At 63.7% G+C, this 57671-nt stretch carries 47 protein-coding genes (1 of these 47 running past the window's edge); 19 read left to right on the top strand and 28 right to left on the bottom strand.

Annotated elements, in window-relative coordinates; genetic code table 11:
• Positions 1-792, bottom strand: the 5' portion of a protein-coding gene (gene oxlT / locus C5N93_RS00825) for an oxalate/formate MFS antiporter (RefSeq protein ID WP_069343423.1). It extends 540 nt beyond the left edge of the window; the window shows 792 of its 1332 coding nt (coding positions 1-792); the start codon lies at positions 790-792; its stop codon lies off the left edge, out of view.
• A gap of 764 nt (positions 793-1556) precedes the next feature.
• Here oxlT and C5N93_RS00820 point away from each other — a divergent pair.
• The 7 genes from C5N93_RS00820 (at position 1557) to C5N93_RS00790 (ending at position 10138) form a co-directional block, all read left to right on the top strand.
• Positions 1557-2570 carry a 2-dehydropantoate 2-reductase gene (locus tag C5N93_RS00820; protein WP_069343424.1) on the top strand — a complete coding sequence of 338 codons (1014 nt, stop codon included), beginning with the start codon at positions 1557-1559 and terminating at the stop codon, positions 2568-2570.
• 702 nt (positions 2571-3272) lie between these two features.
• On the top strand, positions 3273-3491 hold the full coding sequence (locus C5N93_RS00815; RefSeq protein ID WP_069343425.1) for a hypothetical protein: 219 nt from the start codon (positions 3273-3275) through the stop codon (positions 3489-3491).
• 29 nt (positions 3492-3520) lie between these two features.
• Entirely contained in the window at positions 3521-4234 is a 714-nt protein-coding gene (locus C5N93_RS00810) for a GntR family transcriptional regulator (RefSeq protein WP_069343426.1), read from the top strand.
• Positions 4235-4716: 482 nt separating this feature from the next.
• Entirely contained in the window at positions 4717-5184 is a 468-nt protein-coding gene (locus C5N93_RS00805; protein WP_242557932.1) for a formate dehydrogenase subunit gamma, read from the top strand.
• Entirely contained in the window at positions 5181-6767 is a 1587-nt protein-coding gene (locus C5N93_RS00800) for an NADH-quinone oxidoreductase subunit NuoF (RefSeq protein ID WP_242557931.1), read from the top strand. The genes C5N93_RS00805 and C5N93_RS00800 overlap by 4 nt, the downstream gene beginning before the upstream one ends.
• A gap of 13 nt (positions 6768-6780) precedes the next feature.
• Positions 6781-9639, top strand: coding sequence for a formate dehydrogenase subunit alpha (gene fdhF, locus C5N93_RS00795; protein ID WP_242557930.1), 2859 nt, complete (start codon positions 6781-6783; stop codon positions 9637-9639).
• Positions 9640-9904: 265 nt separating this feature from the next.
• On the top strand, positions 9905-10138 hold the full coding sequence (locus tag C5N93_RS00790; protein WP_069343430.1) for a formate dehydrogenase subunit delta: 234 nt from the start codon (positions 9905-9907) through the stop codon (positions 10136-10138).
• Between the two features lies 1 nt (position 10139).
• Here C5N93_RS00790 and C5N93_RS00785 read toward each other — a convergent pair whose 3' ends face one another.
• Positions 10140-10988 carry an EamA family transporter gene (locus C5N93_RS00785; RefSeq protein ID WP_242557929.1) on the bottom strand — a complete coding sequence of 283 codons (849 nt, stop codon included), beginning with the start codon at positions 10986-10988 and terminating at the stop codon, positions 10140-10142.
• Between the two features lie 358 nt (positions 10989-11346).
• A complete protein-coding gene (locus tag C5N93_RS00780) occupies positions 11347-11796 on the bottom strand; it encodes a hypothetical protein (protein WP_242557928.1) in 450 nt (149 codons plus the stop codon).
• A 338-nt stretch (positions 11797-12134) separates the two neighbouring features.
• On the opposite strand from C5N93_RS00780, the gene C5N93_RS00775 reads away from it, so the two are divergent.
• Positions 12135-12671 carry a DNA-binding protein gene (locus C5N93_RS00775; protein ID WP_242557927.1) on the top strand — a complete coding sequence of 179 codons (537 nt, stop codon included), beginning with the start codon at positions 12135-12137 and terminating at the stop codon, positions 12669-12671.
• Here C5N93_RS00775 and C5N93_RS28415 read toward each other — a convergent pair.
• From C5N93_RS28415 to C5N93_RS00750, 5 genes are all read right to left on the bottom strand, one after another.
• Positions 12655-13806 carry a ShlB/FhaC/HecB family hemolysin secretion/activation protein gene (locus C5N93_RS28415; protein ID WP_242557926.1) on the bottom strand — a complete coding sequence of 384 codons (1152 nt, stop codon included), beginning with the start codon at positions 13804-13806 and terminating at the stop codon, positions 12655-12657. The genes C5N93_RS00775 and C5N93_RS28415 overlap by 17 nt on opposite strands.
• Positions 13807-14437: 631 nt before the next feature.
• Positions 14438-16051, bottom strand: coding sequence for a bifunctional aspartate transaminase/aspartate 4-decarboxylase (locus C5N93_RS00765; RefSeq protein ID WP_150721755.1), 1614 nt, complete (start codon positions 16049-16051; stop codon positions 14438-14440).
• A 113-nt stretch (positions 16052-16164) separates the two neighbouring features.
• Positions 16165-17850 (bottom strand): aspartate-alanine antiporter, encoded by a 1686-nt coding sequence (aspT, locus tag C5N93_RS00760; protein WP_242557925.1) that lies wholly within the window; start codon positions 17848-17850, stop codon positions 16165-16167.
• 107 nt (positions 17851-17957) lie between these two features.
• Positions 17958-19646 carry an aspartate-alanine antiporter gene (gene aspT / locus C5N93_RS00755; protein WP_242557924.1) on the bottom strand — a complete coding sequence of 563 codons (1689 nt, stop codon included), beginning with the start codon at positions 19644-19646 and terminating at the stop codon, positions 17958-17960.
• Positions 19647-20305: 659 nt separating this feature from the next.
• Complete coding sequence (locus C5N93_RS00750; RefSeq protein WP_242557923.1) at positions 20306-20656, bottom strand: hypothetical protein; 351 nt, start codon at positions 20654-20656, stop codon at positions 20306-20308.
• 316 nt (positions 20657-20972) lie between these two features.
• Here C5N93_RS00750 and C5N93_RS00745 point away from each other — a divergent pair, with 316 nt between their 5' ends.
• The 4 genes from C5N93_RS00745 to C5N93_RS00730 all read left to right on the top strand — a co-directional run bounded on the left by C5N93_RS00745 (position 20973) and on the right by C5N93_RS00730 (position 26088).
• Positions 20973-22493: an amidase gene (locus C5N93_RS00745; RefSeq protein WP_242557922.1), complete on the top strand. Its 1521-nt coding sequence runs from the start codon at positions 20973-20975 to the stop codon at positions 22491-22493.
• 60 nt (positions 22494-22553) lie between these two features.
• Complete coding sequence (locus C5N93_RS00740; RefSeq protein ID WP_242557921.1) at positions 22554-23690, top strand: triacylglycerol lipase; 1137 nt, start codon at positions 22554-22556, stop codon at positions 23688-23690.
• Positions 23691-23692: 2 nt separating this feature from the next.
• Positions 23693-24667 (top strand): lipase secretion chaperone, encoded by a 975-nt coding sequence (locus tag C5N93_RS00735; protein ID WP_242557920.1) that lies wholly within the window; start codon positions 23693-23695, stop codon positions 24665-24667.
• Positions 24668-24756: 89 nt separating this feature from the next.
• Positions 24757-26088, top strand: coding sequence for an MATE family efflux transporter (locus tag C5N93_RS00730; protein WP_242557919.1), 1332 nt, complete (start codon positions 24757-24759; stop codon positions 26086-26088).
• 40 nt (positions 26089-26128) lie between these two features.
• Here C5N93_RS00730 and hisN read toward each other — a convergent pair whose 3' ends face one another.
• Complete coding sequence (hisN, locus tag C5N93_RS00725; protein WP_242557918.1) at positions 26129-26956, bottom strand: histidinol-phosphatase; 828 nt, start codon at positions 26954-26956, stop codon at positions 26129-26131.
• Between the two features lie 289 nt (positions 26957-27245).
• On the opposite strand from hisN, the gene rarD reads away from it, so the two are divergent.
• From rarD to C5N93_RS00710, 3 genes are all read left to right on the top strand, one after another.
• A complete protein-coding gene (rarD, locus tag C5N93_RS00720; RefSeq protein WP_242557917.1) occupies positions 27246-28157 on the top strand; it encodes an EamA family transporter RarD in 912 nt (303 codons plus the stop codon).
• 10 nt (positions 28158-28167) lie between these two features.
• Positions 28168-28422, top strand: coding sequence for a hypothetical protein (locus C5N93_RS00715; RefSeq protein WP_150721748.1), 255 nt, complete (start codon positions 28168-28170; stop codon positions 28420-28422).
• Between the two features lie 269 nt (positions 28423-28691).
• Positions 28692-29153 (top strand): universal stress protein, encoded by a 462-nt coding sequence (locus C5N93_RS00710; protein ID WP_242557916.1) that lies wholly within the window; start codon positions 28692-28694, stop codon positions 29151-29153.
• A gap of 156 nt (positions 29154-29309) precedes the next feature.
• Here C5N93_RS00710 and C5N93_RS00705 read toward each other — a convergent pair whose 3' ends face one another.
• From C5N93_RS00705 to C5N93_RS00640, 14 genes are all read right to left on the bottom strand, one after another.
• Entirely contained in the window at positions 29310-30209 is a 900-nt protein-coding gene (locus C5N93_RS00705) for a carbohydrate ABC transporter permease (RefSeq protein WP_242557915.1), read from the bottom strand.
• Positions 30206-31081, bottom strand: coding sequence for a sugar ABC transporter permease (locus C5N93_RS00700; protein ID WP_242557914.1), 876 nt, complete (start codon positions 31079-31081; stop codon positions 30206-30208). The genes C5N93_RS00705 and C5N93_RS00700 overlap by 4 nt, the downstream gene beginning before the upstream one ends.
• A gap of 121 nt (positions 31082-31202) precedes the next feature.
• Positions 31203-32516 (bottom strand): ABC transporter substrate-binding protein, encoded by a 1314-nt coding sequence (locus tag C5N93_RS00695; RefSeq protein ID WP_242557913.1) that lies wholly within the window; start codon positions 32514-32516, stop codon positions 31203-31205.
• Positions 32410-33642, bottom strand: a complete 1233-nt coding sequence (locus tag C5N93_RS00690) for an ABC transporter ATP-binding protein (protein WP_242557912.1) — start codon at positions 33640-33642, stop codon at positions 32410-32412. Before C5N93_RS00690 ends, C5N93_RS00695 begins: the two co-directional genes overlap by 107 nt.
• 308 nt (positions 33643-33950) lie before the next feature.
• Positions 33951-34820, bottom strand: a complete 870-nt coding sequence (locus C5N93_RS00685) for an alpha/beta fold hydrolase (protein WP_150721743.1) — start codon at positions 34818-34820, stop codon at positions 33951-33953.
• A 2-nt stretch (positions 34821-34822) separates the two neighbouring features.
• Entirely contained in the window at positions 34823-35746 is a 924-nt protein-coding gene (locus C5N93_RS00680; protein WP_242557911.1) for a DUF4118 domain-containing protein, read from the bottom strand.
• A 363-nt stretch (positions 35747-36109) separates the two neighbouring features.
• The gene (locus C5N93_RS00675) at positions 36110-36928 is read right to left on the bottom strand and encodes a M55 family metallopeptidase (protein WP_242557910.1); all 819 of its coding nucleotides are present in this window, start codon (positions 36926-36928) and stop codon (positions 36110-36112) included.
• Positions 36929-37023: 95 nt separating this feature from the next.
• Positions 37024-38154 carry a P1 family peptidase gene (locus tag C5N93_RS00670; RefSeq protein WP_242557909.1) on the bottom strand — a complete coding sequence of 377 codons (1131 nt, stop codon included), beginning with the start codon at positions 38152-38154 and terminating at the stop codon, positions 37024-37026.
• Positions 38155-38174: 20 nt separating this feature from the next.
• A complete protein-coding gene (gsiD, locus tag C5N93_RS00665; RefSeq protein ID WP_242557908.1) occupies positions 38175-39089 on the bottom strand; it encodes a glutathione ABC transporter permease GsiD in 915 nt (304 codons plus the stop codon).
• 10 nt (positions 39090-39099) lie between these two features.
• Positions 39100-40020, bottom strand: coding sequence for a glutathione ABC transporter permease GsiC (gene gsiC / locus C5N93_RS00660; protein ID WP_069343448.1), 921 nt, complete (start codon positions 40018-40020; stop codon positions 39100-39102).
• A gap of 141 nt (positions 40021-40161) precedes the next feature.
• Entirely contained in the window at positions 40162-41721 is a 1560-nt protein-coding gene (gene gsiB / locus C5N93_RS00655) for a glutathione ABC transporter substrate-binding protein GsiB (RefSeq protein WP_069343449.1), read from the bottom strand.
• A gap of 183 nt (positions 41722-41904) precedes the next feature.
• On the bottom strand, positions 41905-43791 hold the full coding sequence (locus tag C5N93_RS00650; protein ID WP_242557907.1) for a dipeptide ABC transporter ATP-binding protein: 1887 nt from the start codon (positions 43789-43791) through the stop codon (positions 41905-41907).
• Positions 43792-43891: 100 nt separating this feature from the next.
• Positions 43892-44848, bottom strand: coding sequence for an isoaspartyl peptidase/L-asparaginase (locus C5N93_RS00645; RefSeq protein WP_242557906.1), 957 nt, complete (start codon positions 44846-44848; stop codon positions 43892-43894).
• On the bottom strand, positions 44845-46173 hold the full coding sequence (locus tag C5N93_RS00640; RefSeq protein ID WP_347403282.1) for a MurR/RpiR family transcriptional regulator: 1329 nt from the start codon (positions 46171-46173) through the stop codon (positions 44845-44847). Before C5N93_RS00640 ends, C5N93_RS00645 begins: the two co-directional genes overlap by 4 nt.
• Positions 46174-46644: 471 nt before the next feature.
• Here C5N93_RS00640 and C5N93_RS00635 point away from each other — a divergent pair, with 471 nt between their 5' ends.
• The gene (locus C5N93_RS00635; protein ID WP_242557905.1) at positions 46645-47118 is read left to right on the top strand and encodes a hypothetical protein; all 474 of its coding nucleotides are present in this window, start codon (positions 46645-46647) and stop codon (positions 47116-47118) included.
• Here the strand turns inward: C5N93_RS00635 and C5N93_RS00630 are convergent.
• From C5N93_RS00630 to C5N93_RS00620, 3 genes are all read right to left on the bottom strand, one after another.
• Positions 47092-47649 (bottom strand): YggT family protein, encoded by a 558-nt coding sequence (locus C5N93_RS00630; protein ID WP_069343453.1) that lies wholly within the window; start codon positions 47647-47649, stop codon positions 47092-47094. The genes C5N93_RS00635 and C5N93_RS00630 overlap by 27 nt on opposite strands.
• A 91-nt stretch (positions 47650-47740) precedes the next feature.
• Positions 47741-48994, bottom strand: a complete 1254-nt coding sequence (locus C5N93_RS00625) for an enoyl-CoA hydratase/isomerase family protein (protein WP_242557904.1) — start codon at positions 48992-48994, stop codon at positions 47741-47743.
• Positions 48995-49049: 55 nt separating this feature from the next.
• Positions 49050-50183 carry an acyl-CoA dehydrogenase gene (locus C5N93_RS00620; protein ID WP_069343467.1) on the bottom strand — a complete coding sequence of 378 codons (1134 nt, stop codon included), beginning with the start codon at positions 50181-50183 and terminating at the stop codon, positions 49050-49052.
• 516 nt (positions 50184-50699) lie between these two features.
• On the opposite strand from C5N93_RS00620, the gene C5N93_RS00615 reads away from it, so the two are divergent.
• From C5N93_RS00615 to C5N93_RS00605, 3 genes are all read left to right on the top strand, one after another.
• Positions 50700-52361, top strand: coding sequence for an acyl-CoA synthetase (locus tag C5N93_RS00615; protein ID WP_242557903.1), 1662 nt, complete (start codon positions 50700-50702; stop codon positions 52359-52361).
• Between the two features lie 41 nt (positions 52362-52402).
• Positions 52403-53170, top strand: a complete 768-nt coding sequence (locus C5N93_RS00610) for an SDR family NAD(P)-dependent oxidoreductase (RefSeq protein ID WP_150721734.1) — start codon at positions 52403-52405, stop codon at positions 53168-53170.
• Positions 53171-53366: 196 nt separating this feature from the next.
• Positions 53367-54377: an AraC family transcriptional regulator gene (locus C5N93_RS00605; protein WP_242557902.1), complete on the top strand. Its 1011-nt coding sequence runs from the start codon at positions 53367-53369 to the stop codon at positions 54375-54377.
• Between the two features lie 59 nt (positions 54378-54436).
• Here the strand turns inward: C5N93_RS00605 and C5N93_RS00600 are convergent, their stop codons facing one another.
• A complete protein-coding gene (locus tag C5N93_RS00600; protein ID WP_242557901.1) occupies positions 54437-55801 on the bottom strand; it encodes an MFS transporter in 1365 nt (454 codons plus the stop codon).
• A gap of 106 nt (positions 55802-55907) precedes the next feature.
• Positions 55908-57017, bottom strand: a complete 1110-nt coding sequence (locus tag C5N93_RS00595) for a porin (RefSeq protein ID WP_242557900.1) — start codon at positions 57015-57017, stop codon at positions 55908-55910.
• Between the last annotated feature and the right edge of the window lie 654 nt (positions 57018-57671).

Raw genomic sequence — 57671 nt, 5'->3', positions numbered from 1 at the left:
GCCGAGAATCGAGACCGGTGCCTGATCCAGACCGTAGTCCTTGGCGATCGGACCGAGCTGAGCCGTGGCCATCAGACCGCCTGCGGCCATCAGCACGAACATCAGATACATCATCCAGAACACCGGGGAGCGCATGACTTCCGTCGGCTTGGCGTTGTAGCGCATTGCGCCCGGCGCCAGCTTCTTGAGCGCTTCGATCGATGCCGGCGGGTTGGCAAGCGCCAGACCCAGCAACAGCACGATGATCCCCTGGCCCAGACCGAAGGTCAGGAACGTGTTCTCGTAGCCGCTCGACTTGATCATGTTGGCGATCGGTACCACGGTCAGCGCCGAACCCGCGCCGAAACCGGCAGCGGTCAGACCCGCGGCAAGACCGCGGCGATCCGGGAACCACTTCAGTGCGTTACCCACGCAGGTGCCATACACCGCACCAGCGCCGACACCGCCCACGGCCGCTGCGAAATACAGCATCGGCAGCGAAGACGCATAGGCGTTGAGCACCCATGCAATACCGCACAACAGACCGCCACCGACGACCACCGGGCGCGGGCCGAACTTGTCGACCAGATACCCTTCGATCGGCACCAGCCAGGTTTCCGTCACGACGAAAATCGTGAACGCCACCTGAATGGCCGTACGGCCCCAACCATACTTCTCATCGATCGGATTGACGAACAGCGTCCACCCGTACTGCAAGTTGGCGATCATCGCCATGCAAATCACGCCGAACACGAGCTGAACCCAAGGGCTCGCGAACACGGATTGTTTGCCGTGTTGATTTGTCGTCTCCACTTTGTACCTCCTCCATCGGTTTTCAGTTGTTTGGCAGCTTCACAACAACAACACCTTCCGGATGGGGTCTATGCCCCCTGGGTATGCTTTACGAGGTCTTGGCCTCGTCGACTTGTCTCTAATGCTTACGGGTCCATTGCATTTCCCGTAAATATACCGAACGAAATATACGATATATCAGATATAAGTCAACACTAATTTATTGCTGTCCTCGTTTTCCTCCTCGCGTGCCGAAGTCGTTTTCGTCCATTGCAGCGACAACAACTCCGGCACGCGAGGCACTGTCCTAAGTGGCGGCTAGATACAGTAACGCAACTGTAGGACGGAGCGGCGCAACAACGCAATGCGAAAACACTAAGGAGTTAACCTGATCCGGGAACCTTACCCAACAAGGCGCTCAAGCCTTTTATATCGGGCTCTTTTGGATTTTTTAAAACGAGCACAAGGCGATATTTTTGTTATTTTTTCTCACAAGAAGTGCTCTCCTCTCTCGCACCGCATCCGCTGTAACACACCGTAATAATTCGTTTGCCAGCCTGTGCCGGGCATTTCATAAATGCAATTGATCACCGCAACGCTCACACATGCGAAACACCGTTTTTCGGGCGTCTGCGGGGAAACCATGAGACCCAATACCCCAACAAGGCTTGGCGCTATTCTCCTTGTGATATACGATATACAACATTTGGTATTAGAAGAATAAAGAGAACACAAGCGGCCAGTACCAGGCCCAGGTTTCGATTCACTTTGGAGGGAGAGACTTCATGAAGATCTGCATCTATGGCGCTGGCGCCATCGGCGGCTATCTCGGCGTGCAACTCGCGCGCGCCGGAGCCGATGTCAGTCTGGTGGCGCGCGGACCGCATCTGGCGGCCATGCGCGAGAACGGACTCAAGCTGCTTATCGATGGCGAAGAGCGTGTCGCTCATCTGCGCTGCACGGACGATGCCCGCGAGCTCGGGCATCAGGATTACGTGATCATCGCGCTCAAGGCACACTCGGTCCCGTCGGTCCTCGACGCAATGCAGCCGTTGATCGGTCCGAATACGGCCGTGGTCACGGCCGTGAACGGCATTCCCTACTGGTACTTCTACAAGCACGGCGGCGCGCTCGAAGGCACGACGCTCGAAAGCATCGATCCGGGCGGCCGTCAGTGGCGCGAACTCGGCCCCGAGCGTGCGATCGGCTGCGTGGTCTATCCGGCCACGGAAGTCGTTGCGCCGGGGGTGATCCAGCACGTCTACGGCAACAAGTTCCCGCTCGGCGAAGCCAGCGGCGAGCGCAGCGAGCGCGTGGAAAAACTCTCGCAAATGATGATTGCCGGCGGGCTCGATGCACCGATTCGCGAAAACATCCGCGACGAGATCTGGCTCAAGCTGTGGGGCAACCTCTGCTTCAACCCGATCTCCGCGCTCACGCACGGCACGCTCGACATCATCGCCAGCGATCCGGGCACCCGCGCCGTGGCGCGCGCCATGATGCTCGAAGCCAAAACCATCGGCGACAAGTTCGGCGTGCACTTCCGGGTGGATGTCGAGCGCCGCATCAATGGCGCAGGCGCCGTCGGTGCGCACAAGACGTCGATGCTTCAGGATCTCGAGCGCGATCGCGCGATGGAAATCGATCCGCTGGTGTCCGTCGTGCAGGAGATGGGCCGGCTGGCCAATGTGCCCACGCCGACGCTCGACGTCGTGCTGGCCCTCATCAAGCAGCGCGAATTCATGACGAAACCCGATGCGGTCGCAGCGGCGCAGGAGCGTCTGGCCAAGGCGGCTTAAGGGGCATAAGCGGCATAAAACGGCAGCGTCTGTCGTGAGCGGTATCTCGGCATTTTGGTCATCGCCAACATCACCCGTGATATCGCGCCAACGCAGGCAAGCCTGCTTTTCCCGGCGTCGGTCGACGCCAGCGTTGTTTCCAGGAGACACCGGACGCGCAAGGCAAATCATCGCGCCTCACCGGATGACTCACTGACTATTTATATAGAGGGCGACGTGACGGGACCGGAAAATCCCTCACGAACCGCACCCTGCAATCGCTCACACGCGCCGCCACCGGACCTCCGGTCGCGGCCGATTTTTTGCCGGAAACACGGCCGTTGTCCGGGACATGCAGGCATTACCTGATGTGGTTTCGCGGCAACGCAATAACGTGCATTTGCCCCACCCCGAAAGCGTGATCCGAACCATCGAAAACTGCGTGCGCCCCTGGCGTCCCGAAATCCACATCATTGCAAGCCAGACGGCCTTCCGAGGAGGTTCATCGCCATAACCGACCTGATCCGACCCGCCCAGCACTATCGGAAAAAGAGACAAATCCGAGCCGTGTAAGCGCAGTGTGACGTGAAGAACGTCCCGAAAAACGATAAATTTTGATATTCGGTATGTGGTATATCTTGAGACTTGTTGCGGCGCGACATACAATGCAAAGCAAGTTCTCCCCCACATTACTACTCGTCAACTTTTATCTGGAGTCTCACCATGTTAGTCGCTGCCCTTACTCTGCTTGCCCTGGCTTCCGCCCTCGCCGCCGGTGTCGCGATGGTTCATCTGTTCGTCGCTCTGCCCGCCAAGATGCTCGAAAAGGCCGAAACGAATGGCCGTTTCGCTTACCTGGCGGAAACCACGCAGGCAAACGAATCGGGTAAACTCGTCACGAAGCCGGCCACCATCGTGGGGCAGCAAGCATTGCGCCTCTGAAGGGGCCGTAATACCTAGGAGACTATTGCATGTCCCTGATCACCCCAACTCCGGTGCGCGTGACGCCACTCGCACTGGAGCCGATCGACACCACTACGAGTTTTCGTAATCAGGCGTATGCGCTGCTGAAAAAAGCCATCGCCGACGCGGACATCTATAACCAGAAGGAAGAAATTCGCCTGGATGAGCGTCAGCTCATCCAGGTGCTTGGCGTTTCACGCACCCCGATTCGCGAAGCCATGACCTTGCTGGAACAAGAAGGTTTTCTCCGCACGGTGCCACGCCGGGGCATCTTTATCATCCGCAAGACCAAGCGCGAAATCGTGGAGATGATTCAGATGTGGGCCGCCCTCGAAGGGATGTCCGCGCGTCTGGCCACGCTGAATGCGAGCGACGAAGAGATCGCCAAGCTACGTCATCTGTTCGACGAGTTCGTCAATGCGCCGCCGACCGATCACATCGAAGAGTATTCGGACGCGAACATCGACTTCCACCAGGCACTGATCAATCTCGGCGGCTCGCAAGCGATCGCCAACACGATCAAGAACCTGTTCATTCACGTGCGCGCCATCCGCAAGGTGACGATCGCTCAGAACGACCGGGCAGCACGCTCGATCGTCGATCACCTGAAGATCATCACCGCGCTCGAAAAGCGCGATACGGAACTCGCCGAGAAGCTCGCGCGCGACCACACCCTCGGGTTGGCCGCCTTCGTCGAAGAACATTGCGACTTCCTCGAATAAGCGATTGACTGCTCGGCCGGCGCACCTGCGCGCCGCGTAAAAAAGCCAGCGACACCTCACGGTCGCTGGCTTTTTTCTTTGGCTCGCCCCATGCGTTCACGCCCCTCTGCGGCGTGACGTTTGCACCGTCGCTATCCCTTGTCGCGCATCGCTTTTCCGCGCGTTTTTCTCCCTCCCGGAACTCCGGGTAAACGATCCCGCAAATCCGCTTGCCGAGCTATTGCACGTATACCGTATATGATATATCGTGTTTCACATACTGACCGAAGGTTGACGAAGTAAGCAACGGGCGAGAGGCCGAGCCCGTGCGACATATGGTGGGGGCTATGTGTCGCACGTTCATACGGCGTCGCGCTGATCGCTAGACCCGAGCAGCGTCGCCGCATGCGACCAATGGGTCTCTCGCCCCGGGGCAGGAAAAGAACATATAACCACCCTCAGGTGCACGGTCCCCTCAGTGCACCAAACAGGAGACATCAGCCATGCGCGAGGCTTTTTCCATCGCGACGGTGCAAGCGATTCTGGACGCTCATGCAGCTCAGGAAGGCCCCCTTCTGCCGATCCTCCATGACGTTCAGGAAGCTTTCGGCTACGTTCCCCCGGATGCCGTGTCCGTCATCGCCAACGCCCTCAACCTGTCTCGCGCCGAAGTCCATGGCGTGATCACGTTCTATCACCACTTCCGCACCAGCCCGCCGCCGCGACACGTCGTTCAGATCTGTCGCGCCGAGGCATGTCAGAGCATGGGCGCCGATGCACTCGTGGCACACGCCGAACGCGTGCTGGGTTGCGCGATGCACAGCCACAGCGGCGACGTCGCACTCGAACCCGTGTTTTGCCTCGGGCAGTGCGCCACCTCCCCCGCCATCACCATCGACGACAAGCTGCACGCGCGCGTCACCCCCGAGAAATTCGACCGTCTGGTCGCCCGCGCCAAGGATGCCGTATGAGCCAGTCCCCGAACGCCAGCAAGGTGCGCCTCTATCTGCCGCGTGACTCCGCCGCCCTCGCGCTGGGCGCCGACGAAGTCGCCGAAGCCATCACGGCCCAAGCCGCCGAGCGCGGCATCGACATCGAGCTGGTGCGCAACGGCACGCGCGGCATGCTCTGGCTCGAACCGCTGCTCGAAGTCGTCACGCCCGCCGGTCGTGTCGCTTACGGTCCGGTCGAGGTCGATGATGTCGCCAGCCTGTTCGACGCCAATGTCACCGCCGGCGGCGATCATCCGCTGGCCCTTGGCCTGACCGAAGAGATTCCGTATTTCAAGAAGCAGGAACGTCTGACGTTCGCCCGCGTGGGCATCACCGATCCCGTCTCGGTCGACGACTACGTCGCGCACGACGGCTATCGCGGTCTGCGCAACGCGCTCGCACTGGACGGCGCGGCCATCGTCACGCAAGTCACCGACTCCGGCCTGCGCGGTCGCGGCGGTGCGGCGTTCCCGACCGGCATCAAATGGAAGACGGTGCTGAACACGCCCGCCGCGCAGAAGTACATCGTCTGCAACGCCGACGAAGGCGATTCGGGCACGTTCGCCGACCGCATGCTGATGGAAGGCGATCCGCTCGTGCTCGTGGAAGGCATGACGATTGCCGGTGTCGCCGTGGGTGCGACGCGCGGCTATATCTACGTTCGCAGCGAGTATCCGCACTCGATCGACGTGCTGAACGAAGCCATCGTCAACGCCAATAAGGCGGGCTATCTCGGCGAGGACATTCTCGGCTCGGGCAAGACCTTCCACCTCGAAGTGCGCAAGGCCGCTGGCGCGTACGTCTGCGGCGAAGAAACGGCGCTGCTCGAGAGTCTCGAAGGCAAGCGCGGTGTAGTGCGTGCCAAGCCGCCGCTGCCTGCGATCGAAGGCCTCTTCGGCTTGCCGACGGTCATCAACAACGTGATCTCGCTCGCCTCGGTGCCAATCATCATGGATCGTGGCGCCGACTTTTATAAGAACTTCGGCATGGGCCGCTCGCGCGGCACGCTGCCCATCCAGCTCGCAGGCAACATCAAATACGGCGGCCTCATCGAGAAGGCTTTCGGCGTAACGCTGCGCGAAATCCTGTACGACTACGGCGGCGGCGCCATCACCGGACGCCCGCTGCGCGCGGTGCAGGTCGGCGGCCCGCTCGGCTCCTATCTGCCCGAATCGCAGTGGGACACGCCGCTCGACTACGAAGCGTTCGCTGCGCACTGGGCCGTGCTCGGTCACGGCGGCATCGTGGCGCACGACGACACCGTCGATCTCGCCAAGCTCGCCCGCTACGCGATGGAGTTCTGCACCATCGAATCGTGCGGCAAGTGCACGCCGTGCCGCATCGGCTCGACGCGCGGCGTCGAAGTGATGGACAAGATCATCGACGGTCGCGACCGTCCCAAGCAGATCAAGCTGCTGCGCGACCTGTGCGACACGATGCTGAGCGGCTCGCTGTGCGCCATGGGCGGCATGACGCCCTACCCCGTGCTGTCTGCGCTGAATCATTTCCCAGAAGACTTCGGCGCGGCCGAATCGTCGAACCTGCCGACCAAGGCCGCCTAGGAGACCCCCGATCATGATGGATCCGATGTTTGAGAAGGATTACGGCACCCCGCGCCGCGAATCGACGAAGGAAGTCACGCTGGAAATCGACGGCGAGCAGATCACTGTGCCTGCCGGCACATCGATCATGCGCGCAGCGTCAGAAGGCGGCGTGAATGTCCCCAAGCTGTGCGCGACCGACTCGCTGGAGCCGTTCGGCTCGTGCCGTCTGTGTCTGGTCGAAATCGAAGGCCGTCGCGGCTTCCCCGCGTCGTGCACCACGCCGGTCGAACCCGGCATGAAGGTGCGCACGCAATCGCCGAAGCTCCAGGAACTGCGCAAGGGCGTGATGGAGCTTTACATCTCCGACCACCCGCTCGACTGCCTCACGTGCGCCGCCAACGGCGACTGCGAACTGCAGGACATGGCCGGCGTCACGGGCCTGCGCGAAGTGCGCTACGGCTTCGACGGCGCGAACCACTTCGACAGCGAGAAGGACGAGTCGAACCCCTACTTCACCTACGACGCCTCGAAGTGCATCGTCTGTAACCGTTGCGTGCGCGCCTGCGAGGAAACCCAGGGCACGTTCGCGCTGACGATCTCGGGTCGTGGCTTCGAAGCGCGCGTCTCACCGGGTCAGGACCAGCCGTTCATGGATTCGGAATGCGTGTCGTGCGGCGCCTGCGTGGCCGCCTGCCCGACCGCGACGTTGCAGGAAAAGTCGGTGATCCATCTCGGTCAGGCCGAGCACGCCAAGATCACCACCTGCGCCTATTGCGGCGTGGGCTGCTCGTTCAAGGCGGAGATGAAGGGCAACGAAGTCGTGCGCATGGTGCCGCACAAGGACGGTCAGGCCAACGAAGGCCATGCCTGCGTGAAAGGCCGCTTCGCCTGGGGCTACGCCACGCACAAGGACCGCATTCTCACGCCCAAGATCCGCAAGAAGATCACCGATCCGTGGCAGGAAGTGTCGTGGGACGAAGCGCTCGATTACGCAGCATCGGAATTCAAGCGCATTCAGGCCAAGTACGGACGTGACTCCATCGGCGGCCTCGTGTCGTCGCGTTGCACGAACGAAGAAGACTACCTCGTGCAGAAGCTGGTGCGCGCCGCGTTCGGCAACAACAACGTCGACACCTGCGCCCGCGTCTGCCACTCGCCGACCGGCTACGGTCTGAAGGCCACGCTTGGCGAGTCGGCCGGTACGCAGACGTTCAAGTCGGTCGAGCATTCCGACGTGATTCTCGTGATGGGTGCGAACCCGACCGATGGTCACCCGGTGTTCGGTTCGCGCATGAAGAAGCGTCTGCGCGAAGGCGCAAAGCTGATCGTGATCGACCCGCGCCGTATCGATCTGGTCAAGAGCCCGCACATCAAGGCCGAGTATCACCTGCAACTGCGCCCGGGTACGAACGTCGCCATGGTCAACGCGCTGGCGCACGTGATCGTCACCGAAGGCCTGATGGCCGACGACTTCATCGCCGAGCGTTGCGAAGACCGTGCCTTCCAGCAATGGCGCGACTTCATCTCCCGCGCCGAGAACTCGCCGGAAGCCACGGAAGCCCAGACCGGCGTGCCGGCGCATCTCGTGCGCGGTGCGGCGCGTCTGTACGCCACCGGCGGCAACGCAGCGATTTACTACGGTCTGGGTGTCACGGAGCACGCACAAGGCTCGACGACGGTGATCGGCATCGCCAACCTGTCGATGGTCACCGGCAACATCGGTCGTGAAGGCGTGGGCGTGAACCCGCTGCGCGGTCAGAACAACGTGCAGGGCTCGTGCGACATGGGCGCCTTCCCGCACGAACTGCCGGGCTACCGTCACGTGTCGGATTCGAGCGCACGTGCGCTGTTCGAAGCCGAATGGGGCGTCGAGCTGCAAGCCGAGCCGGGTCTGCGCATTCCGAACATGTTCGACGCCGCACTCGCAGGCACCTTCATGGGCTTGTACTGCCAGGGCGAAGACATCGTCCAGTCGGACCCGAACACGCAACACGTCACGCATGCGCTGGAACAGATGGAGTGCATCGTGGTGCAGGACATCTTCCTGAACGAAACCGCGAAGTATGCCCACGTGCTGCTGCCGGGTTCGTCGTTCTTGGAGAAGGACGGCACGTTCACCAACGCCGAGCGTCGTATCTCGCGCGTGCGTCAGGTCATGCCGCCGCGCGCCGGTTATGCCGACTGGGAAGTGACGATCCAGTTCGCGAAGCGTCTAGGCTACGAGATGAACTACTCGCACCCGTCGGAAATCATGGACGAGATCGCGCGTCTCACGCCGACGTTCACGGGCGTGAGCTACGAAAAGCTCGATCGCCTGGGCAGCGTGCAATGGCCGTGTAACGAGGAAGCGCCGGAAGGCACGCCCGTCATGCACATCGACGAGTTCGTGCGCGGCAAGGGCAAGTTCCTCATCACCCAGTACGTGCCGACGGACGAGAAGGTCACGCGCCGCTTCCCGCTCATCCTCACGACCGGGCGAATCCTGTCGCAGTACAACGTCGGGGCACAGACGCGTCGTACGGACAACAACTACTGGCACGGCGAAGACCGCCTCGAAGTGCATCCGCACGACGCCGAAGAGCGCGGCATCAAGGACGGCGACTGGGTCGGCATCCAGAGCCGTGCGGGCGAGACGGTACTGCGCGCGATCGTAAGCGACCGCATGCAGCCGGGCGTGGTGTACACGACGTTCCACTTCCCGGAATCGGGGGCGAACGTCATCACCACGGACAACTCGGACTGGGCGACGAACTGTCCCGAGTACAAGGTGACGGCCGTACAGGTCACGCCGGTGGCGCAGCCCTCGGAATGGCAACGTCAGTATTCGGACTTCAACCGTCAGCAGGAAGCCTTCCTCGGTCACGCGCAAGCGGAAGCCAGCCCGAACTGAGGACGCGGCAAACGTCGCAACTTACGCAGTCATGTAGTGAAGCAACAAGGCGCGCGGTTTCGTCGAACGACGATGCCGCGCGCGGCAAGGAACAATCCGCGTCCGACGCCAGGAGGGCTGCACAGTGCCGGCGAGCCTCACCGTCGAATGCCAACGGACGGTGCGGCGGACGCGAGATTGGCCATGCCCGCAGGGACTCACGCAAACGCACGCCAACGCACGCCAACACTTCGCAGCAGAACGATCACAGGGGACGAGACAGCACATGGACACCGACAATCTGGTCAAGATGGCCAATCAGATCGGGGATTTTTTCGAGACGATGCCCGATCGCAGCGAAGCGCTCGAGAACATCGCGGGCCACCTGCGCCGCTTCTGGGCGCCGCGTATGCGCATGACGATTCTCGAACACCTCGAAGCGACCGACGGCCACGGCATGCGTGAGATCGTCGTGGCGGCGATCACCGCACATCGCGCCGAACTGTGGCCGCGTGCCTGAGTCAGGCACCGAGCTTGATAAGTACCGCACCGCCGACCACGAGGCTGCAAGCCACGAGCCGGCGGGCGTTGAGTTTTTCCCGCAGGAACAGCCAGCCCAGCAGCACCGCGAAGATGGCGCTCGACTCGCGCAGCGCCGACACCACACCCATCGGCAGGTATTGCAGCGCGAAGACCACCATGCCGTAAGCGCACGGCGCGACGATCCCCGCGCCCAGCGCCTCGGCCACCCTGCGCGGCGGCGCGAGGAACATGCCGCGCCAGCCTCCGCGTAACGTCCACACCGCCCCCACTAGCGGCACCCCCGCGCAGAGATACGCCCACGCGATATAGGCGAACCCGTTGCCGTTCGACAGGCGCACGCCGAAGCCATCGATGATCGTGTAGGCCGCGATGAATACACCGGTCAGCAAGGCGGCCGGCACGCTATCGCCGGAGAAGCGCCGCCCGCGCAAGGCAAGCGAGAGAATGCCCGTACAGATGCAGACAATGCCCGCGACGGCAATCCAGCGAGGCATCTCTCCGGCCAGCAGCAGCGCCGCTCCCGAAATGAGCAATGGGGAGATGCCGCGCGCGATGGGATAGATCTGCCCGAACTCACCGACGCGATACGCACGAATGAGCGCCGCCGTGTACGCCACCTGCGCGCACGCAGACAGCGCAATGAGCGGCCAGACCTGCATCGGCGGTGCGGGCAGCAAGGCGATACCGATGAGCGCGGCGATCAACTGCGGCACCGCCATCATGCCGACTTGCCAGACACGATCGGGACTTGCGTGGAGGAAAGCGTTCCAGGTGGCGTGCATCAGTGCTGAGAGCAGCACCAGTAGCACGATGGGTGTGGTGGTCATGTCGATCCGGACGCAGCGGGATGTCGGAAAACGACTGACAACGCCGGCGTCCGACCGAGGGCAAAGGCGTCATTGTCGCAGCGCTCGCGCGTTTGCCATAGAGCCAGCCGTCTCGATTCCCGTCGGGCCAGACATCACAGAAAGTTGTCCACACCCTTTGTGGATAACCCACTGGATAACCTGACACCGTCTTCTCAAACGCCCCGTGAACAGGGGCTGTCAAGAGCCTTGCTCAAAAAACGATCAGACGCGGAACAAATATTCGGCTTGACGGTCTGCCCCCTCCCTGCTCAATGGCCTGATCCCTCGTTTGCCGACAGATCGGGCTCCTTCTTACTTTCTGTGGGGCAAGTCGCGCTCAGGCGTCGTCCTTCGCATCGTCTTTTGCAGCAGGCGACTGCGGCACCGCACGCAACGCCGCGACCACCTTGCCCTGACCAAACCCGGCCTCCGGCGCCTTCTGCAACGCCAGCAGGTATCGCTCACCGAACTCCTTGTCCGTGTGGCGGAACAGCTTCGCCGCTTCGTCGGCGAGTGCAATGCCGGCGTCGTGCTGCGGCGGCTCCTGCTCCTGCCACTCGTCGAGTGCGACGATCAGTCGCGAGAGCGGATCGAGCCAGCGGAACCACGGGTCCTCGGTGAACAGTTGCACGAAGCGGCCGGTCGGTACGGGACCGAAAACTGCTTCGTATTGCTGACGGTCATAGTCGATCAGCAACTTGTGCTGGGCAAGCAGCGCCGTGCGCAGCGCCTTCATGGCGGCAATCTGGGCGGCACTGGCCGGTGTGGTTTCGGTCGGTTCGGTCATCTATCGCCCCGGGAACGTCAGAAAGGTTAGGAAACGGAATTGGAAAGCGTCTTACACGCACTTTAGGACTTAGCCCATAGCCAACGAGCGTCTGGATCACGATACTACACGGGTCTTGCAAACACCTCGCGAGACCAGGCTTTCACTTCCCCGTGGGAGGCCTGCTTCCTCACCCGCCAACCCGGCGGGTTTTTTTTGCCCGCTCGCTTTTCATGGGTATCGCGCCCCTGCACCTTCCACGTCGATCCGGCATTCGGTCCGTCCCCATCACCGGGTCATGCTCGGTTATCATCGGCAACGCTCATCCTCCGTCCACCCTGCCCGTCTCTCTCGTCGACATGACCCCTTCCCTGCATCCCAAGACCATCGGTGTCATGGGGTCCGGCAAACAGCCGTGGCCCGAACTCGCGGCGCCGCTCGGGCGTGCGCTCGCGCTCGCCGGCTACCATCTGCTCACGGGTGGCGGACAAGGGGTGATGACCAGCGTGAGCGAGGCATTCTGCGCCGTGCCGCAGCGCGCCGGACGCAGCATCGGCGTCGTGCCGACACAGGCGGACGACGACGGCATCTTCCGCGCCCTGCCCGGCTATCCGAATGCCTTCGTCGAAGTGACGATCGTGAGCCCGCTCCCGCGCCATCTGCCCGATGCGCCGCCGGGCACCTTCTCGCGCAATCACATCAACGTGATGTCGAGTGACGTCATCGTCGCCCTGCCCGGCAATCACGGCACGCGCAACGAGATCGGGCTCGCCGTGCATTACGGCAAGCCCGTGATTCTGTTCGGGGAGGACGAGCATTTCGCCGACATGCCGGCAACGCTCAGGAGAACGGTATCGCTCGATACCGTGATGGACTTCGTCAGAACGGCACGGTGAGCTTCGCGTCGATCGACTGGAAGCGATAGGACCACCCGGGCGGGCCACCTGACGACGGCATCCAGGGCGCGTTCAGGCGCTGCATGACCGACAGGTCGAGCTTCGACGTCCCGAGATAATGGGTGTGGCTCAGCCCGACTTCCGCATAGCTGTCATAGGTGTGCAGCGCGTTCGGATCTTCCGTACGGCTGCGGTTGTAGCGCAGCTCCACGCCCGTCGTGCCGTTGGACGTCACATCGAACGCCCGGCGCACTCGCCATTGCAACGTCTGCGTCTGTGTCGTGCCGGTAGCGATCTGATCCGTCGCGGCGTTGGTCGTACCCGTCACGCCGACGGTCCAGTCCGCATCGAGCGGCATCGAGTAGTTCGCCGTCAGGTCGCGGTTGGTCGCGTCGCGGCGCGCATTCTGAAGATCCTGACTGACCGTCGTATTGAACTTGCCGTACATACCGAGCGGGTTGTTCATGAGCAGGTTTGCCGTGCCCTGCATCTTGCCCGTGGTCGTCATGCCGCTGTTGTTCATGCCGAGGTTGAACTGGTAGGGACGCTCGTTGAGCACCTGAAAGCCAACCGCCCCTTCGCCCGGCGTGCGGCTGCGCGTGGCGATGAGCGGCAACTGGTCGTCGCGCACCACCAGCCCGCGACGCATCAGCATGCGGATGTTGCGGTTCGCGAAACTCTCGTGACGCGGCATGCCGCGCAGGCACGAGGCGCGCGCAAGAAACGCGTTGGGCGGCGCGACGTCAGGGGCCGGCGGGGGTGTCTCGGGGGCAGCTGCGGCAGCGGAGGCTGCGGCGTCAATGTCGACCGCAGCGATTGCCGTGCCGTCCGCGCTCAGTTCCGGAGCGACGGCAAAGTCGGCGGCAGGAAGTGGTGGCGAGGGTGGCGAGGGCGACGGGGGCGGCTGAACCTCGGCCGAGGCCGCACTGGCGACTTCGTCCCCGCTGGAGGCACTGGCGGCCGCTTGCGACGGATCGGCATCCGCGCCGGAAGCGACGGAAGGCACCGCTGCTGCCGCGGCGGCGGCCGCTGCACGTTGTGCGGCCTCGCGGTCGAGCGTCGCCGCGACCGCACTCGGATCGTCACCCGCGAACAAGGCAATGGGATCAGTCGCCGCGCCGGGGTCCTGAGCCACTGGCTGCGCCGGGGCTGCCGGCGGCGGAGGCGGCGGTACGAAATACTGAGGTGCCAGCCCGCGGTCCCACAATCCGTAGGACACAGCGTTCTGCTCAGTGAAACATGGCGGATTAGGATCCGAGAACAAAGATTGTGCGTGCGCACCCACCGAAACCGATACCCCGGCACTCAGGCACGCGGCCAGCAGGAGGCGACTCCGCACGACCGGCTTTTCCGACATTCGACACCCGAAAATCCCACCCCACGCTGATGCCGTCCGCCGGCGGTGCGCGCCGCATTCGACATGAGGGGGTGCTGTAGCGACAAGCGGCTATTTTACGTCGATCGGATGACGCTCTGCCAGTCACGAAACACGCAAAAGATCGGGGAACTCTTTCGCCCGATTGCCACTCATATCGCGTGACTTCCCCTGTAGTGATTTTTGCCCGCCTCGTGCGGGCATTTTATTTTGTGATTTCACATCACAAAAAAAAGCCCGGGAAGGTGGTTCCCGGGCAATGGTCGATCGCCATGGAGGGGCGATCGAGGGGGGGCCAGCCGATGCCGCCGTCCCTCGTCGGAGGACGAAGGACAACGCCATCATGATCGTCCGGCAATGCCCGGGCATCCGGGCATCGCGCTATCGGGCGTTACTTCTTCTTGCCGCCCTTGCTGCCGCCGGCGAGGAAGCGTTCGTTGTATTCGTCCATGAGCTTGCGCACCGTCGCGCCGATCTGGATGTAGTCGGGCTCGTTGAGGTTCGCGAGCGAGACACGCCCCGACGGATGCAGCGTGCCGAAGCCGCGCCCCGGCAGCAGCACTACGCCGCTTTCCTTCGCCAGACGGAACAGCACCTCCGACGGATCGATGTTCTTCATGAACCAGTCCACGAACGCCTTGCCGTAAATCTTCGTACCCAACACCTCCAGATCGAGGATGTTGTAGTAGTCGACGGTGTTCGGCCCGACCTCGTCCGCGATGCCTGCGGCGCGATACATGGCTGTCTTGCGGCGACGGATGATGCGCTTGACCGCATGCTTGTAGGCGTCCGGCTCGTCCATCAGGCAGAACAGCGAGAACAGCGCCAGTTGCACCTGCTGAGGCGTGGACAGACCCGCCGTGTGGTTGAGCGCCACGGCGCGGCTATCGGCGACCAGACGGTCGATGAACTTGAGCTTTTCCGGCTCCGTCGTGATCGACGAGTACCGCGCATTGAGCCCGTCGCGCTGCGCCTTGGGCAACTTGGCGATCTTGTCGTCGAACACATTCTTCTCGTGCGTGGCGATCGCACCGAGGCGCCAGCCGGTCGCCCCGAAGTACTTCGAGTACGAATAGACGAGGATCGTGTTGTACGGCGCAATCGCGAACAGCGAGCGGAAGTCGTCGGCAAACGTGCCGTACACGTCATCGGTGAGGATGATCAGGTCCGGGCGCTTCTTGACGATGGCGGCGAGGTGATCGAGCGACGCGTCGTCGAGCTTGACGGACGGCGGGTTGCTCGGGTTCACGAGGAAGAACGCCTTGATCTTCGGGTCGAGCAGCTTGTCGAGTTCCTTCTTCGAATACTGCCAGCCCAGTTCCGGATCGGCGTTCAGATTCACTTCGTGAAGCTGATAGTCCGCCAGTTCCGGAATCTCGATGTACGGGGTGAAGATCGGCATGCCCAGCGCGATGGAATCGCCGGCTTGCAGCAGATGGTTCGTCTTGAGCGTGTTGAAGAGATACGTCATGGCTGCCGTGCCGCCTTCGACCGCGAACAGATCGAAGTTGCCCACGAACGGATGACGTCCGACCATTTCGCGTTTCAGATACTTCGCGGAGATCTTCTCCGTGTTGCGCAGCATACGGTCCGGCACCGGATAGTTACAACCGAGAATGCCGTGCACCATCTCCGTGAGGAAGTCTTCGACGACGAGCCCCATCTGGTCGCGCACGTACGAGATCGACTTCTCCAGGAACTTCACGCCCGGGGCGTCTTTGTTATCACGGGCGAAATCCTGCCAGCGGGCTTCGATGCCCTTGCCCGGCGGGATACCGCCGACGCCTTCCGGCATGTACGTGAACTGACGATCGGCTTCCGACAGCGAGAACAGTCCCAGCTGGAAGAAGCCATGACGCGGTTCGAGCGCAAGGAAGTTCGGGTTGCCGCGACCGGCATTGAGCATCGAGCGCTGCGCGCCATTGTCCTGAGCGAGTTCGATCAGCGTGTCCTTGAATTCGAACGGGCTGAGTTTGGCGAGTGCGTCGAGTTCCTTCGATTTCATAGCGATTTCTCCATGAACAACCACTTACAACCAATTTCGATTCCGTGCTGCGGGGGGACGCATGACAGCCACGGGCAATCGGGACGAAAACTTCAGATACGTTTCCTGACGCGTCACGTCAGCGACACCACCAGCGGGCCCAGCAGCGTGAGCAGCACGTTGGCGATGGCATAGGTGATGGCGAACGGCACCGTCGGGACGTTGCTCTCGGCCTTGTCCAGAATCTCGCCGAACGCCGGGTTGGCGCTGCGCGAGCCGGACAGCGCACCGGCCAGAATCGCCACATTGTCGTAGCGCAGCACATAGCGCCCGAACAGGTACGTGAGCAGCAGCGGCACGATGGTGACGATCACCCCGGCCACGAAGATCGAGAGACCGCTTTGCTGCAAGGTTTGCCAGGCCTGGGCGCCGGCGGACAGACCCACGCAGGTCACGAACGTCGCCAGCCCCAACTCCTTGAGCAAAGAACTTGCTGCGAGCGGCATCGCCCCGAAGGTCGGATGTTTGCCGCGCAGCCAGCCGAACACCAGCCCCGCGAGCAGCGCACCGCCGCCGCTCCCCAACGTGAGCGGAATACCACCGACCTTGACGACGATGTAACCGATCAGCAAACCGAAGACGATGCCGATGCCCATGTACACGTAGTCGGTCTTGACCGAGTACGCGACCGGGTAGCCTGCTTCCTTGGCCGCGCGCTGCACGTCGCTGTCCGCGCCGTACAACGTGACGACGTCACCGTGATACACGACCGTGTCGTCGAGAATCGGCACGGGCTGCCCCATCCGCATGATCTTGGCGATGTACACCCCGTGTTTGACGTCGCGCTCGACACCGGCTTTCAATTCGCCGAGCGTCTTGCCGTTGCCGCCCTTGCGCGCGAAGACGACCTCCTGCATGCGCAACGGAATATCCAGATCGGCCGACGGACGCTGCTCGTCGCCGAGCAGGCGCCACGCTTCGGTCGCCGCCTCGCGACGGCCAATGAGCATGACGTCGTCGCCCGCTTCGAGCACCAGATCGTCGGTCGCGATGATGATCTTGCCGTTGCGGCGCAACCGCTCGATGGTCACGCCATCGGTCAGTTGCTTCTCGATCTCGATCACGCGCTTGCCGGCGCCGGTCGTCACGCGATACACGCGACCCACCAGCGCCGGCAGCGAGTCGACCTGATCGGCCGAGAGCACGGCGTGGCCACCGGCCATGGCGAGCTCGGCCTTTTTGGCATCTTCCTTGAGGGTGCGGCCCATGAGCTTCGGCACGAGCGACGCGCACACGATGATGGCGCCCAGGCTACCGAAGATGTACGTCACCGCGTAACCGATGGCGACTTCCGATTGCAGACGCTTGACCTCGTCGGCCGGCAATCCGAGACGCGCGATCGCATCGCCCGCCGTACCGATGATGGCCGACTGCGTGAGCCCGCCACCAGCCACACCGGCGGCCAGCCCCTTGTCGAAGCCGAAGATCTTGGCGCAGATCAGCACCGTCACCAGTCCGGACGCCGCGAGGAACACCGCCATGCCGATCTCACGCAGAGTCTTGCGCGAGAGCGAGCTGAAGAATTGCGGGCCGCTTTCGTAGCCGACGGCATAGATGAACAGCGCGAACATGATGCTCTTCACGCCGGCGTCGACCGAGATGCCGATCTGTGAGACGACCACGGCCACCAGCAGCGAACCACCCACGCCGCCTAGCTGGAACGAGCCGAACTTGATCGCCCCGATTGCGTACCCGAGGGCGAGCGACAGGAAAATCGCGACCTCCGGGACATGGTTGAGAATCGTATGCACCAGTTCCACGGCAGAACCTCCGTCAAAAGAGAATTGCGGCGACCGGCGGGGGAGCCGGCACGCGACGACTCAAACGCAACGTGATACGACAGCGCGATGGGCCTCTTCAGGCGTCTTCAGCGCGAAAACTGATGGGCGACGAATACGACGGCCGGCCCCATCAATGGCAACAGCACGTTCGACAGGGCGTACGTCACCGTGTACCCCACGACCGGCAATGCGCTGTTGGCCGTTTGCACCACTGCGCTGATGGCAGGCGTGCTCGCCTGCTGGCCCGCGATCGCACCGATCAGAATCGGGCCATCGATGCGCAGCAATTTGTGCCCTACCCACAGCGACACCAGCGCCGGAATGAGCGAGACACAGATCCCGACGACCGGCAGCGCCATGCCGTGTTCACGCAGCAGCACGGCCGCCTGCGGCCCTGCCGACAACCCGACACACACCACGAACACCGCCAGCCCGAGATCCTTGAGCAGTTCGTAAGCCGCCGGGGGGAACGTGCCCCATGTCGGGCGGCGTGAGAGCAGCCAGCCGCTCGCTAACCCCGAGACCAGCGCGCCACCGCCGGAACCCAGCGTCATGGGCGCGCCACCGACGTGCACGGAGATATGTCCGATGCACAGGCCGATGATCAATGCGAGGCCGACGAAAACGAGGCTCGTCTTGTTACCGTGCGGCACGGGCTTGCCCATGACCGCACCGGCACGCTCGACGTCTTCCGCCAGTCCCTGCAACGTCACCATGTCGCCGCGTTGCAGCGGAATCTTGTTGAGCGAGGGCAACTGCATGCCCATGCGTTTGACGGATTTGACGAACACGCCGTGACGCAGCTCGACCGGCGCTTCGCGTCGCAGATCGGCGACGGTGCGCCCCTCGGCTTCCTTGTTCGTCATGACGTACTCGCGCTCCACGAGCACGATGTCGTTCGTTTCGGTGCCCGCAACCTCCGGGCCGACGAGCGCGTGGGCGTCGAGCATGGCGTCGCGCCGGCCCACGAGCAGGAGTTCGTCGCCGGTCATCAACGCGAGGTCCTGCGCGATCGGCACCTGCGCGGTTGCCCGCCGCACCCGCTCCACGGCGACGCGTCCGTCGAGCGAGGCTTCGAGTGCCGCGACCGTCAATCCCGGGTGCGCAACGCGATAGCTTCGCCCGACCAGATCGGGTGCCGCTGGGGTGCCGAGCGATTCGCCGTTCTCGTCGTCCATCTCCCTGGACAGACGTGCGCTCTCCACCTTGAGATCGATACCCAGCAGACGCGGCGCCAGCAGGTTCGTGAACAGTACGATGGTGATCAAACCGAACACGTACGTGAGCGTGTAAGCGGTCACCACGTTGGCCTGTAGTGCCTTGAACGCGGCCGGATCGAGCCCCAGACGGCTCAGTGCCTCGATGGCCGTGCCGACCATCGCCGACTCGGTCGCAGCGCCTGCGGCAAGGCCGCCCGCCGTGCCCGGATCGAGACTGAGGAAATTCACGGCCAGCATGACGATGCCGAACACGAAGACCACTTCGATGATGGACAGCACGCCAAAGCGCAAGCCGCGCAGGTTCAGGTTTTCAACGAACTGCGGCCCGGCGGAAAAGCCCATCGCGAAGATGAACAGGGCGAATGCGAAATCCTTGAGAGAGCCTTCCACCATGCAACCCGTTTGCCCGACGAGCAACGCGACGAGCAATGCGCCGCACACGCCGCCCAACTGAATCGGGCCAAACTTGATTCGCCCGAGCAACTGGCCCAGCACGACGCAGACGAACACGGTGATCAACGGCACGGCATCGAACAGCGGAACTGAACACTGCATACAGGCTCCTGCCACAGGTCACACTAACGTGATGGGCTGACCGCTCTGCGGCGGTCGACGTCCGGCACACCAGACTTCAGGAAACGGCTTGGCTACGCGGTGTCTGTCACGCACACCGAAGGACAGCAGACCGGGATCCGGCCGTACGTTTTGCACCCGGGCGTGAACCGCCGGGCGTTTGTGTTGGGGGGCGCACACGGCGCACTCAATCACTTGCACAAATTACGCTATCGTCGCGCATCGCACTAACACAAGTAATTAAAATTACGCTATCTGCGACTGTTCCGCATTTCGTGGTGACGCGGTGTGGGCATAGTGTTGTTCAACGTTCCTGACGTGTCAACAGGTTTCGCGTAAGGTCTCGGGCTTGCGCGCGTCAAGTCCTTATTTCCACCAAGCCCATAGGAATACTTATTAATTTAATGCGAGCCGTCGGCTACACGGGCGGGAGGACCATTGCCATCGACGTGCGACACGTTTGCGTTGTCGTCATCGACAAAAATTACAACGGGGATAGATGAAAATCTTTCAAACGGCGCATCGACAAACTGCGGCGCAGTGTCACAGGCTTGCCGTATTGCCGTGTGAAATAAAGGACGGGCGGCAGGGACTCATGGAGATGCGAGCGTCGCCGGGCCGACGACGTCGGCCTGCCCGCATCACTTTGGCGAACGGATCTCGTGGATCGTGCCGGGGCCCCAGCCGGTCGGGTCCCATTTCCCGTCGCGCAACGTCCATTGATGCTCGCCCGTCTCTTCCCAGTGCGGCGCGGTGTAGCGCATGCCGGGACGTTTCGCTTCCATGTGGCCGTCGACCCAGTCGTAGCGACCGTCCTTCCACTGCCAGTAACCCGGCACCCAGAACTCCCCCTTGGGGGCAGCGTGCGGATCCTCGAAGCGCGGCGGCGGCGGGCCGCGTTGCAGCGTCACCTCGGCGAGCACGGGCAGACTGGCGAGACACAGGACGGCAGCGAGCACGTGACGTCGATGCGCACGGAGAAAAGTTGTCACGGACGAGACCGAAAAAAGCGACGAGGACGACATACGTGGACGAGGGGTGAAAGCACGGAAGTGAGTCATTGTAACGGTGGACGATGGCAGACTGCCGGGAACGCCAGCGCTTTCACGTCGCGTCTGCCTGGAATTTACCGTCACTCGTTCCCGGTAAGCATCGAACTGCTAATCAATCCGACGGTGATTCGTTAGTATATAGTTGTCCGAAATCGGAAAGTCTCGAATACGCCGTCTTCTCAGCATTTCTCACGGATCGTCATACGACCCGGAATCGCACCCCTCATGCGACGCACGAAATCCCAAGGAGTGACCGATGGTGAATCGACGCGATTTTCTCAGGATCTCCGGGCATGTGGCCTATGCGGCCATGCTGACGGGGACATCGCTGCGCGTGGCAGCGGCCGACGACCCTTCCTATCTGCCTGCCTCGGAATTACTGCCCTTGTTCCGCAAACGGGAGATGTCGCCGCGCGACGTACTCGAAGCGCAGATTCGCCGAATCGAATCGTGGGAAGGTAAGGTCGACTGCATCACCGTCAGGTTCTTCAAGGAGGCACGCGTAGCGGCGAGAGAATCCGAAGCGCGCTACAAGCGCGGCAATCCACGTGCGCTCGAAGGACTGACCGTGGCGGTCAAAGACGAGTATGCCGTCAAGGGCTGGCGTACGACGATGGGCTCGGAATTACTCAGAAACGCCCCGCCCGCCACCGAGGACGGCCCCGTCACGGAGCGACTTCGTGCCGCAGGCGCCATCTTTCACATTCAGACGACCGTTCCCGAGTTCTACATCTGGATGACCACCGCCACAAAACTGTGGGGGGTGACGCGCAATCCCTGGAATCTCGCTTACACCCCGGGCGGCTCCTCGGGCGGCTCGGGTGCAGCGCTCGCCGCAGGCTTCACGACGCTCGCGCTCGGCTCCGACATGGGCGGCTCGATCCGCATTCCGGCATCGCAGTGCGGGTTGTATGGCTTCAAGCCCCCTTTCGGGCGCGTGCCGACCAGCGAAATCGCCTTCGAGGCCGAAGGTCCGCTCGCACGCACGTTCGACGATCTCGTCATACTTACCGATGCCATGGTCGGCCCCCACCCCGCCGTTCACTCCTCGTTCCGTCCGCGACTTCGCTATCCGGCCGAGTACCCGAGCGTAGCGGGATGGAAAGTCGCCTACGATCCGATGCCCGGCATGACGCCGCTGGACCCGTCGGTCGCCGCAGGTATGGCACGTGCCATTGAAACGCTCCGACAGCGCGGCGTGGAGGTCGAGACGGTCGATGTGGGTTTCCGCGCGTCGGACATGGAGACGTACGTCCGGGGATTGATGTCGACGAGCATGGGCGGCATGCTCGAAGGCGCGCTGAAAGCCCCCGATGTCGTGATGCCCTACACACGTCAGTTGCTCTCGAAGATGACCTCGGAGGTCGGGCCGGAAGCGCTGGTCCGCAACGAGGCGCTGATCAATGAATACCAGCAGCGCGTTCAGGCGGCCGTGTTCTCGAAGGGATACCGTGCGCTGATCATGCCGACGTTGGGCACGCCGCTCATTCCCGCCGAACATGGACTGCATCCCGATACCGATACGGTAAAGATCGGCAGCACACAAGTGACCGGCCTGACGTTTGCCCTGACCTGGGTGTGGAACCTGCTCGGCCTGTATCCGGTCGTGTCGGCCCCCATCGGCATCGGTCCAGGCAATGTGCCGCTGGGCATGCAGATCGTCGCCAACACGATGGAGGATCTGACGGCGTTCCAACTGGCATCGGCATACTCGCAGAGCGCCCCTTCGCTCTACACGGGCAATCGGTTTCCCGACTTCAGAAGCCAGACCGTCTGACGCACATCGTTCGCCGCAAAGCCCCTTTTGAGATACGAACGCATCGCGGAGGCCACGCCGATGTCACCTGATCACCCCCCCGTCAGCCAGCCGTGGGGCACGCTATTGCGCAGAGTGGCCGCTGCGGCGTTGCTCGGCGGCGCCGCAGCCTTCCCTGTCCTGTCGACGGCCGCGCCAGTCGCCGCTGCCGCGCCGTCGACAGGCGCGAACGATCCCGAGACCTTCGACGCCATCCTCGACGATTACGCGGCAACGCGCTATCCCATCGTGCTCGTGCATGGACTGACGGGGTCCGATCGCATCGGCAACGTCATCGACTACTGGTATGGCATTCAGACGGACCTCGAACGGCACGGCGCGACGGTCTATGTCGCGAACGTCAGAGCGTTCCAGTCGGATGACGGTCCGGACGGTCGCGGCGAGCAACTCGTCGCCTATATCCAGCGCGTGCTGGCGGTCACGGGCTCGGCGAAAGTCAATCTGATCGGCCACAGTCAGGGCGGCCTGACGGCGCGCTATGCCGCAGCCGTGGCGCCGCAACTCGTCGCCTCGGTCACGACTGTGGGGACACCGCATCGGGGCGCAGAGTATGCCGACTTCGTGCAACGCGTGCTGACGGTCGATCCGACTGGCGCGTCGTTGGCCATCGTCGGCCAGATCGCGAATCTGTTCGGCTTTCTGACGAACACGGCGCACGATACGCGTCAGGACGCGATCCGCGCCTTGATGACGCTGACCACAGCGCAGGCCGCTCGCTTCAACGAGCGATATCCGACGGCGGGGCTCGCGGCGCCGGGCACATGCCAGCCGGGCGCCGCCAGCGAAGATGTCGATGGCCACCGGCATCTGTTGTATTCGTGGACCGGCTCGGCCATTCAGGAAAACGGGACCCTCGGCGATCTGGTGCTCGCGAAGGACACCAGCGTGAGGCCGCTCGTCGATGCCGCCCTGTTTCTCGACCCGACGACACTGGCCATGCAGAACACGGGCGTCGTCACGCTCAATCGGGGCGGCGGCACCAACGACGGACTCGTGTCGGTTTGCAGCGCGATGTTCGGCAACGTCATCAGCACCGCGTATCACTGGAATCACGTGGACGAGATCAACCAGATGATGGGCGTCCTCGGCGCCTATGCCGAAGACCCGGTGGCAGCATTTCGCACGCATGCCAATCGTCTGAAGCGAAGGGGGCTGTGAGCATGACATCCCGGAGTTCTGCGCAATCGCGTTTCGCCCGTCGTTGGCGTGGCCCAATCGCGGGCCTGGTCATCATCGTCTCGCTCGGCGGCTGTGTGGCCCTTCCCTCGCAGGATGGCGCCCCTACGGCAAACGATCACAGCGCCCTGCCGATGCCGCCGTCGCTCGTCGGGACAGTGGCGCCGCGCTTGCCTGTCGATGCCAACGGACATCTCGCGCGCGTGCCGGAGATTCAGGATTTCTTCGATTACTGCCTGCTGGCCGAAGTCGATTTCGCGCCGGACGAACTCGACGCGTTCGCCAGCGAGCAGATCGCACAGCAGGTCGCCGACAGACCTGCTCAGGCCGAGGCGCTCGACGTATGGCGGCGTTATCGCGCCTACGACCTCGGCATTCGCGACATTGCAGGGCCCGACGACGCAGCGAGCCGGGTCGACCCGTCAGCGCTGGAGCGTATCGTCGCCGCGCGCGAAGCCGTCGCGCGCCGCACGCTGGGGGATTGGACCGACGTCTTCTTCGCCGACGATTTCGCCCGCGCCCGGCGCGACATTGCACAACTGCGCGCCGTTCAGGGTCCCGCGTTCAACGAAACACAGGCCCTCGCCATCGACGACACCCTTCCCGCCGATGAGCGCTCGTTGAGGGAACGGCGTCGTGCGCGCAACAAGGTCATGGCATTGATCGAACAGTTGCAGTCGGATGGCGCCTCGCCGACACAGATGCGACAGATCCTGCAACCTCGCATCGGCACGGCGGCCACCAAGCGTCTGCTGCAATTCGATGCACAGGACAAGGCCTGGCGCACCCGGTACGCCGCATACGCCGCGCGGCGTGCGACGATCGAGACATCGCCGTTGACCGTCGAGCAGAAGGCCGGCCAGATCGATGCATTGCGCAGGCAAGTCTTCACCGGTCCCGGCGAAATCGCCCGTGCCGTGTCGTTCGACGCTTACGCGGGCCGCCCTCGCGGCGAATGACGCTTCCCTTATAATCGGCACACTCATAACCTGCCGCCCTGCGCGGCATCCGACGGCGCCGCCATGAACGGCTGCCGCACAGCGCACTCATGAACCCTGCCCCTGCGGCCGCCGGTCACCGGCAATTGCTTCGTCTGGCGGTGCCGATCGTGCTCGCCAACCTCACCCAACCGCTGCTCTCGGCCGTCGATACGGCGGTGGCCGGCCATCTGCCGGGCCCTGCGTATCTCGGCGGCGTCGCACTCGGCGGGCTGTTGCTGAATCTCATCTTCTGGGGCTTTTCGTTTCTTCGCATGGGCACCACCGGACTGGCCGCACAGGCGTTCGGCGCGCGCGACGCAGCACGTCTGCGCGACACGCTGGCCCGTGCGCTGGCGCTGGCCTTCGCGATCGGCGCTGTGCTGCTCCTGCTGCGCGTACCGTTGGTGTCGCTCGGCGTATCGTGGCTCGGCGGCAGCGATCAGGTGCAGTCGCTCGGACGCGAGTACGCGGGCATCCGCATTCTCGCCGCGCCGTTCGCGCTCGGCAATTACGTCGTGCTCGGCTATCTGCTCGCGTGTCAGCGGGTCAGGCAAGGCCTCGCGGTGCAAGTGTTCATCAACGTCGTGAACATCGTTGCCGTGCTCGCGTTCGTGCGCGGCTTCGACTGGGGCGTGGCGGGCATTGCATGGGCGACGGCGCTGGCCGATGTGCTGGGCTTCGCGCTCGGGGCATGGCTGCTGTGGCTCGCGCGTACGCCCGGGCTGGCGCCGCTGCGATGGGCCACGCTGGTGGAGCGCAGTGCGCTGTGGCGTCTGCTGCGTCTGAATCTCGACATCTTCCTGCGCACGCTGTTTCTGCAACTCGCCTTCGCGTGGTTTGCCCGGGTGGGCGCTCGGCTCGGCGACACGACGCTGGCAGCCAACGCCCTGCTGCTGAATTTTCAGACGTTCATGGCCTACGGTCTCGACGGCTTCGCCCACGCGGCCGAGGCGCTCGTCGGCGCGTATGTCGGCGCACGCCAGCGGCAGGCGCTGCTACATGCCATAAGGTTGTCGCTGGGCTGGGCGCTTGCCTGTGCGGTCGCGTTCGCGCTGGTCTATGCCGTCGCCGGCGGTGCGATCATCGATACCCTGACCGATCAGCCCGCACTGCGCGAGACCGCACGCGAATTCCTGCCATGGGCCGTGCTGTCGCCCATCGTCGCCGTCTGGTGCTTCCAGCTGGATGGCGTATTCATCGGCGCCACGCGCACGCGAGAGTTGCTGACATCGTCGCTGATCGGCTTGCTGGTGTTTGGCGCCGTGATGCCGCTCACGCTCGACGCGTGGGGCAATCACGGGCTGTGGGTCGCGCTCATGGCGTTTCTCGCCACGCGCGGCATTGTGCTCGGCGTGCTGTTGCCGCGAATCTGGCGAGGCTTACCCCGCCAGACGGCCTGACGACGTCAGGCACCGGGTCGGCCGACCCGCCTGCACTCCGTCACGCTGCGCGAATGCAGGCGAGCGCCGCCGCGTGGAGTTCTGCGTTGGCGGCCGCCAGCACCTGTCCCTGCGAGGTGAGCGTCAGCGGCTTGCCTTCCCAGTCGGTAATGACACCGCCCGCCGCTTCGATCACGGGGGCGACCGCCAGATAGTCATAAGTCTGCAAACCGGCTTCCATCACCAGTTCGATGTGCCCGCTCGCCAGCAACCCATAGGCGTAGCAATCGCCGCCGAAACGACGACGGCTCACGGCCTTCGTGAGACGGTCGAAGCGGGCGTATTCCGCCGCGTCGAAGATGTCGGGCGACGTGGCGTAGACGGTCGCATCCGCGAGCGACGTGACCGGACTGGTCGTGCAGCGCTGCGTGCCGAAGCGGGCTTCGCGCACGCCGGCGGCGACATCGTTCACGCCGATCCAGCGCTCGCCCGTCGCCGGAATGTCGATCAGGCCGACGATCGGCTGGCCGTTGTGCAACAGCGCGAGCAAGGTGCCCCACAAGGGATGGCCGGTGATGAAGCTGCGCGTGCCGTCGATCGGGTCGACCGACCAGACGAATTCGGCGTCCACGCCCCGCTTGCCGAATTCCTCACCCCAGACGCCGTGTGACGGATAGCGCTCGGCAATCTTCTCGCGCAGCGCGGTCTCCACTTCACGATCGGCAATCGTCACGGGGCTTTCGTCGGCCTTGTCGTCGACAGCCAGACGCCGTCGGAACCAGCCCAGCGACAGCGGACGCACGGCGTCGGCCAGCGAGGCGGCAAAATCGGCGAACGCAGCGTACTCCGAGGCAGCAGCGGTCGCAGTGACGGCGGGGGAAGACGACATGCACGAATCTCCGGCAAAAGGGCCGCATGCAGCGGCAAATAAAGGAAAGCGAGGAAAACACTCGATCAGTCGCGATGATACGCGTTCCCCAGTGACGCGGCGACGACAGCCGAGGCCCTTCTGCCAGCGACGACTTGTGACCGGGAAGACCGCCCCAGCGCGCGTGAACGCCCTAAAGTGGTGCAAATGCGCTATGCTCGCGGCCTGATCGGAGCCTTGCTCCGCCCCTTTTTCGTCTCGCAGGCCCCGACCGTCCCATCGGTCCCCTCGTCTCTCTCACAGGACTCTCATGCTTTCCGGTCGCGGCGTGATGCTCTCCGTCTCGGCGTCGGTCATGTTTTCCGTCATGCCCGCGCTGGTGGCGCAGTTGGCGCCCCTCTCGGGGCTGGACGTCTTCGCCTGGCGTATCCTGCTCACCTTGCCCGGCACGCTGGTGATCGTCACGGCGCTGCGGCGCTGGGACGTACTCAGCCGTACCCTTTCCCACGTGCTGCATCGGCCGGCGCTGCTTGGCTCGGTGCTGCTTTGCGCGGCAATGCTTGCCATCCAGCTATGGCTCTTCGTCTGGGCGCCGCTACAGCAGCGCATGCTCGACGTATCGCTCGGCTACTTCCTCCTGCCGCTCACGATGGTGCTGGCGGGCCGCACCTTCTACAAGGAACGTCTGAGTCCGCTGCAAACGGCCGCAGTGGTCTTCGCGGCGTTCGGTGTGGCCCATGAACTATGGGTCACGCGCGCACTCTCCTGGGTGACGGCCGTGATCATGTTCGGCTATCCCCCCTACTTCCTGCTGCGCCGCCGACTGCACCTCGACTCCCTGAGCGGTTTCATCATGGAGATGCTGGCGATGGCCCCGGTCGCCGTGCTCCTGATCTGGAGCACATGGACACAGAACGCCACGGTGCTCGCCGAGCCGCGCTTCTGGTTCTGGCTGCCGGCGCTGGGCCTGCTCAGCGCCGGCGCGCTGGCGAGCACCTTCGCGGCAGCGCGCCTGCTGCCGATCGGGCTGTACGGCATTCTGGGCTACGTTGAACCGGTGCTGCTGTTTGCCGTCTCGATCGTCCTGCTCGGCGAGCCATTCACCGCTCAGGGATTGGGGACTTACGTGCCGATCTGGATCGGCGTGGCGCTCATCGTGTTCGACAGCGTTCGCACGCTGCGCCGTCAGCGAGCCGCGCGTTATACTCGCGAAAGCCTGTAAGACGACCACTATGAAAAATCTCGCCAAGATCGCCATTCTGCTTTCCTCGGGGCTTCTCACTGTTACGCTGTCCGCCTGCGGCTCGTCTGCTCCGCTGTTCACTCCGGACGGACGCCCCACCCAGCAAATCCAGTGCTCCGCGACCAATGCCGGAGACTGCGAGCAGCGCGCCCGCACCCAATGCGCCCAGAAGGGCTACGACGTCCTCACGCGCGACGTGAACGGCAGCGTCGCCAATCTGGTGATCGCCTGCCGCCCGAACTGAGCCGGCCCTCACGACACGTTTTCATGACCGGCGCCGCACACCCCCGCGTGCAAGTCCCGGCCGTTGGCATTACGATGCGTTATTGCGTGCGGTCAATTCCCGTGCATTGCGCGGGATGACTTCCTAAGCACGCAGTGCGAGAATGAAAATCACCCCCGACGAATTGCCACAGGCCGGGCGCCGGGTCGTATTGACGTATTGCCAGTCCGGCGGAAGTCCGTGGCAAAACGCGAGCTTTCACGCATTTTCAGCCCCAAGAGGACACCATCATGTACGAACGCATTCTGGTTTCGATCGACGGCAGCACTCCCTCGAACCGAGCCATCGACGAAGCGGTCAAGCTCGTTGCACTCAGCCAGGGCAAGATTCGCCTGGTCTCGGTAGTCCCATCGCTCGCCAACGCCTACGCCGCCGGCGCCTACAGCGGCTTCGTGCCGCTGGAAAGTCAGGAGTCGTTCGAGAAGGAAACGGACGAAATTCTCGCCAAGGCGCAGGCCGACCTGAAGAAGCGCGGCGTCGATGCCGAGACGAAGATGATCACGCTCGACGCCGGCACTGACGAAATCGCCGACGCCGTGCTGCGTGAAGCCCAGGAGTGGAATGCCGATGTGATCGTGCTCGGCACCCATGGCCGCCGCGGCATCAACCGTCTGCTGCTCGGCAGCGTGGCCGAAACGCTGCTGCGCATCACCACGGTGCCGGTGCTGCTCGTGAAGGCGGCCGACAAATAACTCCGGACACTGCGCACCTCATCGTCTTCGCGAGCGGCGGCCCAGACAGTCCAGGCTGGACGAAAAGGCCGCTACGTCCGCCGACGATGACCCGTGAAACGGCACGCTCCCCAGCGTGCCGTTTTGCTTTGGGGCATCCGGCCGGACAACGTCCGATCAGCGAATGCCAGCCCGCATGAACGACTGCACGAACTGACGCTGGAACAGCAGGAAGGCGACGAACAACGGCGCGGCCGTCATGAGCGTGGCCGCCGTAATGAGCGACCAGTCGATGCCCTGATCGGTCGCCGCGAATACTTGCAGGCCGACCGTGAGCGGGCGCGTCTGCACCGAGTTCGTCACGATCAGCGGCCAAAAGAAGTTGTTCCAGTGATGGCTGATCGACACCAGCGCATACGCCACGTACACCGGGCGCGCGAGCGGCACATACACGCGCCACAGCACCTGCCACGCGTTGGCGCCTTCGACGCGCGCCGCATCGTCCAGCTCGCGCGGCACGGTCTTGAACGCCTGACGCAACAGGAAGATGCCGAACGCCGACGCGAAATACGGCAATGCGATGCCGAGAATCGTGTCGCGCAGCCCCATCCATGCAATCGTGCGGTAGTTCTCGACGATCAGCACATCGGGCATGACCATCAGTTGCAGCAGCACGATCATGAACGCCACCTCACTACCACGGAACGTGAAACGGGCGAATGCGTAGGCGGCGAGCGTGGCGAGCACAAGCTGCGCGGCGAGAATCACCGTCACCAGAATGAACGTGTTGACGAGATAACGCCCGAACGGCGCTGCCTGCCACGCATTGACAAAGTTCTCCAGCGTGAGCGGTGCACTCAGCGAGAAGCGTGTGGCGTACGCCGACGGATGGAACGCGCTCCACACGGCATACAGCAGCGGCAGCAACCACAGCAGGCCGAGCAGCCACGCGCCGGTGACGTCGAGCAGATTCGCCTGGCCCGTCGCGCTGAAGGCGGGGAGCGAGGATCGCGCGCCGCGCGCCTCGTCGGGCGCCGTCGCCTGCGCAGCGGAAGTCGTATTGGCGGAGGTCGTCATTGATAGTGCGTGCGTGAGTCGAGCAGACGGAATTTCACGAAGGCGACGATAGCGAGCAGCGTGAGCAGCACCACCGTCAGCGCCGCCGCGTACGACGTGTCCCAGAAGCTGAACGCCACCTGATAGACGTAATAGAGCAGCAGCTGGGTCGCGTTATCGGGTCCGCCCCGCGTCATGACCACCACGTGATCGACCAGCCGGAACGCGTTGATCACCGCATTGATCACCACGAACACGGTCGTGGGCATGAGCAGCGGCCATTGCACGCGCCGGAAGAATTGCCAGCGCGACGCGCCTTCGAGCGCCGCCGCCTCGGCGAGCGTCGGTGAGATCTGCTGCAACGCCGCCAGATAGAAGATCATGAAGAACCCGGCTTCCTTCCAGATCGTCACGATCATCAGCGCAGGCAACGCAGTGCCCGGCTGACCGAGCCAGTTGTGGTCGCCCCAGCCGAGCGCCTGCGTGATCTGCGCCACAAGGCCGTACTGCGGCGTATAGAAAAAGAGCCAGATGTTCGCCACCGCGATCATCGGCAGAATGGCGGGCGTGAAGTACGCGAGGCGCAGCAGCGCGCGCCCCGGCACCTGACGATGCACCCACAGCGCCATCACGATCGACAGCACGATGGCGGCGGGTACGGTAATCAATGCGAACAGCACGTTGTTGCGCAACGCCTGCCAGAACACCGGGTCGTCGAGCAGCAACTGATAGTTTTCTGCGCCGACGAACACCGACGGCACGCCTGCGCGAGCCGTCGAAAAGACGCTGTGCCACAACGTGGCGACGGCCGGATAGTGGGTGAAGGCGACGAGCAGCAGCAACGCCGGTAACAGCAGCAGCCAGGGCACCCAGGAGGCGGAGGGACGGTTCATCGGCGGTCCATCGATTCTGCACCGGTCGCCGCACGCTGACTGCCGTGCGACGACCGGTTGCTACGAGACTAAGGTGTTGCGGTAAGACTTGTCAGCGAGGCTCAGGGAGACTCAGGAAGACTCAGCGCGCATACGGACGCAGAATGCGATCGGCTTCGCGTTGCGCATCGTCGAGCGCCTGCTTCGGCGACTTGGTGCCCGTCACGGCAGCCTGAATCGCGTCGTTGAGCGACTTCGTCACACGCTGGTTGTCGTGCGTCGAGAACTCGGCCACGCTCACGCTCAGTTGGTCACGCGCCACGGCTGCCGCCGGCACCTTCTGCACGTACTGCTTCATCGCCGGGGTGTCCCACGCTGCCGGCGTCACGGCGACGTAACCCGTGTCGATGCCGAACTGTGCGGCACGCTCAGGCGTGGTGGCCCACTTGATGAACGTCATCGCGGCCTGCTTTTCTTCCGGCGTCGACTTCTTGAAGACGTAGAAGTTGCCGCCGCCCGTCGGGCTGCCGCCACGCACCTTGGCCGGCATCTTGCCCACGCCGAACGGGAACGTGGCGTTGGTGCGAATGTTGGTCAGGTTGCCCGTCGTCGTGTAGACGATGGCGGCCTTCTTCTCGAGGAAGTCCTTCGGCGTGGTGCCCCACTCGATCGAGCCCGTGGGCATGACCTTGTACTTCGTCGTCAGATCGACCCAGTATTGCAGCGACTGCACGGCCTGCGGCGCGTTGAGGAACGTCTTCGTACCGGCCGGGTTCATCAGCTCGATACCGGCCGGCGTGGTGAACGCCTGGAACAGCCAGTAGGCGAAGCCGACGGACGGCACCTTGATGCCCCACTGCGTGACGTTGCCCGACGCATCGCGCCTGGTGAGCTTCTGTGCGTAGCTCACGAGCTCGTCCCAGTTCGCCGGCGCGTGATCCGGATCGAGACCGGCTTCGCGGAAGGCGTCCTTGTTCCAGTACATCACGATGGTCGAACGCTGGAACGGCACGCCCCACGTGTGGCCGTTGATGCGCGAGTTCAGCATCAGCGCAGGGTAGAAGCCGTCGAGCCATTGCTTGTCGGCCGGCGTGTTCGCAATGCTGTCGATGGGCACCACGGCGTCTTCGTCGATGAGCGTGAAGACGTCGGCGGCAGCCAGCACGGCCAGTTGGGGCGGGGTGCCGGCCTTCGCGGCCGTCAGCGCCTTGACCACGGAATCCTGATACGACCCCGCGTACACCGGCTTGATCTTGATGTTCGGATGATCCTTCTCGAAGTCCGCCACCAGATCGTTAATGATTTTCGTGACCGGACCGCCAATGGCGACCGGATAGTAAAACTGAAGCTCAACCGGCTTCTGTTGCGCGAAGACCGGGCTGCTCAGGCCGCCCAATGACACTGCGGCGGCCGTTGCCAGCCCCGCCGCAAACGTTTTCAGAATCGTGCGTCGCATTTCCCTGGATTCCCCGTATAAGCGTGGTGGTGATGTGTTCTGCGGGCGCCGTGGCCGATGTCGTATCCGACATGCGCATGCCCGACGTCGCATCGAACAGATGCTGATCGGCGGCGTCCCATTGGAGCCCGATGGCGTCGCCCGGCAGGAATGGCCGGTGACCCGGCACGCGCGTGGCGATCTCGCCCGCGTCGCCCAGCGTGCAGGCGACGAGCGTGTCGGCCCCCAGATATTCGACGGCGCTCACCTTGGCGAGCACGGCGCCCACCGACGTGGGCGCCACCGCACGCACGTGCTCCGGGCGCAGGCCGAGCCATGCGCTGTCGAGCTGACCGGCCAGGGCCAACGCCGGGCCGGTCTGACCGGCGGGTACGAGCGTGTCGGCGTGACGCACGAGACGCAGCAACTGCATCGGCGGCGTGCCGATGAAGCTCGCGGCAAAGCGCGTCGACGGTGTGGCGTAAAGCGTGTGAGGTGCGCCGCGCTGCTCGATGCGGCCGTTGCGCAGCAGCACGACCTGATCGGCCATGCTCATCGCCTCGGTCTGATCGTGCGTCACGTAGATGAGCGTCATGCCGAGTTGCTGTTGCAGCGCGCGAATTTCGCGGCGCATCTCCTGACGCAGTTGCGCATCGAGATTCGACAGCGGTTCGTCCATCAGGCACACGGACGTCTCGGCGATCACCGCGCGGCCCAGCGCCACACGCTGCTGCTGACCGCCCGAGAGTTGCGACGGCTTGCGATCCAGATACGGCTCCAGCCCGAGCAGCGACGCCACGCGCGCCAGACGCTGCGGATAGTCGCGCGTCGGCTCACGACGCACGCGCAGGCCGAACAGCAGGTTTTCGCGTACGGAAAGATGCGGGAACAGCGCGTAGGACTGGAACACCATCGACAGCTTGCGACGCGCCGGCGGCAAGGCCGTCACGTCGTCGTCGCCCAACAGAATGCGTCCGCTTGTCGGCGTGTCGAGACCCGCGATCATGCGCAGCAACGTCGACTTGCCGCACCCCGACGGGCCGAGCAGCACCACGAGCGAGCCGGCGTCGGCGGTGAAACTCACGTCCTGAAGCGCGTGCGTGTCTCCCCACTGCTTGCTGACGGATTCGATGACGAGCGATGACATGACCTGGTGTGCGCTGCGCCGTCCCGAGCGTGATCGGATCGACGTCTGGATCGGAAAACCCAGACCTTAACCGGCCATCGATGGCAGTTTGATGACATCGTGTGCACCAATACCGGCGCGGCTCACAGGGCCGTCAGATATCAGGCCGACGTCAGGCGACCGGATACCGATATCGTTCGCACAGGATGAGAATTTAGGGGTACGAACGACGTTCTTTCGCGACCGTACGACCACGATAAAACGTCATTGGAAGACGGGGTGTGGGGCTGGCGACATGCCGCCCGCCCTCGCCCCTGGAGATGCACCGTTCAGGCAGCGACCTGACGACGCCTGGCGCGCAACAGCGCCTTGGAGATGATGCGTGTTTCGGATGTGGCGCCGCCGGTGCGACGCGCGACGGCGTCGCGGAAGAAGCGGCGCGTCTCGTCGGCGACGGTCTCGCGTTCGTTATCCATCGTCAGGATGTGATAGCTCTCACCAAGCAGGCACTTCTGCTTCACGTCGGACGACACGCCCTGGTAGACGATACGCGCGTTGTGCGGGCTGGCCGTATCGTCGTCCACCGCATGCACGATCAGGCAGTCTGCCGTGACGCGATCGAGCCGGTTGCGCACGTGAGAGGCGAGCCGGCGCGCGTTGTACAAGTGCGCGATGGGCAGCGACGCCGAACCGATCTCGGAGGCGTCGTGCAGCGACATCGACTTCTGCACCCGGGCGCGCAACGCTTCGTTCTTCAACCCGAACGGCGCCTTCTCGTAATAGCGATAGCGATGGCCGAACGGCAGGTGGTACAGCAAATCGAGCAGCGGATACGCCAACGGAATGGTCCAGCCGTCGTACACCAGCGTGACAGCCAGCACCGAGATGGCCGCGACATCGGGCTCCTCTTCGGCCACCGCGAGCGCGAGCGTCGCGCCCATGCTCAGGCCGCACAGCGATACGGTCTGATGGGTATCGCGCAGTTCGCGGTATTTCACGCGCGCCGCGGCGATCCATTCGCGCCAGTGGGTGCACGGCGCGCCGAGGCCGTAACCCTCGATGTGCGGCACCGACACGGTGTAGCCGTCGCGATGCAGCGCCTTGGCGACCGGACGCATTTCGAGCGGCGTGCTCGAGAGCCCCGGCAGCAGCAGCACGGCATGCTCGCCGCCTTTGTAGAAGATGTCTTGTTGAAACATGATCAAACCCCGCCACAGACGCCAGGCGTCTGCGTAACTTCAAGCTTGTCGGCCGCGTTGGCCGTGGAAGACGTATTAGAGGCACTGGCCGGTACGACCGCATGCAACGGCGTGACCGTATTCACCGGGCGCACCGTCGGCCCCGCATGCAGACGCAGGATCACATACGTGCCGACATGAGCGCGGAAGTGCTGCAACTCGCAGTGAATCATGTCGAAGTCGCCATCGTGCATGCGCACCCGCAGGTTGTAGGCGCCCGGCGGCGGCGGCTCGCCTTCCGCCGAGAACAACCCCGCCAGACGTTGCGCATCTTCCGGGTGCAATAACGCACGCAACCCGTCACGCTGGACGACATCCGGCGACACGCCCGTCTCGCGACGGAAATGCTCGTCGATGAACTGGTAGTGCGTGGCCGGGTTGGCCAGATAAAAGATCGAGTCGAGGTGTTTCGTCAGATAGGTCATGAGCGCATTGCCCAACTGCACCGAATCCGACAGCACCATGCGCTCGTTCTCGGCGCGCAGCAGCATTTCGTAACGCGTCTGGGCGACTTCCGCGAGAAGCTCGGCGCGGTACTGCGCGCGACGCAGGCGCTCGATGAGGGCCACCGCCAACGGCGTGATGAGCATGAAGCCCGTAACGATCAGCACGTCCCGACGATCGAGCTCCGCGATGTCGCGAAACGGCGGCACGAAGAAGAAGTCGAAAATCGGGATGCTCACGATCATCGCCATGATGGCCGGTCCCAGCCCCCAGGTGAATTCGACGATGATGGCCGCGCAGACGAAAAAGACACCCGGCATCGCGTGATCGAGCACCGGATGCAGGAGGCTGCGAACAAGAAACGCAGCAAGTACCACCATGAGTGCGCCGACGTAGCGTTTCGCGCCGGGCTCCGCCCAACGTCGGGCGTTTCTGATATCCATGATTCACCGCCGACTTCGCTGCCGACGCTCAATAAACCGTTACGGCACCCATAGTGCGGTGCTGCTGTTACAAAATATTACGGATTATCGCACGTCCGACCTTGACGTTTTGGCGCTGTGAACCCTGAGAAAGTCGCGCCGCAACAACATGGAAAACGCAGATCCAGCACTGGCGCGGCTCAGCGGGCGGTGCCGGATCGGTTGACAGGGAAATACCGGTGACAAAACTCGACAAAACCCCGCAAACCAACAGGTTACGGAGCCCTTTTGGCGGGGTTCGGCACGCGTTTGCAGGGTCAAGAGTCCGTCTTGCGGCCGATTTCAGCGCCTCATCGGGCGCTCGCGAGCGGCCACGAATCCGGCTCAGCGCAGCATGAACGACATGGCGGACAGGCAGTTGAGCACCCGAACGGCTGCCTCCACGCTCGGTGCGACGTATTGCAGGGTGACACCGTCCACACGTTCGAGCGTCGGCCACTGGCAGAACAGGTCGGCGAGCGCCGTGCTCTGGGCTTGCAGACGCACTTCGACCGGGGTTTCGACCTTGTACGTATGCCATTTGCGCGAGTCTTCGAGCGACGTCTTCGCGGCCTCGCGGATCAGGTCGCATGATTGCGACGGGCTGAGCGTCATGCCGCTGCCCTGCCCCCACGCCGCCTTCGTCTGCACGAAATGGGCGGAGGGGAAGATCAACTGCGTTTCTTCGCAGAAGACGTCGTCGCCGCTGGCCATGACCATCGGCACGCCCCGCTCACCGGCGAGCGCCCCATACAGCATGGCCTCGCTCGCCTCCACGCCACCCAGCCATACGCGGGCGAAGGCGAAGCTGTTGATCGTGTGCGCCAGAATGCCCGCGCTCTGGGCTTTGCCGTGATAGCCGATCATGAAGAGCGCGTCGCACCCGGCTTCCACCCCGGCGACCATGCCGAGATAGCGCGGCTTGCCCAGCACCAGACGCGCGCGCGGATCGAGTTCGTCCGGCAACAGGTTACGAAAGCCGCCGTGCGAGTCGTTGACCATCACTTCGGTCGCCCCGCCTGCGAAGGCACCTTCGACGGCGGCGTTGGCTTCGCGCGTCATCCAGCGGCGCGCGCGTTCGTACTCGCCGTTACCGGCGCGTGTCTGTTCGGGGTGGAAGACGCCCGCGACGCCTTCGATATCGGTGGAGATCAGAATTCGCATAGTGTCGTGTCGATAGAGTCGTAAGGGGCTGCGGGCGCGGCGTCATGCCGGCGCTGACGGGGCAGACGGTGGCGGCGCCCGATCGCAGCCCCCGGTTACAGCGCCGCCCAGTCAGGCAGCACGTCGGCGAGCGAGCGCCGCACATGACCGTCGCGCCCGAGCACGGACTCGGCTGCGAACAGCGCGTGCAGAATGGCCTGCTCGGTGGCGTCGGCCGTCGCCTGAAAAATGGGGTCGAGCAATGCGTCGGGGACCAGCGCCGCAGGCGCCACCCGCCCCATCGCGTCGTGACTTACGGTGTAGCCGGTGGTGAATGCAAGGGCAACGTCGCCGCTGCCGTGACCGTAGACGGAACCGGTGCGCGCCAGTCCTGCGCCGGTACGCGTGGCGACACGGCGCAACTGCCGCGCGTCGAGCGGCGCGTCGGTGGCCACGAGCATGATGATCGAGCCGCGCTCGGGCGCCGCGCTTTGCTCAGGCTGCGCGAGGCGTTCGTCGAGCACCGGCCCGACGTGACGCCCGGCAATCGTCAGTTGTGACGGGCGGCCGAAGTTGGAGAGCACCAGCACGCCGACCGTGAACGTGGCCCCGGCCGTTTCCACGACCCGCGACGCGGAGCCGATGCCCCCCTTCAGTCCGAAGCTGGACATGCCGCGTCCGGCACCGACCGCGCCCTGCGCAAAGTCGGACGATGCGCTCGCCAGCGCCTGCGCGTAATCCGCTTCGGTGACGGCGAACGCCTGCATGTCGTTCAGATAGCCATCGTTGCACTCGAACACCGTGGGGTTCAGCGAGGGCGCGCCCCGCCCGATGCCCGGATTCGCCGCAATGGCCGCGCGTAGCTGACCGAGTACGACATGGCTGACGGAGAAGGTATTGGTGAGCGCCAGCGGCGCTTCGACGACGCCCAGTTCGTCGATCTGCATCAGCCCCACGCTCTTGCCGAAGCCGTTGATGACCGCAGCACCCGCAGGAATCTTGGTACGAAACGGATCCCATTGCGTGCTGGGCGCCGACGCCCCGGGGGCCGCGCCGCCGGGATCCATCGTCGTGGCGGGCGTCGGACAGACGACAGTGACGCCCGTTTGGACCGGTCCGTCGGCGAGCGTCACGTGTCCGACGAAAACACCCGGCACGTCCGAGATGGCATCGCGCGGCCCGGCGGGCAGCAGCCCGACGTGGGGGGCGCCGAACGAGGCTTCGCGAAAGTCTGACGGGGGGATCATTTCGCGCTCCTGCGGGGTCATCAATGCCGGTCGAGCTTCGGATCGAGCGCGTCGCGCAGGCCGTCGCCGAGCAGATTGAAAGCGAGCACGGTCAGAAAAATGGCCAGGCTCGGGAATATGGCGATGTGCGGCGCGTTGACCATGTCGGCACGCGCTTCGTTGAGCATCGCGCCCCACTCCGCCGTCGGCGGTTGCGCGCCAAGCCCGAGGAACGACAGACTCGCTGCCGTGATGATCGACGTACCGATACGCATCGAGAAGTACACGACAATGGACGACACCGTGCCGGGCAGAAGGTGCCGCATGATGATCGTCCAGTCCGACGCCCCGATGGAGCGCGCCGCCTCGATATACGTCAGATGCTTGAGCACCAGCGTGTTGCCGCGCACGAGCCGCGCAAACGCCGGAATCGAGAAGATGGCCACGGCCACGATCACGTTGATCATGCCGTTACCCAGCACGGCCACCACGCCGATGGCGAGCAGAATGCCCGGGAAGGCGAACAGCACGTCGGAGATACGCATGACGATGCGGTCCCACCAGCCTTCGTAGTAACCCGCCAGCAGGCCCAGCACCGTGCCGATCACCGCGCCGAGGGCCACGGAGCCGAAGCCGGCGGCCAGCGAGATGCGCGTGCCCGCGAGCACACGGCTGAAGATGTCGCGTCCGAGCGAATCCACGCCGAACCAGTGCTTCGCAGACGGCCCGGCGTTCAGGGCGTCGTAGTCGAAGAAGTTCTCCGGATCGAACGGCACGAGGTGCGGCGCGAGGATCGCAATGACGACCAGCACCAGCACGAAGGCGCCTGCGACCATCGCGATGTGCTGCTTCTTGAATTTGCGCCAGAATTCGCGCCACGGCGTGCGCACGCGATTGCCGCCGGCGGCCGCCGCAGTGGCCGTCGTCGGTTGGGTTGTCGGTTGGCTTGCGCTCATGATGCGTGCCTCACTTGTAGCGAATGGTCGGGTTGATGACGGCGTACAGCACGTCGACCACGAGGTTGATCAGAATGAACTCAAGCGAGAACAACAGCACCAGCGCCTGAATCACCGGATAGTCGCGCATCTCGACCGAGTCGATCAGCAGGCGTCCGAGTCCGGGCCAGTTGAATACCACCTCGACGACGATCGAGCCGCCGAGCAGAAAGCCGAACTGCAACCCCATCATCGTGACGACGGGGATCATGGCGTTGCGCAGCGCGTGCTTGAACACCACGCGCATTTCGTTGAGCCCCTTGGCGCGGGCCGTGCGCACGAAGTCTTCGTGCAGCACTTCGACGAACGCCGAGCGTGTGAAGCGGGCCATCACGGCGGCCACCGCCGCGCCCAGCGTGATCGAGGGCAGGATGTAGCTCTTCCACGAATCGGCGCCGATAGTCGGCAGCCAGCCTAGCTGCACCGAGAAAATCTGCATCAGCAACATGCCCAGCGCGAACGCAGGGAACGAGATGCCCGAGACCGCGAAGGTCATGCCGAGCCGGTCGGGCCAGCGGTTGCGCCAGACGGCAGACGCCACACCGAGCCCCATGCCGATCACCACCGACCAGATCATGCTCACCAGCGTGAGCCACAGCGTCGGCATGAAGCGGCTGGAGATTTCCTCCGAGACCGGTTGCTTGCTGCGCATCGACAGACCGAAGTCGCCGCGCACCGCGTGCGTGATGAAGGTCGTGAACTGGGTCAGCAGCGGCTTGTCGAGGCCGAGATCCTGGCGCACCAGCGCCACGGTCGCCTCGTCCGCCTGGGGACCGGCCGCCAGACGCGCCGGATCGCCCGGCAACATGTGCACGAAGCCGAACACCAGCACTGCCACGATCAGCAGCGTGGGGATCAGGCCGAGCAGGCGTTTGAGAAAGTAATTGAGCATCGCAGTCTTGCCGAACGTCTTGCCTAAACCATGTCTTGCGGTAGACCGCGCCGTCGGACGGAGCCGGCGGCGCGGGGAACATCACACTCGCAGGCCATCGCCGTCCCCCGACCAATGACGGGGGCGCGATGGGTCCGGCGATTACTTCATCGAGATATCGGTGAAGTTGAACGAGCCGTCAGGCATCGTGTACACGCCCGACAGGTTCTTGTTACGTGCGTACAGCAGCTTCTCCGTCACGAGGAACGCCCACGGCGCATCGTTCCAGATCTTCTGCTGGGCGTCCGTGTACAGCTTGGTCTTCTCTGCACGATCGGTCGTCAGCAGCGCCTTGTTGAAGTCGGCGTCAACGGCCTCGTTCTTGTAGTAGGCGGTGTTGAAGAGCTTCGGCGGGAACGACTCCGAGCCCAGCAGCGGGCGCAGCGCCCAGTCGGCTTCGCCCGTCGACGACGACCAGCCCACGTAGTACATGCGCACCGGCGCCTTGTCGGGATCCGGGGCCGATTCGACCAGCTCGACACGCTGACCGGCTTCGAGCGCGCGCACTTGCGCCTTGATGCCGACCTGCGCCAGTTGCTGCTGCACGAACTGGATCACCTTCTGCGCGGTGGTGTACGTGTAGGCCGACCACAGCGTGGTCTCGAAACCGTTCGGGTAACCGGCTTCCTTGAGCAGTTCCTTCGCCTTGGCCGGGTTATACGGCCACGGGCCGGTCTTGACCGCGTAGTCCACACCCTTCGGCACCACACCGTCGGCCGGGGTGGCGTAGCCCGCGAAGGCCACCTTCACCAGCGCTTCCTTGTTGATGGCGTAGTTGATGGCCTGACGCACACGCACGTCGTCGAACGGCTTCTGCTTCGTGTTGAAGCTCACGTAGCGCTGGATGATCGACGGACCGGCGATCACGTCGACCTTGCCGCTGGCCTTCAGGCCGTCGGCCTGCTCATACGGCACCGGGAAGGCAAAACCCGCTTCGCCCGTCTGCATGACGGCCGCACGCGTGTTGTTGTCCACCACCGGCTTGAAGGTGATCGTGTCGACCTTCGGATAGCCCTTCTTCCAGTAGCCGTCGAACTTCTTCACCTTCACGTAGTCGGTGCGGTTCCATTCGACGAACTCGAACGGGCCCGTGCCGACCGGGTGCGAGGCGATGTCCTTGCCGTACTTCTTCAGGGCTTCCGGCGAGATGATCACGGCCGACGGGTGCGCCAGCGTGTTGATGAACGGCGAGAACGCCTCCTTGAGCGTGAACTTCACCGTGTGCGCATCGACCGCTTCCGTCTTGGCGATTTCCTTGTACAGGTTGTAGCGCTTGAGCTTGTTGTCCGGGTTCGTCACGCGGTCGAAGTTCGCCTTCACGGCGGCAGCGTCGAAGGTCGTGCCGTCCTGGAACTTCACGCCCGACTTGAGCTTGATTGTGTAGACGAGGCCGTCCGGCGAGACCGTGTAGCTGTCGGCCAGCACGTTCACGAGCTTCATGTCCTTGTCGAAACCGAACATGCCTTCGTAGAACGACTTCGCGACCGCTTGCGACAGCGTGTCGTTGGCGTCGTACGGATCCATCGTCGTGAAGGTCGACTGCACGGCCATCACGACATCCTTGGCGGCGAACGCCGGGGCTGCACCGAACACGGCGGACGCCACAGCGACGGACGCGAGCGCGGTTTTCCAGCGAGCGCCCAACAAAACGTTTTTCGACATCTGTCTTTCTCCTTCTGGTCTGACGGGGTCGCCGCGGGCCAGTCCTTCGACTGCGCCACTTGGCGGGCATTATGGCTACAACGAGACGTGCAACTTGGGTACTGCCTGAAACTGCCGGGGACGCGAGTCCACGGGGAATGCGAAATCCGGTGCCGGACGTGGCATCGACAGATCAATCGATCCTCAATAAGCGCCGGCCACGCGATGACGCGCCACGAAGTGCCCTGCGCCGACTTCCACGAGCGGCTGCACCTGCGGTTCGTCGCCGATTGCGCGGATCGGGCTCGGAATCTCTTCCGTCAACAATTCCCGCTTGGCATGACGACGCGCCGGGTCGGCAATCGGCACCGCCGACATCAGCTTCTTCGTATAAGGATGCTGCGGGTTTTCGAAGATCGCGCGACGCGGGCCGATCTCGACGATCTGCCCGAGGAACATCACCGCCACGCGGTGGCTGATCCGCTCCACGACCGCCATGTCGTGCGAGATGAACAGGAACGCGATGCCGAACTCCTTTTGCAGATCGAGCATCAGGTTGATGATCTGCGCCTGCACGGAGACGTCGAGCGCCGAGACGGATTCGTCGGCGATCACGACCTTCGGCTTGAGCGCCAGTGCGCGGGCGATGGCGATGCGTTGACGCTGCCCGCCCGAGAACTCGTGCGGGTAGCGCTGCGCGTAGTCGGCCGGCAGGCCCACGCGTTCGAGCAGTTCGGCCACGCGCTTCTCGGCTTCCGCGCCGCTCGCCACGCCGTGCACCAGCAGCGGCTCCATGATCGAGAAACCCACAGTCAGACGCGGGTCGAGCGAGGCAAACGGGTCCTGGAAGATGAACTGGATATCGCGGCGCAACGTCTGCAAGGCGCGACCGGCAAGATCGTGAATCGGCTTGCCGCCGAACTCGATGGAGCCGCCCTGACTGGCGACCAGACGCAACAGCGCACGACCGGTCGTCGACTTGCCGCAACCGGATTCGCCCACGAGGCCCAGCGTCTCGCCGGGATAGAGATCGAAACTCACCCGCTCGACGGCGTGCACGCGCTGCTTCACACGGCCGAAGAATCCGGACGGTACGTCGAAGCGCGCGACGAGATCCTTCACTCGCAGGATCGGACCAGCCTCCGTCTTGACCGTCGGTTGCGGGGTTTCGGCGACGGGCTTGGCATCTGCCGGGGCGTCGTAGCGCAACAGCGGGAAGCGCGCCGGCAGGTCGGTACCCTGCATCGAACCGAGACGCGGCACTGCCGAGAGCAGCGCCTGCGTGTAGCGTTCGCGCGGGGCAGCGAAAATTTCCGCCGAGCGGCCCTCTTCCACCTTGTCGCCGCGATGCATCACGAGCACGCGGTCGGCGACCTCGGCGACCACGCCCATGTCGTGGGTGATGAACACGACACCCATGTGCATCTCGTCTTGCAATGCGCGAATCAGTTGCAGGATCTGCGCCTGAATCGTCACGTCGAGCGCGGTGGTCGGCTCGTCGGCAATCAACAGGCCCGGCTTGCAGGACAGCGCCATGGCGATCATCACGCGCTGACGCATGCCGCCCGAAAGCTGGTGCGGGAAACGGCCCAGCACACGCTTCGCTTCCGGAATCCGCACGAGTTCGAGCATGCGCAGCGCCTCGGCGCGCGCGGCGGCAACATCCTTGCCCTGATGCAGGCGGATGGATTCGGCAATCTGCTCCCCCACCGGGAAGACCGGGTTGAGCGAGGTCATCGGCTCCTGGAAGATCATCGCCATGTCCGCGCCGCGAATGCTGCGCATGGTGCGGCCGCTGGCGCGCGTGAGGTCGACGAGCTTGCCGTTGCGGCGACGCATGACCATCGAGCCCTCGGTGATGCGCCCGCCGCCGTTCTCGACGAGACGCATGGCCGCGAGCGAGGTCACCGATTTGCCCGAGCCCGATTCGCCCACGATGGCGAGCGTCTCGCCACGGTCGACATGGAAGGACAGATCGCGCACGGCCGTGACCACGCGCTCGGACGTCGCGAACTGCACGGTAATGCCGCTCACGTCGAGCACGCGCTCGTCGGGCAACGAAATCGTAGGGGTTGTCTTACGCTCAGCCACGCCTGTCCTCGCTAATCTTCACTTGCTGAATCTGGTACTGGTGCACGGTGCCGGGTATGGCCTCGCGCCGTCTTGCCCGAGCATCCCGGGACGTTCGGTCTTACTCGTGAATGGCCGTCACCGGCGTTTCGCCCACACGGGCCACGCCGCGATACATCCCTTCGGTATTGAACGGCAGCGCCACGTTGCCTTGCGCATCCACCGCGATCAGACCACCACGGCCATTCACTCGCGGCAGACGATCCTGAATGACACGCTCGGCGGCGTCTTTCAGCGAAAGCCCCGCGTAGGCCATCAATGCACCGACTTCGTAGCAGGCGACCGCACGAATGAAGGCTTCGCCCGTGCCCGTCGCGGAGACGGCGGCGGTCGCGTCGTTGGCATAGCAGCCCGCGCCGATGAGCGGCGAATCGCCCACGCGGCCGACGGCCTTGTTCGTCATCCCGCCCGTCGACGTGGCCGCAGCAATGTGACCGTGCATATCGCAGGCAACCGCGCCGACCGTGCCGAACTTCGTGTCCGGGTCGATGGGCTCTTTCTTGAGCGGCATGTCGTGATCGAGCGAGACGGCCGCGCTGGCGAGCGCACGCTGCAACTGGGCATAGCGCGCTTCGGTGAAGAAGTACTCGGGCTCGACCAGCTCGGCGCCGCTCGCCGCAGCGAACGCTTCGGCGCCTTCACCCACGAGCAGTACGTGGGGGCTGTGTTCGAGCACCGAACGCGCGGCCAGAATCGGGTTGCGCACGCGATGGACGCAAGCGATGGCACCCGCGTCGAGCGTGGTGCCGTTCATGATCGCGGCGTCGAGTTCGTGCGTGCCTTCGTGCGTGAACACGGCGCCACGACCGGCATTAAAGCGAGGGCAATCTTCGAGATGACGCACGGCTTCGGTCACGGCGTCGAGCGCGGAGCCGCCGGCGGCGAGCACGGCCTGTCCGGCGCGCAGCACGTCGGCCAATGCCTCGTGATACGCCTTGAGTTCTTCGGGCGACGTGTCGCGGCTGATCGTTCCGGCGCCGCCGTGAATGGCGATGACGGCACGTTGGGCATGACTCATGAGGCTTTGTCCTTTCTTTCGTTGCCGCCCGTCACCGCGCCGGACGAGGTGCCGGTGCTAACGCTGGTGGCGGCGGCGGCCGAGGTGGCGGAACGACCGGCGTTGCGGGGTGCCGCCGGCGCGTTCGAATGATTCGGTAGATGCATGGGGCTCGCGGGGTTTGCGCGAGCCGAACCCGGCGCTCCCAGCGTGCTGGCGGTTGCCCCGACGATGGCGTCGGTCAGCGCGGTATCCAGCGGCTCGGGATGCGTTTTGTTGGCCGTTTTGGCCAACGCCTGCGTCAGCGTGGCGCCCAGCGCTTCGGGCAGCGCGCCGGGCAGCGGGGTCGCGACGGCGGCGGTCTTCGTCGCGGCAGCGCTCGCGGCGTGCTGTGATGCTGCGGCACGCCGCATCACCGGTGTTGCGGCGCCGGCCGGGGCATTGGCGGGCGCATTCGGCAGTGTCAACGACGCAGAGTCAAGCCACGGCAGCAGGAAGTCGGTCAGTTCGGTCGCGCGATCTACGGCGTGTTTGGCGCGTTGCGCAACGGCATCGCAAATCGCATCGATCATGGCCAGCACACTCGCTTCGGAGTTGCTCGACAGGCGCGGTTTGCTCCGCACGAAGATCACGATATCGCCCAACGGCGCCAATGGCGACGTGGGGCTGTCGGTGAGCACCATCACGGATACGCCGCGACCGCGCAGGCGGCGGCACAGTGTCACGGTGTCGGACACGTAACGCGGGAAACCGAGGGCGATCACCAGATCCCCCTCGCGCAGCTTGAACAACTGACGTGCGGCATGCGTCGACCCGCCCGCCCCGACGACCGATTGCACGTTCTCGCAATATGGATCGAGGCCGTGGTGAAGCAGGCCCGCAAGGTAGCCACTCGCGCCGAGGCCTAGCACGTAGATGCGATGCGCCTGCAAGATCGACTCGACGGCGCGTTCGCAGGTACCGGCATCGAGCGCCCGACGTGTCCAGTCCAGGTTCTCGATGGCCTGCGCCAGCGACGCCGCCATCACATCGGCACTGGCGCTTGCCTGCGCCTTGCTCGTGCGCAGACTCTCGATCGGCGCGAGCGTCGCTTCGTAACCGCGCACCATCGCCGCGCGGCATTGCGGATAGCCATCGAAGCCCAGCGCGCGGGCAAAGCGATTGACGGTCGCCAGCGAGACGCCGACCGCGTCGGCAAATTCGTCGATACGCATGGTGGCCGCGCGAAACGTGTTGTCGAGCACGAACGCCGCCATGCGCTGTTGCGCAGGCGTCAGTTCGGGCATGGCTCGCACGATGCGCTCGGTGAGCGGCAAGTCGGCGGGCAACGAGTCGGCGTCAGTCATGGATCGCAGTCATCCTTCGGAGTGAAGGAAAGTATATTTTCATCAGCACCCCGTCAAAAGAAAAAAAATAGTTCAAATGCTGCCGAGCGGTCTGCCATCGACATCGCATTTCCCTTACACACCCCGCAAACCCCGTCAAAACAAGGGGGTTCGGTCCCCGTCGTACGCAAAAAACGGGCATACTAGGGGAAACCCGAATGCACGAACTTGCCGGAGGCTTTGCGATCCGATGCTGAAGTACGGTGACATCGCCCCGGTGTTTTTTGTCCGGTCGGCGAAGTCATTGGATGTCATTGATCAGACAGGCAGCAGATTCACTGGACAGCCACGCGAGAGTGGCAGGACCGCCTGGGGAGGCTAGGTCGGAGGCGAGTCGTAACGTGCAGTAAACATGGCGTAGTCAGGGGCTTACATCTGCCCCTTACCCTGACGACGTCGACGTGAAAGCTATTCGCCTCAAGGAGCCTGACCATGCTGAGTCCGCATGAAATCGCCACGCTGTTGCTGGCGGCCGCCTCGCTTGGCCCCATCGATGCCGATGCCCTCGAACCGCCCGATCTCGCCGCGCTGGAGCAAGCGCGTCTGGTCCATGTGGCGGTGGACGAGGGACACACCAAAGTGAGCGTGACCGAAGACGGTCACCGAGTATTGCGTCGTCTGGGACTGGAACGCTCGGGCGGCGAGCGCGCGCAAGCGCCGCACCTGACGATCGCGCCAGCGCAACGCCCGCGGCTTGAGACCGCGCGAATGGAAGGTGGGCGTTCGGCGGCCGATGTGGCAGCGTCCGCCACTGGAAGTCGAACTGTCGCTACGATGCAAATCGGCCGCGACGTGTCGCGGCCGATCGATATGCAGCAGGCAGCATCGCTGCCTGCGGATGCTTCGGGGATTCGCTCCCCGGAAACGACGTCAGCGCAATCAGAGCATCGCGAAGAAGAGGCTTAAGCGCGCGAGCACGATCAGCAGAATCTGCATCAGCAGGAACAGCCCCAACGGCGACAGGTCGAAACCGCCCACCATCGGGATGACGCGGCGAATGGGGCGCAGCAGCGGATCGAGCAGGTGCTGAAGAATCGGCATTGCGGTGGCACGCGGATTCACCCACGACAGCACCGCCATGAGCAGCGTCAGCCACATCACCAGATTGGCGCCCCACTTGGCCACCAGCACCAGCGCGACCAGCAAGCCACGCGGGAACACCGTGACCGGCGACACCCCGACCACCGCAGTGATCAGCACCAGATAGAGAATGGCGGCCAGCCATGCGCCGATCACGCACGCCCAGTCGATGCCGCCCACGCCCGGCACAACGCGCCGCAACGGCAACACGATCCAGTTGGTGAACTGAAACACCCCTTGGGAGAGCGGATTTCGCGGGGGCAGCCGGGTCGCCTGCATCCACACACGCAATAACAACAAAGCGCCGAATAGCGAGAAAACAAGATCTAGCAGCAGGCGGGCGATTTCGACGAGCATCTGGACTCCAACGGATTGTGCGGTGCCCCGCAAGATCGGCATTGTCGCATGCGTTTGCCCGAGTTCAATCCCTGCGTGTCGTCTTGTTGGCTTATCTCCCGAGGTCCTCCAACGGATGCGCGCCTTGCGGCCATGGACTCACGAAGAAGGCGTCGACCTGCGCCGCCGGCACGTCGGCGAGCGCGGCGTAGCGCCACCGGGGTTGCTTGTCCTTGTCGATCAGCAGTGCGCGAACGCCTTCGACGAAATCACCCGATGCGAACGCGTGATACCCCAGCACCAACTCCATGCGAAAGGCATCGGCCAGATCCAGACGGCGACCTGTCTGCAATTGCCGGTCAGTGACGCACAGACTGAGCGGCGAACGCTGCTTCAAGAGCGCGAGTGTCTCGGCAGACCATGCATTGTCGGTATCACTTCCCAGTGATGCCACGATGCCCGGCACGTCCAATGCGCTGAAGTGTCTGTCCAGCGTGGCTCTGACACGGGAGAGCGGCGCGGCGTCGGTCCATGTGCGGCCCAGCGGCACGAGGGCGGCACGAAGCGATGCCAGCAGGTCGGCGGTGTTTTGCGTGTTGCCGCCGGCGATTCGCTTGCCAGTGTGAGGCATCGAGCGATCCGCGCTGTCCGGCATGTCGTCCGGCCATTCGAAACGGTGCAACATCTCGCGCAGTTGCGCCGGGGCATCGCCTTCCAGCCAGACGTCCGCCAGCCCGCAGTACAGCGCGTCGGCGGCCGTGATCGTCACCCCGGACAGTCCAAGATATCGGGCGAGCGTGGGGGCCAGATGACCAAGGAACCAACTGGCACCCACGTCAGGGAACAGGCCGATCCCGGTCTCAGGCATCGCCAACCGTGTCCGGTCGGTCACGATCCGCAACGCTGCGCCCTGTGCGATGCCCATGCCGCCGCCCATGACAATGCCGTCGAGCAGCGCGATATACGGCTTCGGATATCGGTGGATCAGGAAATCGAGCCGGTATTCGTCGATGAAGAATGCCTGATGGTGGTTCGCGTTGCTTATCCGGCTTTCGTAGAGCGCGCGGACATCGCCACCGGCGCAAAACGCCTTCTCCCCTGCCCCTTCGACCAGCACCGCACGCACCGCGGGATCGTCGACCCACGCATTGAGTTGCCGCCACATCGCGCGCACCATGCCATGCGTAATGGCATTAAGCGCCTTGGGACGATTGAGCGTGATCACCCCGAATCCGTTGATCACGTCGAACAGGACTTCTTCTCCGGCGTCGTGGGCATCGCGTGCGTCGCGTGGGCTATGCCTGTCGTGCACGTCGTGCCTGTCGTGCGTTTCGCGTATATCGATACCGCTCTTTTGCAAGCTCACCCTTTCTCCTCCTGATCGCAACGATCGGCAGTCGTCAAACCGTGCGCCCGCGCCGTCAGTCCAGCGCGCGGGCAATGACTTGCCGCTGAATCTCGCTGGTGCCTTCGTAGATTTGCGTGATGCGCGCGTCGCGATAGTGGCGCTCGACCGGGTAATCTTCGAGGTAGCCATAGCCGCCATGGATCTGGATCGCGTGGGTACAGACCCACTCGGCCAGTTCGGAGGCAAAGAGCTTTGCCTGCGACGCTTCGGACAGGCACGGCAGCCCCTGTGTGCGAAGCGCTGCGGCGTGAAGAATCAGGAAGCGTGCCGCATTGATGCGCGTCGTCATGTCGGCCAGCATGTTCGCAATGCTCTGATGCTCCCGAATCGGTTTGCCGAACTGCTGACGCTCATTCGCATATTGCAGGGCGGCCTCGAACGCGGCCCGCGCCACACCGAGCGCGAGTGCCGCGATCCCGATGCGCCCCCCCTCGAGATTGGACAGCGCAATCTTCAGCCCCTGCCCCGGCTCACCGAGCATGGCCTCGTCGCCGACCTCGCAATCGACAAGCGTGATCGGACAGGTGTCCGACGCGCGGATGCCGAGCTTGTGTTCGGGATGGCCGACTTCGAAACCCGGCGTGTCCGTCGGTACGATGAATGCCGAAATACCGCGCTTGCCCGCCGCAGGGTCCGTGACGGCGAAAACGATGGCCACCGCAGCGCGCTTGCCGTTCGTCACGAACTGCTTGTTACCGTTGAGCACCCACTTGTCGCCGCGACGCTCCGCACGCGTTCGCAGGTTGTTGGCTTCCGACCCGGCCTGCGGCTCGGTCAGACAGAATGCGCCGATCTTCTTGCCGGCCGCCAGATCGGGCAACCAGCGCTCACGCTGTGCGTCCGTACCGAATTTCAGAATCGGCGCACACCCGACCGAGTTATGGACGGACATCATCGTCGCCGTCGAAGCACAGCCTGCCGCAATTTCCTCCATCGCGAGCGCGTACGCCGTGTAGTCGGTGTAGGACCCGCCGTATTGCTCAGGCACCATCATGCCGAGCAGGCCGAGGTCGCCCATCTGCGCGACCATCGCGTCGGGCAGCGCGCACTCGCGATCCCATTGCGCAGCGTTCGGCGCCAACTGCTCGGAGGAAAACGCACGCGCCATGTCGCGGATCATGCGTTGGTCTTCGGTATAGAAATCCATATCTGTCTCCTGCGTCGTTATCTCGTCGACCCCAATCACCTCGAACCCGATCGGACACGGTAGGAATGCACCGGCGAGCGTCGCCGACATCTGTGCCTGTCGATGGATCCAGTGTAGGGATCGCAGCGCGTTGGCACCATAGCCAAAAACGGCAAATTGGATGAGCGGAATTGCCATCGGAATCGTCTGTATTCGGATCAGGACAAACCCTTGCTGGTGCGGGCCGCGCCGCTCCCCCGACATCCAACAACGTGCCCGAACACTCTGCTGCACCGCGAAATACCCTATCTGCGGAGTGGATAAATCCCTCACGAACTCTGAACCGTTTGGACATTGCCTGCCGCCGACGCCCCGCATTAGGATGATTTTCGCCCTTGCCCATGAGCGCCGCGTCCGAGGTTCCTTATAGACGGCGCCGGGGAGCGGCCGACATCGCGCGCCGAGTGCCCAATGCCTTTCGAGGTCTTTGCATCTTAGGCGCGCCGTCGGCCGGCATCCGACTACAGGAGACAACCCATGACTGCGGATTACGCCCAAGCCTACGAGACGTTCGACCTCGACGCCACGGTACGTGCCACGCTCGACGGCAACCTCGACGCGATGAATGCCTGCGTCGAGTGCTGCGACCGTCATGCGCTTCCCGGGCGCATCGCCCTCTTCTGGGAGGGAAAAGACGGCACGAGCCAGACCTGGACATTCAAGCACTTGCAGGCGCTTTCCGCCCGTTTTGCCAACTTCCTGCGCGAACAGGGCGTGCAGCCCGGCGACCGCGTGAGCGGCCTGCTGCCGCGCACCCCGGAGTTGCTGATCACGATCCTCGGCACGTGGCGGGCAGGCGCGGTTTATCAGCCGCTCTTCACCGCGTTCGGCCCGAAGGCCATCGAGCATCGTCTGCAAAGTGCCCAGAGCAAGCTCGTGATAACCGACGCCACGAACCGCAGCAAGCTCGACGAAGTGGAGCACTGCCCGCCGGTCGTGACCGTCAGCGGGCCGCGCGGCGAAGGCGTACGCCGCAGCGACTTCAGCTTCTGGCATGAGGTCGAACAGCACGGTGCCGAGTTCGCGCCGGTCATGCGCCGTGCCGACGACCCGTTCCTGATGATGTTCACGTCGGGCACGACGGGCGCGGCCAAGCCGGTCGCGGTACCGCTGCGCGCCATCATGGCGTTCGTGGGCTACATGCGCGACGCGGTCGATCTGCGGCCGACCGATACGTTCTGGAACATCGCCGACCCGGGCTGGGCTTACGGCTTGTATTACGCGGTCACCGGGCCGCTCGCGATGGGCATTCCCACCACGTTCTACGACGGCCCGTTCAACGTCGAAAGCACCTATCGCGTCATCAAGAAGCTCGGGATCACCAATCTGGCCGGATCGCCCACCGCGTTCCGTCTGCTGATCGCCGGTGGCGACAAGGCTGCCGCACCGGTCAAAGGACAGTTGCGCGCCGTTTCCAGCGCAGGTGAGCCGCTCAACCCGGAAGTCATTCGCTGGTTTGCCGAGCACCTCGACGTGACCATCCATGATCATTACGGCCAGACGGAACTCGGCATGGTCGTATGCAATCACCATGCGCTCGGCCATCCGATCCAGGCCGGTGCGGCGGGTTTTGCGTCTCCGGGTCATCGCGTCGTGGTGCTCGACGACGACGGTCGCGAGTGCGCCGTCGGCGAGCCCGGCGTGCTTGCGCTGGATCGTACCCAGTCGCCGCTGATGTGGTTCGGCGGCTACTGGGAACGCGAGACGCCTGCATTCGTGGGGAATTACTACCTTTCCGGCGACACGGTCGAGCGCAACGCCGACGGCAGCATCAGCTTCGTCGGCCGCAATGACGACGTGATCACGTCGTCGGGCTACCGCATCGGACCGTTTGACGTCGAGAGTGCCTTGATCGAGCATCCGGCCGTGATCGAAACCGCCGTGATCGGCAAGCCGGACCCGGAGCGTACGGAAATCGTCAAGGCGTTCGTCGTGTTGCACGCACAGTTCGCGGCATCGGACGCCCTCGCTCGCCAATTGCAGGAGCACGTTCGTCATCGACTTTCCACTCACGCGTATCCACGCGAAATCGAATTCGTGACCGAATTACCCAAGACACCGAGCGGCAAGCTCCAGCGCTTCATCCTGCGTAATCAGGAAATCGCCAAAGCGGCGCCCGCACCGGCGATCGCCGCCTGAGCACGCCTTCACTTTTATCGCCTTTTCAGGACACGCCACTCATGCAAATCAAGGATCGCGTCTTTCTCGTCACCGGCGCGTCGTCGGGTCTCGGCGCCGCCACGGCACGCATGCTCGTCGACGCCGGCGCCCGGGTCGTGCTCGGCGACATCAACGCCGAAGCCGGGGCCGCTCAGGCCGATGCCCTGGGGGATGCCACGCGCTTCGTCGCCACCGACATCACCCGCGAAGACGACGTACAGCGTCTCGTCGACACGGCCGGGAGCGCCTTCGGCGGACTCAATGGCGTCGTCAATTGCGCAGGGCTTGTCATTGGGGAACGGATTCTCGGCAAGCAGGGGCCGCATCGCCTCGAGAGCTTCGCACGCATCGTCAACGTCAATCTGATCGGCACATTCAACGTGCTGCGCATTGCGGCATCGGCGATGGCAGAAGGCACAGCCGACGCCGAAGGCGAGCGCGGCGTGATCGTGAACACGGCGTCGGTCGCCGCGTTCGATGGGCAGATCGGGCAGGCCGCCTACGCCGCATCGAAAGGCGGGGTTGCGGCATTGACGCTGCCTGCCGCGCGCGAGCTGGCACGTGTGGGCGTGCGCGTCGTGACCATTGCCCCGGGCATCTTCGAGACCCCGATGATGGCCGGCATGACGCCGGAAGTTCAGGCCGCGCTGGGGGCGTCGGTGCCATTCCCGCCGCGTCTCGGACGCCCGTCCGAATATGCGGCGCTGGTGCGTCATATCGTCGAGAACACCATGATCAACGGCGAAGTCATTCGCCTCGACGGCGCGCTGCGCATGGCGCCGAAGTAAAACTTCGCCGGTGTCGACCGGCAACGAAACCTCCACTGCGAACGACGTCGCCGCACCGCGCCGAGCGACGTCATCCGCGAATTCGGAATACGCCGATCCGTTTTTCGGACGGCACCGGAAGCGCCATCAGGGGCCGCACTGCTAGAATTCCTGCGTCCCCCTGCTACGGCTTTACACCGGTTCCGATTCGCGACGCATGGAAAAAGGCAGCATTTCGATACATTTCGTGATTAACGCATTGGCGCACGTCGAACGACTCGGCGGCGATCCGACGGCATTACTGCGGGCCGCCGACATTGCGCCTTCGCTGTTGACGCACCCGCAAGGCCGCGTGTCGGCCGATCGATATGCGCATCTGTGGCGGCTCATCAGCCTCGCGCTGGACGACGAGTTCTTCGGTCAGGATTCGCGTCGCATGAAAGTGGGCAGCTTTGCGATGCTCTGCCACAGCGTCGTCGCGTGCCGCACGCTGGAGCAGGCATTGCAGCGCGCCTCGCGTTTCTTCGGCCTGCTGCTCGACGATCTGGAGATGCATCTGGTGCGCGATGACGCCCTCGCCCGGCTGGAAGTCCATGAGCGCGCAGACGCACAAGCCCCGCGCATCTTCGGTCATGAAACGCTACTGATCCTGTTCTATGCGCTCACTTGCTGGCTGATCGCGCGACGCGTCACGCTGAGCACGGCGTACTTCGCGTTCGAGGAACCGGTGTATAGCGACGAGTACCGCACGATGTATTCGGCACGGCTGGTCTTCAATGCTGATCGCACCGCCATCGAATTCGACGGGGCGTGTCTTGATTTGCCTGTCGTGCAGAACGAAGTCAGCGTGAAAGACTTCCTGCGCGCCGCGCCCGGCAACATCATCCTCAAGTACAAGAACACAAAGGGGATGGTGGCACGCGTGCGTCGACGTCTGAAGACCATGCCGACGGATAGCTGGCCGGCGTTCGAAACGCTGGCGGGTGAATTCCACACCACGCCGTCGACGTTGCGTCGGCGGCTTGAGGATGAGGGCCAATCGTATCAGTCGATCAAGGACCAGTTGCGACGCGATCTCGCCATTCACGCGCTGTGCCACACGTCGAAGCCGATGCTGGAAATCGCCCTGTCGTTGGGATTTGCCGACCCCAGCGCCTTCTTCCGTGCATTCAGGAAATGGACGGGAGCACGGCCCGGCGATTACCGGCGTCAGGCCGCAGAAGCCTGACACCGGACTCGCGGAAATCGTTGCGCGGCGGTCCTTCGATTGCGACCCGCCGTCGTAACTCAGGCCGTCCGCGCTTTGGCACCGACGGTGCTGCGCTCGTCATCGTCGTCATCGAGTTCGATACGTTTGACTTCACCGAGCAGCAACAGATAGCACAGCACGCCGGCAATCGCGAAGAGGCTGATGAGGCCGAGCGCCCAACCGAACGAGCCCGTCGCTTTCACGATGAAGCCGATCGCGATGGGGGTGATGATGCCCGAGAGGTTGCCGGCGAAGTTCACCGCGCCCCCCGTGATCCCGACCATGCCCTTCGGCGCAATGTCCGCGACGAGCGACCACGACGCCGACGCCACGCCTTGCGCGAAGAAGGCGAACGACATGATGGCGATGACGAGCCAGTTGGCATCGGTGAGCACGGTAAGCGACATCGTCGGCACGAGCAGCAGGCCGGTGACGATCGGCGTCTTGCGCGCCGTGCCGACCGCGACACCTCGGCGCAGCAGCCAGTCCGAGAGCAAACCGCCGCAGACAACCCCGATGGAGGCGGCCACGAACGGCACCGACGTCATGCCACCCGCCTTGAGCACCGTCATGTGACGCTCGGTGATCAGGTAGGTCGGGAACCACGTCAGGAAAAAGTAAAGCGACGACAGCGAGGCGAACTTACCCACACAGATCGCGATGATCTGACGATTGCGGAACAGCGCCAGCAGCTTGCGCCACGGAAACTTTTGTGACGTCGCCAGTGCTTGCGGCTTCGCTTCCACGAGCGCTCCGCCGCTGCGAATATGGTTAAGCTCGGCGGCGTTCACCCACCGGCATTTATCGGGATCGCGATACCCCGCGAACCACACGCCGGCCCAGACGATGCCAAGCAAGCCCGTCGCATAGAAAATCTCGCGCCAGCCCCAGGTATGGGCAATCCAGAACAGTACCGGTGTGAGCGCGGCCATACCGATGTACTGACCGACGAGATAGACACTGGTCGCGACACCTCGCTCACGCTGCGCGAACCAGACCGAGACGACCCGGTTATTCACCGGAAACGTCGGCGCTTCGGCCACGCCCACGCCGAGTCGCATACCGAAGAGCGTGGCAAAGCGTGAAGTGAAGCCCTGCATGAAGGTAAGCACCGACCAACTGAGAATGGCCACGCCATAGATGGCGCGCGTGCCGAAGCGGTCGATCACCCAGCCGCCGGGGATGTTCGCGATCACATACGTCCACGCGTATGCAGAGAAAATGAAGCCCAGCTCGACAGGGCCGAGACCGAACTCCTGCTTGAGCATCGGCGCCGCGACCGAGAGATTGGCGCGGTCCACATAGTTAATGACCGTACCGACGAAGACCAGAAAAAGCATCCAGTAGCGCACCCGCGACGGGCGCTGCGGGGACGAAGACGATGGGGGCAGAGGAACTGACATATTGCATCTCGTAATGTGCGGTGGCGCCTCGGGGTCGCCACCGGAAACCGGCCATCACCGACATCGACGGGGCCATCTGTGACATTGGCGCCCGTGAGTTGGCGACTTAAAAGCTGTGATACATCCCAACGCGCAGCAACATCTGATCGTGATTGCTCGACGCACCGATCGGATACGACGCGGCGTGGTTGTTACCCGTTGCGGCGATATAGGTCACTTGTGCCTGCAATTGCGTACGTTTCGAGAACGAATACAGGTCGCCCGCTTCGATCTGGTTGTAGTGCGTGTGATTGAACGACGAATACGAATAGCCGAGCGTGAGCGCGTTCGCCTCTGTCACGCGGTACTCCGTGCCGACGTCGTAGTTGAACATGTTGCCCGAGCCGCCGGGCGCGCGGACTTCGCTGCGGGTGTAGAGCGCGTGCACGTTCCAGCGCGACGAGAGACGATACGAAGCGCCGATACCGGTGTTGTTCACGGCATCCGACTGGAAAAGCTTCGTTGCGGAAAGGGCTGACTGACCGAACAACGACGAAATGCCGAGGCGCGAAGAAAAATCGAACGTCCGCTTGTTGATGCTTACGTAAGTGGCGGCGACCGACAGCGGCCCGTTGTCGTACCTCACGTAGCCACCGACCGTGCGGCCCTGCGCGTTCCCGCCCGCGAAGCCGTACATCAGGCCACCGGTCAGACCATGAAAACTCGTGCTGTTCCACTTCACGGCATTATCGATCTGCGACGAATTCGCCAGATTGTCGAGGTTGCCCGGGTGATAGGCATACAGATTGTGTTGCCAGAAGCCGTTCGAATAGCGAATCGAGACATCCTGCATGAAGTCTGTCTGGTGACCGATCGACACCGTGCCGAAGCGATCGCTCGCCAGCCCGACCCAGGCCTGACGATTCCACTCCACGCCGCTATTGATCAGCGCGCCGGAGCTGGTGTTGAAACCTTGTTCCAGTTGAAAGACGGCGGCGAGACCGCCACCGAGGTCCTCGCGCCCCTTAAGACCAAAGCGGTCAGGCTGCCCGATGCCCGCGTCCATCTTGAACAGGCGGCCACCGCCCTGATTGCTCACATAAGTGAGGCCGTCGTCGACCGTTCCGTAAATCTGCAACGAATTGCCTGCGGCATGTGCTGCGCCAGCGCATGCGAGACCTGCCAGACCGACCAGACCAACCGTAAGGCCGGTGGCGCATTTACTGCGTCTCTTCACCATCCACTCCTGTTATGCGCCCTGATGCTTCGGGGCTATGTCGCCCCTTTGCCGGCACGGTTGACGTCCATCATGACGTTCCGGCCGAAGCATCGTTATTGTCTTGCCTATGAAACAATGATTAATAGGTGAGACAATTATGGCGAAGTGATTTCAGTGAGACAAGCAGAAAATAAGTAAACGCTTATTGATGTTGCGCAGATGCTAATGACAAAGGTGTCGCGCGTCTGCGAAAAAAATTGAGGACGCGTTCGATCCCCGAGGTCGACGGCATTCGTTAACAGACGAGTGGCATGGCGACACACCCGAACCGAGTGACGAAGCAAGCGACAGCCGATTCATGGAGAAGCGGCCGGGCATATGAGTGGCGGCGATAGCCGGCCCCCTGACGCAGCGACTTAAAGGTAGTGGAGCGGAGTCAGGGGGCCGGGTATCGGCGCTGCCCGGAAGTAAAGAGAGAACAGCGGGCGGCGCACACCGATGGTTCAACTGGGGAGGCATGAGTGGCGGCGATAGCCGGCCCCCTGACGTAGCGACTTAAAGGTAGTGGAGCGGAGTCAGGGGGCCGGGTATCGGCGCTGCCCGGAAGTGACGAGAGAACAGTGGGCTACGCACACCGATGGTTCAACTGGGGAGGCATGAGTGGCGGCGATA

It is taken from the genome of Pandoraea sp. LA3 (assembly GCF_022696215.1).
Taxonomy (GTDB): Bacteria; Pseudomonadota; Gammaproteobacteria; order Burkholderiales; family Burkholderiaceae; genus Pandoraea; species Pandoraea capi.
Note: the sequence above shows the minus strand (reverse complement) of the source record. Positions and strands in the feature narration are given on the sequence as shown.

Excerpts from the sequence above, each read along its gene's own strand:
- rarD (WP_242557917.1), top strand. The coding sequence starts at position 27,246 with ATGCTTTCCGGTCGCGGCGTGATGCTCTCCGTCTCGGCGTCGGTCATG.
- C5N93_RS00775 (WP_242557927.1), top strand. The coding sequence starts at position 12,135 with ATGACCCCTTCCCTGCATCCCAAGACCATCGGTGTCATGGGGTCCGGC.
- C5N93_RS00805 (WP_242557932.1), top strand. The coding sequence starts at position 4,717 with ATGCGCGAGGCTTTTTCCATCGCGACGGTGCAAGCGATTCTGGACGCT.
- gsiD (WP_242557908.1), bottom strand. The coding sequence starts at position 39,089 with ATGAGCGCAAGCCAACCGACAACCCAACCGACGACGGCCACTGCGGCG.
- C5N93_RS00680 (WP_242557911.1), bottom strand. The coding sequence starts at position 35,746 with ATGGATATCAGAAACGCCCGACGTTGGGCGGAGCCCGGCGCGAAACGC.
- C5N93_RS00615 (WP_242557903.1), top strand. The coding sequence starts at position 50,700 with ATGACTGCGGATTACGCCCAAGCCTACGAGACGTTCGACCTCGACGCC.
- C5N93_RS00610 (WP_150721734.1), top strand. The coding sequence starts at position 52,403 with ATGCAAATCAAGGATCGCGTCTTTCTCGTCACCGGCGCGTCGTCGGGT.
- C5N93_RS00820 (WP_069343424.1), top strand. The coding sequence starts at position 1,557 with ATGAAGATCTGCATCTATGGCGCTGGCGCCATCGGCGGCTATCTCGGC.
- C5N93_RS00605 (WP_242557902.1), top strand. The coding sequence starts at position 53,367 with ATGGAAAAAGGCAGCATTTCGATACATTTCGTGATTAACGCATTGGCG.
- C5N93_RS00800 (WP_242557931.1), top strand. The coding sequence starts at position 5,181 with ATGAGCCAGTCCCCGAACGCCAGCAAGGTGCGCCTCTATCTGCCGCGT.
- C5N93_RS00730 (WP_242557919.1), top strand. The coding sequence starts at position 24,757 with ATGAACCCTGCCCCTGCGGCCGCCGGTCACCGGCAATTGCTTCGTCTG.
- C5N93_RS00695 (WP_242557913.1), bottom strand. The coding sequence starts at position 32,516 with ATGCGACGCACGATTCTGAAAACGTTTGCGGCGGGGCTGGCAACGGCC.
- aspT (WP_242557924.1), bottom strand. The coding sequence starts at position 19,646 with ATGCAGTGTTCAGTTCCGCTGTTCGATGCCGTGCCGTTGATCACCGTG.
- C5N93_RS00735 (WP_242557920.1), top strand. The coding sequence starts at position 23,693 with ATGACATCCCGGAGTTCTGCGCAATCGCGTTTCGCCCGTCGTTGGCGT.
- C5N93_RS00710 (WP_242557916.1), top strand. The coding sequence starts at position 28,692 with ATGTACGAACGCATTCTGGTTTCGATCGACGGCAGCACTCCCTCGAAC.
- C5N93_RS00810 (WP_069343426.1), top strand. The coding sequence starts at position 3,521 with ATGTCCCTGATCACCCCAACTCCGGTGCGCGTGACGCCACTCGCACTG.
- C5N93_RS00765 (WP_150721755.1), bottom strand. The coding sequence starts at position 16,051 with ATGAAATCGAAGGAACTCGACGCACTCGCCAAACTCAGCCCGTTCGAA.
- C5N93_RS00790 (WP_069343430.1), top strand. The coding sequence starts at position 9,905 with ATGGACACCGACAATCTGGTCAAGATGGCCAATCAGATCGGGGATTTT.
- C5N93_RS00745 (WP_242557922.1), top strand. The coding sequence starts at position 20,973 with ATGGTGAATCGACGCGATTTTCTCAGGATCTCCGGGCATGTGGCCTAT.
- gsiB (WP_069343449.1), bottom strand. The coding sequence starts at position 41,721 with ATGTCGAAAAACGTTTTGTTGGGCGCTCGCTGGAAAACCGCGCTCGCG.
- C5N93_RS00715 (WP_150721748.1), top strand. The coding sequence starts at position 28,168 with ATGAAAAATCTCGCCAAGATCGCCATTCTGCTTTCCTCGGGGCTTCTC.
- hisN (WP_242557918.1), bottom strand. The coding sequence starts at position 26,956 with ATGTCGTCTTCCCCCGCCGTCACTGCGACCGCTGCTGCCTCGGAGTAC.
- C5N93_RS00705 (WP_242557915.1), bottom strand. The coding sequence starts at position 30,209 with ATGACGACCTCCGCCAATACGACTTCCGCTGCGCAGGCGACGGCGCCC.
- C5N93_RS00600 (WP_242557901.1), bottom strand. The coding sequence starts at position 55,801 with ATGTCAGTTCCTCTGCCCCCATCGTCTTCGTCCCCGCAGCGCCCGTCG.
- C5N93_RS00700 (WP_242557914.1), bottom strand. The coding sequence starts at position 31,081 with ATGAACCGTCCCTCCGCCTCCTGGGTGCCCTGGCTGCTGCTGTTACCG.
- C5N93_RS00690 (WP_242557912.1), bottom strand. The coding sequence starts at position 33,642 with ATGTCATCGCTCGTCATCGAATCCGTCAGCAAGCAGTGGGGAGACACG.
- C5N93_RS00620 (WP_069343467.1), bottom strand. The coding sequence starts at position 50,183 with ATGGATTTCTATACCGAAGACCAACGCATGATCCGCGACATGGCGCGT.
- C5N93_RS00815 (WP_069343425.1), top strand. The coding sequence starts at position 3,273 with ATGTTAGTCGCTGCCCTTACTCTGCTTGCCCTGGCTTCCGCCCTCGCC.
- C5N93_RS00780 (WP_242557928.1), bottom strand. The coding sequence starts at position 11,796 with ATGACCGAACCGACCGAAACCACACCGGCCAGTGCCGCCCAGATTGCC.
- C5N93_RS00645 (WP_242557906.1), bottom strand. The coding sequence starts at position 44,848 with ATGAGTCATGCCCAACGTGCCGTCATCGCCATTCACGGCGGCGCCGGA.
- C5N93_RS00640 (WP_347403282.1), bottom strand. The coding sequence starts at position 46,173 with ATGACTGACGCCGACTCGTTGCCCGCCGACTTGCCGCTCACCGAGCGC.
- C5N93_RS00675 (WP_242557910.1), bottom strand. The coding sequence starts at position 36,928 with ATGCGAATTCTGATCTCCACCGATATCGAAGGCGTCGCGGGCGTCTTC.
- C5N93_RS00685 (WP_150721743.1), bottom strand. The coding sequence starts at position 34,820 with ATGTTTCAACAAGACATCTTCTACAAAGGCGGCGAGCATGCCGTGCTG.
- C5N93_RS00740 (WP_242557921.1), top strand. The coding sequence starts at position 22,554 with ATGTCACCTGATCACCCCCCCGTCAGCCAGCCGTGGGGCACGCTATTG.
- fdhF (WP_242557930.1), top strand. The coding sequence starts at position 6,781 with ATGATGGATCCGATGTTTGAGAAGGATTACGGCACCCCGCGCCGCGAA.
- C5N93_RS00670 (WP_242557909.1), bottom strand. The coding sequence starts at position 38,154 with ATGATCCCCCCGTCAGACTTTCGCGAAGCCTCGTTCGGCGCCCCCCAC.
- gsiC (WP_069343448.1), bottom strand. The coding sequence starts at position 40,020 with ATGCTCAATTACTTTCTCAAACGCCTGCTCGGCCTGATCCCCACGCTG.
- C5N93_RS00635 (WP_242557905.1), top strand. The coding sequence starts at position 46,645 with ATGCTGAGTCCGCATGAAATCGCCACGCTGTTGCTGGCGGCCGCCTCG.
- C5N93_RS00785 (WP_242557929.1), bottom strand. The coding sequence starts at position 10,988 with ATGACCACCACACCCATCGTGCTACTGGTGCTGCTCTCAGCACTGATG.
- C5N93_RS00630 (WP_069343453.1), bottom strand. The coding sequence starts at position 47,649 with ATGCTCGTCGAAATCGCCCGCCTGCTGCTAGATCTTGTTTTCTCGCTA.